The following is a 56,699-nucleotide window of genomic DNA, read 5'->3' as shown; positions in this document are numbered from 1 at the left end:
TACTGGCGGCAGAGGATGGCATCGAACGACTGCTGGCGCAGCAGGGCCGGCAGGGTGGCGAGCTCTTTGCAGTGGTGCAGCTGGGAGGGGGCCATCCCCTGGTCACTCAACCCCTGGGTGAGGGCCGAGCCCAGCATGGCATCGTCTTCGATCAGGAGGATCTGCATCTTCGACGCTCCTTCGCCGGTCGGGGTGGCGAGGTTGGATTCAAAAGTAGCCTCCACTGTCGTCCGGGAGCCGTGACGGGGTCAATACCTCACTTGGGTCAGTGGTGAGCTGGCGGGGCCGCAAGGCCCACGCACACTTAGCCCGGACAGGGTCCCTGCGTCGGCAGGCCTCATTGCAACCCCGGCCCCCGGGCGGAGAAGGGACAGTCGCGCTGGCGGATGAGCCGATTGCCCTGCTGCCCGCTCCCCTGCCAGGCGAGCTCGAGCTGGCCGAGGCGACCGAGGTGGCGCAGCTCGAACTCGTAGCGCAGGCAGGGGTTGTCCGTGGGCAGCCGGGTCATGGACGCCGGCAGGCGGTAGTCGTAGCGCAGCAGAGGGCCGTCCTGCAGCCGGCTCTGGGCGGGCACCAGGCCCTCCGCCGTGGGGGAGGGGGCGCTCAGGTAGCGGCGCAGGGCCAGGGGCGCGTCTATGGCCTTCTGGTAGTGGAGCCCGTTCATGGCGGCCAGCTCCTCCTCCAGCCTTGTCAGCTCCCCTTCCAGGCCACTCAGGGCCTGGCCCAGCTGCTGATGGCTGGGGGAGGCGCAGCCTCCCAGCAGCAGGGTGACGAGCAGCAGGGCGGGGCGGACGGGCAGCATGGTCACTCCTTCGGGATCAGGGCCACAGACTATAGCAGGGGATTGGTGGGGGGCGCCGCGCGCAGCAGCCCGGCGAGGCGCTCCAGCCCCTCGGCGACGCGGGCGTCGGTGGCGGGCTGGCTCAGGCTCAGGCGCACCCCTTGCGGGGCGGCAAACTGGCCGGCGGCAAAGTGTTCTCCGCTCGCGACCCCGACGTCAAGGGCGTTGGCCGCCTCGGCGAACTCCTGACTGCGCCAGGGCTCGGGCAGCGGCAACCAGGCGTGCATGGAACCCTGCTGCCAGCGGGCCCCAGGCAGCAGGTGGCGCAGCAGCTCCCCCCGACGCGCCAGGATTTTTCGCTGTTGTTCGATGAGCGGCATGATCTGGCGCTGGCTCACCAGCTTGCAGGCCAGCTCGATGAGCAGGGGGCTTACCATCCAGCTCGACAGCCGCATGGCCTGGGCGAAGCCGTTGCGAAGGGCGGGGGGAGTCAGTACGAAGCCGACCCTCAGGCCGCCGCAGGCGATCTTGGCCAGGCTGCCGAGGTAGATGACCCGCTCCGGCGCCAGGTTGACCAGGGGCGGCAGCATCTCCTCGGGCAGCAGGCCGTTGACGTCGTCCTCGACGATCAGCAGATCGTGGCGGCGGGCGATGGCGACTATTTCCTCCCGCCGCGCCAGGCTCATGGTGGCCGTGGTGGGATTCTGCAGTGTGGGGGTCAGGTAGAGCAGCTTGGCCCGCCGCTGGCGGCAGGCGGCCTCCAGGGCGGCGGGGATCAGCCCCTCCTCGTCCATCGCCAGCCCCATCACCTGATTCTTCAGCTGACGCGCATTGCCCAGCATGCCGGGGTAGCTGAGCCCCTCGCAGAAGAGGGTCTCCCCCACGCAGCCGGTGGCCAGCAGGGCCAGCATGATGCCGTGCTGGGCCCCATGGCTGAACAGCAGCCTCTCCTCGCTTCCCCGGATGCCCTGCTCGGCGAGCCAGTCGATGAACAGCTGGCGCTGGGGGGCACGCCCCGCCTCCTTGTCATAGCCGAGCAGGCCGTTGAGATCCCCGTCCGCCAGTTCGGTCAGCATGGGCTTGATGATGGCGGCCCTGTCCAGCTGCACCGGCAGGTTCTGCCACAGCTCGATGCGGTGATTGTCCTCGTTGCGGATCACCCATTCGTTGGCGGGATCCGCCGCGGCCCTGACCCAGGTGCCATGACCCACCCTGGCCGCCAGCAGACCCCGCCGCTCGGCCTCCGTGTAGGCGCGGGTGATGGTGCCCACCGTCACCCCCAGCCGGTCCGCCAGCGCCCTGTGGGTGGGCAGCCGGGTCTGGGGAGGCAGGGCGCCATCGGCAATGGCCTGCTCGATGGCCTTGACCAGTTTCAGGTAGAGGGGTCCCTCGAAGGGGGTGAGGTCGGGCGTCCAGATTGTCATGGTGACAATAAATCCATTGATCCAATATTGTCCCCAATATAGCGTGATATTCAGCCTGTTAACAACCCGATAGCTCACATTGTACCGATACAATGTGGCGAGAAAGGAGTCACCTCATGACCATCGAATGGTACGCCACCCTGTTTGGCTTCGCCCTGCTCACCTGCGGCACCCCGGGGCCCAACAACCTGATGCTGACGGCATCCGGCGCCAACTTCGGGGTGCGTCGCACCCTGCCACACCTCATCGGGGTGACGGTCGGCCAGCCGGTGCTGCAACTGGTGCTGGCGCTCGGCTTCTATCCGCTGTTCGAGCGCTGGCCCCTGCTCAAGCTGAGCCTGCAGGTGCTTGGCAGCCTCTATCTGCTGTGGCTGGCCTGGCGCATCGCGGTGGCCGGTGCCCCAGGGGATCCGGCGAGACGCGCCCGCCCGCTGACCCTGCTGGAAGGGCTGGGCTTCCAGTTTCTCAACCCCAAGGCCTGGATGATGGGGATCTCCGCCATCAGCCTGTTCAGCCTGCCGGGGAGCGACTACTGGGCCAGCATGTGGGGCATCATGTCGGTCTTCCCCATGGCGGGACTGCCGGTCTGCTTTGCCTGGGTGCTGTTCGGTCATCAGCTCAGCCGCTGGATCAACTCGGACAAGGGGTGGCGCCGCCTCAATGGCAGCCTGGGGGCCCTCACCGCCCTGTGCGTGGTGATGCTCTGGTATTAATGAGTGCCTGATTATTCATGCAAAGAAAATGCATTGCTGACCTTGTCGTCAGGGCAGAGGCTCTGCATATTAGGAGGCTTGCCGCGCTCTTGCCGTACTAAAGGATGAGATTGAGATGGATCTGAACTGGTTGTTCCCCCTGGCGGGCTTTGCCCTGATCACCTGTGGCACCCCGGGCCCCAACAACATGCTGCTCACCAGCGCCGGGGCCGCCCAGGGATTTCGCCGCTCCATTCCCCTGCTGGTGGGGGTGGTGGGGGGCATCAACCTGATGATCCTGGCTACAGCCCTGGGACTGGGGGTGATGTTCGAGAAGGTGCCGTTGCTGCACGACGGTCTCAAGCTGGTGGGTTCGGCCTACCTGCTCTGGCTGGCCTGGAAGGTGGCCAATGCCAGCGGCCCGGCGGATGGCAGCCGGCCGCTCATTCCGGCCCATCAGGGGGCCATGTTGCAGTTGCTCAACCCCAAGGCCTGGATGATGGCGCTCTCCGCCATCAGCGGCTTCACCCTGGCGGGGGAGGCTTACTGGCCGTCCGCCGGCTGGGTGCTCGGCATCTTCTTCGTGACCGGCCTCTACACGGGGGCCTTCTGGGTGCTGTTCGGTGCCCAGGTGCGCCGCCTCATCCGTACCGCCAGAGGCTGGCGTCGTTTTAACCTCGGCATGGGGATCGCCACGGCGGCCTGCGTGCTGATGATCTGGGTTTAGGCCCTGGCCTGAGCCTTTACCGGCTGTCTTGTTGGCCCTTCGGGGCCTTTTTTGTTTCCCCGGTGGCGCGGCATGGCGCTCGCGTCGCCCAGTGCCAGCATGGTGGCAAGGAGGTCTAATGAAATGTATCGGTCTGCTGGGTGGCATGAGCTGGGAGTCCACCGTCAGCTACTACCAGGCGCTCAACCGGGGCGTGCGGGGGCGGCTCGGCGGCCTGCACTCGGCGCGGGTGTTGCTCAATAGCGTCGATTTTGCCGAGATAGAGCGGCTGCAACATGCCGGTGACTGGCCCGCCACCGCCCGTCTGCTGGCGGCCGAGGCCCGGGCACTCCAGGCCGGTGGCGCCGATTTCCTGATGATAGGGACCAACACCATGCACAAGGTGGCGCCCGAGATCGCCGCCGCCATCGAGATCCCGCTGCTGCACATCGCCGACGCCACCGCCCGCCGCCTGCTGGCCGACGGGGTGACCCGGGTCGGCTTGCTCGGTACCCGCTTCACCATGGAGCAGGATTTCTACAAGGGGCGGCTGGAGGCGCAGTTCGGGCTGGAGGTGCTGGTGCCCGGTGACGCCGCGCGGGAGCGGGTGCACCGCATCATCTATGACGAGCTCTGCCTTGGGCAGATCCGCGAGTCGTCGCAGGCCGAATACCTGGCCATCATCGCCGATCTGGCCCGGGCCGGGGCCCAGGCCGTGATCCTGGGCTGCACCGAAATCGCCCTGCTGGTGGGGGAGTGCCAGGCCGCCGTGCCGCTCTACGACACCACCGCCATTCATGCCGACGCCGCCGTGGCGTGGGCGCTGGAGTAGGGCAGGGAGAGACAGGATCCCGTGGAGGCGCTGCGGCGCCTCCCCTCCTCCTTGCCCCTCATCCCCCCGATCCTGACTGTGAGTCAGCCTTCACTTCAGCAAGCCGATCGACGCTTTTATTGTCAAACGGCTCACATTTCCCCCTTTTGACCCTTGAGTCTGGTGCGCCAGGCGCCTAGTTTTCGATCACTGAAACGATTCAGCTTTCACGAAAACCACTCACAAGAACAAGAGACACGAGGATAAAGCCATGTTGAAGAGACTCTCCATTGCCGTGCTGCTCGCCCTGGGCGCGAGTGCTGGCCAGGCCGCCGAATTCCTGCTGACCGACGCCCAGCAGGGGCTGGATGTGGGGGACTGGAAGATCACCAGCGACAAGCTGGGGATCAAGAGCCCGGTCCCCTTCTCCATCGAAAAGAGGCGCCTGCACGGCGGGCGCCAGGAGGGGGTGGATCTGCTCATCGTCGACAACGGGGTGATGAAGATCACCCTGGTGCCGACCCGCGGCATGGGGATCAAGGAGGTCAAGGGAGCCGATCTGCGCCTGGGCTGGGATTCGCCGGTCAAGGAGGTGGTCAACCCGGCCTTCATCGATCTGGAGAGCCGCGCCGGTCTCGGCTGGCTCGATGGCTTCAACGAGATGCTGGTGCGCTGCGGCTACGAGTGGACCGGTCACCCCGGGGTGGATGACGACGGCCGCCTCAAGAGCCTGCACGGCCGGGTGCAGAACATACCGGCGTCCGTGGTCAGCGTGACGGTGGACGAGGAGCCGCCCTATGCCATCCACGTGCGGGGCCGGGTGGACGAGCGCACCTTCAAGATGAGCGAGCTGGTCACCTGGACCCAGCTGAGCGTAGTGCCCGGTCAGGCGGAATTTGCCCTGCAGGACAAGCTGACCAACCACGCCGACTACGAGAACGAGTACCAGATCATCTATCACGGCAACTTCGGGGCCCCCATCCTGGAGGAGGGGGCGCGCGTCAGCACCCCGGTGAAGCAGATCTCTCCGTTCAACGACTACGCCAAGGCAGGGCTCAAGGGCTGGCAAACCTACCTGGGGCCCACCAAGGGCTTCGACGAGATGGTGTTCAACCTGGTGCCCTACAGCGATGCCGAGGGCAATACCCTGGCGGTGCTGAACAACAAGGCGGGCAGCGTCGGGGTGGCGGTGGGTTACAACACGCACCAGTTGCCTGTGCTGACCCTGTGGAAGAACACAGACACCCGGGCCCAGGGCTATGTGGCCGGCATAGAGCCCGGCACCAGCTATGCCTACAGCACCAAGTACCAGCGTCCGCTGGGGCTGGTGCCCAAGATCCAGCCTGGGGAGACCAAGACCTTCGACCTGACCTATCGCCTGCTGCGCAATGGGGAGGAGGTGAAGCAGGCCCTGGCCCAGGTGGAGAAGATCCAGGACGGCCGCCCCACCGAGCTGCGGGAGCAGCCACTGGTGAAGCTGCCCTGAGTCACAGGCAGACAGCAAAAAGCCGCTCCATGAGCGGCTTTTTCATGCCAGATGAGGGATCAGCGGTGGCTGGACTCAGACATGGCTATACATGGCTTCGATCTCGCTCTGGTACTTGGATTCGATGATCTTGCGGCGCAGCTTCATGGTGGGGGTGATCTCCCCGAGCTCCATGGAGAAGGCGCTCGGCAGCAGGGTGAACTTCTTCACCTGCTCGAACTTGGCCAGCTCCTGTTGCAGATCCGCGATCCGTGCCTCGAAGAACTCCACCACCTTGGAGTGGCGCAGCAGCTCGGTCTTGCACTGGTATTGCAGGTTGATGGAGCGGGCATACTCCTCCAGGGACTCGAAGCAGGGGACGATCAGCGCCGAGACGAAGTGGCGGGCATCGGCGACGATGGCGATCTGCTCGATGAAGCGATCCTTGCCCAGGGTCCCCTCCACCAGTTGCGGTGCCACGTACTTGCCGTTGGAGGTCTTCATCAGCTCCTTGAGACGCTCGGTGAAGTAGATGTTGCCCTCGTCGTCCAGCTCGCCGGCATCGCCGGTACGCAGGAAGCCATCCGCCGTCATCACCTCGGCCGTGGCCTCTGGCTTGTTGTAGTAGCCGCGCATCACCGTGGGCGAGCGCACCAGCAGCTCGTTGTTCTCCCCGAGTTTGACCTCTATGCCCTCCATGACGGTGCCGATGGAACCCAGCTTGAACTGGCTCTCCTCGTAGCAGCAGACGGTGGCCGTGGTCTCTGTCATGCCGTAGCCGTACTTGAGGTTGAGCCCCATGGCCTGGAAGAAGAGGTTGACGTCGTCCGCGAGGCGGGCGCCCGCCACCGGCAGGAAGCGGGTGCGGCCGCCGAAGCGGGCACGCAGCTTGCGAAACACCAGCCGCTCGGCCAGGGCCAGCTGCAGGTAGAGCAGGGGGGAGGCGGACTTGCCGGCCTGGCGGGTGGCGACCATCCGCTTGCCGACCCCGGTGGCCCAGCCGAACAGGGCACGGCGCAGGCGCGGCGCCTGGGCAACTTTGGCCTGGATCATGGCGTAGGCCTTCTCGTAGAGGCGCGGCACGGCGCACATCACGGTCGGCTGCACCTCGCCAATCACCTCCATCACCTTCTGCGGATCGCGGATATAGACGTTCTCGGCGCCGCAATAGAGCACGTAGTAGCTCCAGGCGCGCTCGAACACGTGGCTCAGCGGCAGCATGCAGAGGGACACGTCCTGCTCGCCAAGATCCAGGCGGCGGTCGTGCATCTCGAAGCAGGCGGCGATGTTGTTGAAGTCGAGCATGACCCCCTTGGGTTCACCCGTGGTGCCCGAGGTGTAGATCAGGGTCAGCAGATCGTCCATGCGGTAGTGCTGCTCGCGCTCCCTCAGCACCTGCTCGCTCGGCTGATGGTTGCCGGAGACCAGGAAGCTCTGGAAGTGGCTCGCCTGCTCGCAGCCACGCAGATCGACGGTGCCGTCCAGGGTGACTATCTGGTTGATCTCGCCGCTCTCGAGCAGCAGGAGCGCCTGATCGAATTGGGGTTGTTCCCCCACGAACAGCAGCTTGATGCCGGCATCCTTTACGATGTAGCGCAGCTGATCCAGGGTGCTGGTGGGGTAGATGGGCACGCTGACGCCGCGGGCGGCCAGGATGCCGAGATCGGCCTGGGTCCACTCCGGCATGTTGCGGGCATAGATGCCGACCATCTCGGTGGGCTGGTGGCCGGCGCGGATCAGCGCCTGGGCGCAGTAGTCCATGGCCTGGCCCAGGGTGCGCCAGCCGATGGCACGCCACTGGCCATCCTGCTGGACGCGCAGGGCGGCCTTGTTGCCAAGGCGGGCAATACGCTCACGCATCACTCTAACCAGATGAAGCTGCGACATCTAAATCATCCTCAAGTAACAGTTGTGCGCCCGCAGGGGCACTAAAATCGGGGCTGGAGTTTAAACTCTAACATTACAGCTTACAAGTGTGCGCCATTTGTCCTGGATCACAAAGTCGTCAACTCGGGGAGAGTCAGGCATGATAAGGGCAAGGGTCGGATTCATTCAGGGAGTAGCGCCATGGGGATCGGGGTCAAGAGTCTGTTGACGGGCATGTTGTTGCTGCTGGCGGGAGCCGGCGCACTCTGGTTTCTCCTTGGCGGATCCGAGGGGCAGGACAATCCCTGGCTGAGGGGGGCCGAGGGTTATGAGCAGGCGCAGCGGCTGGCGCTGAGGGAAGGATACCCCTTGCTCTACGTGATAGAGCGCGCCAAATGCCGACGCTGCAAGGCGCTCGATAGCGAGCTGTGGCGTGCCCCCGAGATGCAGTCTGCCCTGGCGGGGCTGGCCAAGGTGCGGCTCAACCCGGATGCGGGGGATGGCAGCGAGCACATACTGCGGCGCTTCCCCCAGGTGGCGACCGCCCCCGGCATCTATGTGCAGCGACCGGGGGAGCCGCTTAGGCCCATCAAGGTGGCGGTGGATATCCAGCAGATCTGGATGCCAGGGGTCACCTACGGGCGCGGCTTCTTCATGCCGCTCTCGGGGGCCGCCTTCGAGGCGGTGCTGAGGGTCACCCTCAGCCTGGAGGATCCCGCCATCGACAATGCCCCCCTGCCCTGAGGGGCGGCTGGGGAGCGGGATGAGGGTAGACACGACAAGGGGGCTGCACGGCCCCCTTGTCTGTTGCGGGCGGTCTCTTAGCCGAAGTCGAACAGGCGGGACATCAGCACGGCATCCTCCCGATCCTGGCCGGTGCCGTAGTAGTCGGCGCGGCGGCAATACTCGGCAAACCCCTCGCTCTCGTAGAGGCCGATGGCGGTGCGGTTGCCCGCCCGCACCTCCAGGAACCAGGCCTCGGCCCCCTTCGCCTTGCTGCGGACCAGATACTCCTTGAGCAGCGCCCGACCCAGCCCCTTGCCCTGAAACTCGGGGTGCACGCAGATGTTCATCAGCGAGCTGTCTCCCGCCACCAGATCCGAGATATAGAAACCGGCGGGACGGCCCTCCACCAGCATCAGGCCGCTGAGATAGCGCGGCCCGAAGCAGGAGAGCAGGTTGGCCTGGCTCCAGGGCTCCTGGTGGGCGGCCCGCTCTATGGGATAGATGGCATCGAAATCGGATTCGAGCAGGGGACGAAAGCTGGGCAAGAGGTCAGACATGGTTACTCCGGACGGGATTCGGACTTGCGACGGACGGCATGGTCATGCCATGGTCGTGGCTTCAAGGATCTTGGCGGCTGGCCGGTTCAACCGGGCTGGCGCTGCCGGCACTGCTGCCAGAGGGCGCGCTTGTGCGCCGGGCCTGGCTTGAGCGGGCAGACGAGGGCATGGGGCCAGCGCGGATCCGGGGCCGTCAGCCAGAGCAGGGGGGGCGTCACCCCCTCGGGCAGCTCGCCGAGCAAGGAGACCTCGTCCGTGCCTATGCCGAGCCACTGGCAGATGTCCCCGAGCAAAGAGGGCGCGGGCAGCGCCTCGGCCTGCAGCCACAGCTTGCCGGTCGGCACCGCCACCGGCTGGCGTGGGGTCGCCGCATCCTCTGCCACCGGGGTCACCGGCTGGTGTGGGGTCGCCGCATCCTCTGCCGCCGGGGTCACCGGCTGGCGTGGGGTCGCCGCATCCTCTGCCGCCGGGGTCACCTGCGGCTGCCGGGCTGCCGCAGCGTCTGCCGGTTGGTCTGGCAGGCCCCGGGCTCTCAGTTGCCAGAGGGGGATGCCCATCCGGGCTAGGATGCGCTGACGCAGTGGGTCCAGCAGGGGATCTTGCATGCGAAGGCTCACTCTTGATCTGCGTTGGGGTAAATTCTGATGCGCAGAGTACACTCTCGCAGGTTTTGCTGCACCCCCTTGCGTGCCGGGATTGTCCCGCCGGGGCCGTGCTGTCCCGACCCCGACCGCGGGATGACCAGATTCAACAGACCATGACAGTGAGGCGGGGCCTGAGGCCGGACCCCGTGGACACCATGACAATACCAGCTTCGGAACTGTGCCTATGCCGCCTTTAGCCCAGAATACTGTTCGTGCCACCCCCATCCATGAGCGCCTGCCACGGCTGCTGGCTGCCCTCGGGGAGGGGCTCTATGAGCGCCAGGACGCCCTGCGGCTCGGCCTGCTGGCGGCCTTGAGTGGCGAGAGCGTCTTCCTGCTTGGTCCTCCCGGCATCGCCAAGAGCCTGATCGCGCGGCGCCTCAAGCTCGCCTTTCACGATGCCCGCCACTTCGAATACCTGATGACCCGCTTCAGCACGCCGGAGGAGGTGTTCGGCCCCCTCTCCATCCAGGCGCTCAAGGAGGATGGCAAGTACCTGAGGCTGACGCACGGCTACCTGCCGGAGGCCGAGGTGGTCTTCCTCGACGAGATCTGGAAGGCGGGCCCGGCCATCCTCAACACCCTGCTCACCGCCATCAACGAGCGACAGTTCCGCAACGGCGACAGCCAGCACCCCATTCCCATGCGGCTGCTGGTGACCGCCTCGAACGAGCTGCCCGCCCCGGACAGCGGGCTGGAGGCGCTCTACGATCGCATGCTGGTGCGGATCTGGATGGACAGGGTGCAGGAGAAATCCAACTTCCAGGCCATGCTGGCGAGCGACGGCCAATCCCACCAGAACCTGACTCCCTCGGTGCAGATCCGGGGGGAGGAGTACGAGGCCTGGCAGCAGGAGATCGAGCAGGTGCGCCTGCCCGACGCCTGCTTCGAGCTCATCTACCAGCTGCGCCAGCAGCTCGACAGCCAGCTCGGCCACGGCTGCTATGTGTCGGATCGGCGCTGGAAGAAGGCGGTCAGGCTCATCAAGGCGAGCGCCTTCTTCAACGGCCGTGACGAAGTGGCCCCGCTGGATCTGCTGCTGTTCAAGGATTGCCTCTGGCACGACGAGGCCTCCCGCACCGCCTTGCTGGAGATGATCGGCGAGTTCTCCCGCCTCTACGGCTACCAGCAACTGGTGCTGACCCGTGAGCTGCTGGCCCTGCGCGAGCGGTTCAAGCAACTCAAGGGGGCGGTTGCCCAGCGACTCGCCTGCAAGGCGGTCAAGCGCAAGCAGTGGTTCGGCCGCCGCGCCCGCGGCACCGAGTTGCCGCTGGCCAACGCCAAGCCCTTCGGCAAGCAGGTGCACTTCCACCTGCTCACCCCGGCGCCCCTGGATGGGGGGGATCCCGATCGCCTGACCGAGACCCTCACCTTCGATCGCACCCTGCTCTCCCACTGGCACCCCACCGGGGAGGCGCTGGTGGGCTGGCCCCTCGGCAACCCCAAGGAGGGGCACTACGAGCTGGTGCTCGACGAGCAGTTGCGGCTGCAGGTGCTGGATGTCCAGCGCCAGCCCGTTCCCCTGGTGCTGGTGGAGCGAACCCCCATTCCCGAGGTGGTGACGGCCCCCTGGCAGGCCGAGCTCGGTGAGCTGGCGAGCCAGGTCGTCCGGGTGCAGCAGAGCCTCAAGGGGCAGCGCAGCCTGTTCGATCGTCACCAGCCCCACCTGTTTGTCGGGGAGCACTGGCTGCGCCAGGTGGAGGACAGCTTCTTCGTGCTGAACCGGGACCTGGAACGGCTGGGCGAGGAGCTGCAGCAGTGGCGGGATCGCCTGCCCGGGCTGGATGCCTGATGCGCTCCGGACTGACGCCGCCACCAGCCCTTGGCCGCCTGCCGCACCGGCAGCATGGCGCCGTGCATCCCTTGCCTAGGGAGTGCCCATGCTAGAGATCGGCATGATGGATCTGGGGCTCCTCATCGGTGAGGGGGAGCTGGCGGGGGAGATGGCGCTGCTACTGGCGTCCACCCCCAAGATCTCCGAATTCCTCAAGCGCTCCCCGCTGCAGGGCAAGCTGCTGAAAAAACGCATCCAGAGCTGGAGCGAGCAGCTCGGCGAGGAGATGCGCCACAAGCCGGTGCCGGTGGCGCTGGAGCAGGAGTACCTGCTCTATCAGGCCCACAGATTGCTGTCCCTGCCCGAGCTGGTGGGGCGGCTGCCGGCCCTGCTTGAGGCGCTGGAGCAGCACAGTCCCTTCGCCGGGGATGCCCGCAGCCTGGTGCGCCAGATAGTGGCCCAGCCGACCGAGGGGCTGCGTCAGCTGTTCGTGGAGAAGTGGCGGGCCAGCCTGGTGGGCAGCCTGCTGCAGTTGCAGCAGCAGATCGCCGAGGCGGAGCGGGAGAAGCAGCGCCAGGAGATAGAAGATCAGCTGCTGGCGAACCGGACCCTGGCCGATGCCCTGGATCCGCACCAGATCTCCGCAGGGGGGCTCTGGGATCTGGCCCAGGGCAGCTGGCACAAGCGCAGCCTGGTGCTGGTGCAGCAATATGCCCGCATGTTGCAGCGCGAACCCCTGCTGGGGGAGATAGCGGCCCTGCTGGGGCGCAGCGAGCGGGATCGGCGAACCGACGCCAGGACGTTGCCCCCCGTGCCCATGCACGAGCTGGAAGAGGTGCAGACCGACGACGTGCCTGACGATCTGGTGGGGGTGCACCCGGCCAGCGATCTGATGCGCCTCTTGCCGAGCGAGGCGGTGATGCTGGCCCTGCCGGAGCTGGAGCTGGAGTTCTATCGCCGCTATCTGGAGCGGCGCCTGCTGAGCTATCAGTCGCGGGGCACCTTGCCGCGCCAGCGCCTGATGCAGCGCTCCCCGGAGCAGGGCGGGCAGGAGGTGCAGCCGCGGGGCCCCTTCATCGTCTGCGTCGATACCTCGGGCTCCATGGGGGGTTATCCGGAGGAGTGCGCCAAGGCGCTCTTCCTGGCCCTGCTCAAGCTGGCGATGGACGAGAAGCGGGGCTGCTATCTAATGTTATTTTCTACCGAGGTGGCGACCCTGGAGATCACCGCCGACACCGGGCTGGACAAGGCGGAGCGCTTCCTCTCCATGAGTTTCCACGGCGGCACCGATCTGGTGCCCTGCCTCGAGCAGGCGCTGATGCAGCTGGAGCAACCGGATTTTGCCAGGGCGGACGTGCTGGTGATCTCCGACTTCATCGCCCAGAGCCTGCCCCATGCCCTGCTCGATCGGATGAACCGGCGGCGAACACAGCAGACCCGCTTCCACGCCGTCGCCATGTCCAGGCATGCCAAGTCGGCCATATTGCGGGTGTTCGACAACAGCTGGCTGCTGGACTGCGGTCTGCGGGGCCGCCTGCTCAGGCGCTGGCAACGCGGCTAGGGGCGGGCTGGCGCCGCTCCGGTGTCAGATGTCGGCCCTGTGGTAGAGGCCCCGTTCGCTGACCTGATCCTGATCCAGCAGCGGCTGGCCGCTCGGCCTGGCGATATAGAATCCCCGCTTGCCACTGCGCTTGACCCTGTACATGGCCTGATCGGCCCGGGCCAGCGCCGTGCTGAAATCATCCTGTGGCCGAATGGCCGCTATCCCCATGCTCATGCCCACGGCCGCCTCCCCATTGGGCAGCTCGAACGGGGTGGTAATGGTGTCGACACATTGACGGGCCAGGTGGCTGGTGCGGGGATCCTCGCTCGGCCAGGGCAGCAGCAGCACGAACTCATCCCCCCCGAGCCGACCCAGCCTGACCTCCTCGCCGCAGCAGTGACGCAGCCGCTGGCTGAGGGCCACCAGCAGCTCGTCCCCGGCGCGGTGGCCCAGGTTGTCGTTCACCTGCTTGAAGTCATCGAGATCGATAAAGCAGATCGCCTGATATTCCTGCGGAAACTGGCGGTGCAGGGCGGTGCGATTGAGCAGGCCGGTGAGGGGATCCCGGTGGGCGAGCTGGGCCAGCTGCTGCTCGTACTCCTTCTCGTGGGTGATGTCGATGTGGGTGCCCATCACCCGGATGGGGTTGCCCTGGGCATCCCGCTCCACCACCCGGCCGCGATCCAGCACCCAGGTGATCTTGCCGTCCTTGGCGATCATCCGGTGCATCACCTGATAGAAGGGGCTTTTGCCCTCCAGGTGGTCGAAGAAGGCCTGCAGCACCCGCTCCCTGTCTTCCGGGTGCAGGTGCTCGCGCCAGATGTCGAAGTGGGCAGACAGCTCCTTGGGCTGATAGCCGAGCATGGATCCCCAGCGCCGGTTGAAGATGATGAGCTTGCCGGTGGGCACATGGTTCTGCCAGATGCACAGACCGGTGCCGTCCATGGCGGCATCCAGCTTCTCCCGTGCGTCATCCGCGATGCGTTTGAGGCGCTAGTTCTCCAGCAACAACCTGTCGTAAGCCTCCCGCAGCTCCTCGTAGGTCATTCATCATCCCTTCCCTTGTGTCAGTTCGCTTATAGTCGATGCAGACTTTCCTTCTGTAAAGAATGAGATAGCAGGAGTGAGCGCTGACAGGGCAATGCATGCCGTGGCTGTGCGCCCATGGCAAGGAGGGATATGATTGAGGCGGCGGGCACGGCGTCCGGGCCATCGAACGGGGAGACTGAATCAGCATGAAGATCCTGATGGGCGTTAGCCTGCTGTTATGGCTGGGAGTGACACCCGCCTTCGCGGTGTCTCCCCGGCTGACCGAGCCCGCGCTCTCCCGGGAGTTGCAGCAGCTGGAGGATGATACCCCGCCCCTGCAGGTGTTTCGCGACCGTGTCGCCGCCCTGGTTGCCCATGTCGATGCCTATCCGCCGGAGGTGCAGGGTCGCATCGCCCGGTTGCAGTGCTGGGCCCAGCCGAGCGAGCGGGACGAGGAGTTCCTGCGTGCCGTGCAGTTTGCCGATCGGGCGCTGGCAGAGGTGAAGAGCCGCAAGGACAGGGTCACCGAGAGCGGTCTGCTCGCCTGTCGCGGTTATCATCAGCAGTTGCTCGGCAACATGGACGAGGCGCGGCAGGATTACGACGCCGCCCTGACCCTGGCGCGCAGGCTGGGGGATGAGCGGCAACGGGCCGACATCCTCAACCTGCGGGGGGAGATGTACTCCTACCAGGGGGAGCTGGCCGAAGGGCTGATGGAGCTTATCGATGCCCATCGCCGCTACGAGGCCCTGGGGTTGGAGAACAAGGGGCGGGAGGTGCTGGCCAGGATCGCCAATGCCTATCGCCGGATGGGGCTCTTCGAGCGGGCCGAGGGCTACTTCCAGGAGCTGGAGCACGACTACCGGACGCTGGGGGATCAGGAGCGGCTGGTGGATATCCACACCCAGCAGGGGCTGCTCTATGTGGACACGGGCGAGTACGACAAGGCGCTGCCCCTGATGGTGGAGGCCGAGCGCTACTATGAGGCGCAGCGGCAGGACGGTGTGCTGGCCTGGAGCAGGATAGAGCTGGCCACCATCTTGCTCAGGCAGGGCAAGACGGCGCAGGCCATGGCCAAGCTGGAGCAGGCCGCCACCTTGCTGCAGCAGGGGGAGGGGGCGGACAGCGTGACTCTGGGCCACTGGCACATCGTCATGGCCACCGCGCTGGATGCCATGGGCAAGCCGGCCGAGGCGCTGCGGCACCTGGACGAGGCCGAGCCGATTTTTGCCCGGGAGCAGAACCTGCGCTTCCTCGCCTGGGTGCACGAGGTGCGCGCCCGGGTGCTGGAGCATCAGGGGCGGATCGGGGAGGCCCTGGCCAGCCTCAAGGCCTTCGTGCAGACCCGCCATGCACTGGATCAGCGGCTGCGGGAGCAGCGGGCCCTGCAGATGCGCTTCGAGTTCGATCTGGCGCGCAAGGAGCTGGAGAACCAGACCCTCAGATCCCAGCAACAGCTGCAGGCGGAGAAGCTCAAGCAGCTGCAGGAGCGGCGCTACTGGCAATATCTGGTGGTGGCCCTGTCGCTGCTGGTCATGGGAATACTGGTGCTCCACCAGCGCAGCCGTACCCGCAAGATGCAGCACCTCGCCATGACCGATGAACTGACCGGCATCCACAACCGGCGCCAGATCCAGGCCAAGGGGCGCAAATGGTTCGCCCAGGCGCGCGAGAGCGGCAAGCCCCTGTGCGTGCTGCTGCTGGACATAGATCACTTCAAGAAGGTCAACGACCAGCTCGGCCACCAGGTGGGGGATCAGGTGCTGACCGCGGTGGCCCAGTGCATCGAGGAGCAGGTACGCAGCCTGGACAGGGTGGGGCGCAACGGCGGCGAGGAGTTTCTGGTGCTGCTGCCGGACACCGGTCTGGAGGAGGCGGCCGAGGTGGCGGAGCGGGTCAGGATTGCCGTCTCCCGCCTCGTCATCGAGGGGGTGCCTGAGGATCATCCCATCCACGTCAGCATAGGCTGTGCCGAGTACAAGGCAGAGGATGACAATCTCGGGGAGCTGATACGCCGGGCCGACGAGGCCATGTACGGCGCCAAGCTGGCGGGGCGCAACCGGGTGGTGAAGGCGGCCTGATCCCGAACCGCCCTCCAGCCCCTCATGCCGGGCTGGGTATTTTTCACTCGCGCGGGTATAATGTCGCGCAATTTTGCTTTGACTCAGGCGAGAAGGCCCATGTAACGCAGCGCTCCTCCTTTTTCCACCGGCGGGTTCCATGACCCGGCTGCGTGGCGTCGTTGTCTGCATGGGAGCCCTGATCCCAAGGTGCTGTCCCGCATTTATTCCCACGGTGGCTCCAGGCCGCCGCTCAATAGAAGAACGTCGAATTATGTCAGCTGAATTTCTGAGTGAAGTCTCCAAGAGACGCACTTTTGCGATCATCTCGCACCCGGATGCGGGTAAAACCACCATCACCGAAAAAGTCCTGCTGTTCGGACAGGCCATCCAGCGCGCCGGTACCGTCAAGGGCCGTGGCTCGGGTCAGCACGCCAAATCCGACTGGATGGAGATGGAGAAGCAGCGCGGCATCTCCATCACCACCTCAGTGATGCAGTTCCCCTATGCGGACTGCCTGGTCAACCTGCTCGACACCCCGGGTCACGAGGACTTCTCCGAAGATACCTACCGTACCCTCACCGCGGTCGACTGCTGCCTGATGGTCATCGACGCCGCCAAGGGGGTCGAAGATCGGACCCGCAAGCTGATGGAAGTGACCCGGCTGCGCGATACCCCCATCCTCACCTTCATGAACAAGCTGGACCGCGAAGTGCGCGATCCCATGGAAGTGATGGACGAGGTGGAGCGCGAGCTGAAGATCATGTGCGCTCCCATCACCTGGCCCATCGGCTGCGGCAAGTCCTTCAAGGGGGTCTACCACCTCTACAAGGACGAGACCTATCTGTATCAGACCGGTCAGGGCCACACCATCCAGGAGAAGCGGGTGGTCAAGGGGCTGAACAACCCGGAGCTGGACGCCGCCATAGGTGAAGATCTGGCCGCCCAGCTGCGCGGCGAACTGGAGCTGGTGCAGGGCGCCTCTCCCGAGTTCGATCACGAGGCCTTCATCGCCGGCGAGATGACCCCTGTCTTCTTCGGGACTGCGCTGGGTAACTTCGGTGTCGACCACATGCTGGATGGCCTGACCGACTGGGCGCCGTCTCCCATGCCGCGCAAGGCCGAGAGCCGCGAAGTGGTGGCCACCGAGGAGAAGTTCTCCGGCTTCGTGTTCAAGATCCAGGCGAACATGGACCCGAAACACCGGGACCGTATCGCCTTTATGCGCATCGTCTCCGGCACCTACTCCAAGGGCATGAAGATGCGCCACGTGCGCATCGGCAAGGACGTGAACATCTCCGACGCCGTCACCTTCATGGCCGGTGACCGGGAGCAGGCGGTCGAAGCCTGCGCCGGTGACATCATAGGGCTGCACAACCACGGCACCATCCAGATCGGCGACACCTTCACCCAGGGTGAGGATCTCAAGTTCACCGGCATCCCGAACTTCGCCCCCGAACTGTTCCGCCGCATCCGCCTGCGCGACCCCCTCAAGCAGAAGCAGCTGCTCAAGGGGCTGGTGCAGCTCTCCGAAGAGGGCGCGGTGCAGGTGTTCCGTCCGCTCATCAGCAACGATCTCATCGTCGGTGCGGTCGGTGTGCTGCAGTTCGATGTGGTGGTGTCCCGCCTGAAGAGCGAGTACAACGTCGAAGCCATCTACGAGGCGGTCAACGTCTCCACCGCCCGCTGGGTGGAAGGGACCGACGTCAAGAAGTTCGAGGAGTTCAAGCGCAAGAACGAGGTCAACCTGGCCCTGGATGGCGGTGACAACCTCACCTACATAGCCCCGACCATGGTCAACCTGCGCCTGGCCCAGGAGCGTCACCCCGACGTGGCGTTCCGCCAGACCCGCGAGCACTGATCACCCCGCCCGCGCCCTGCGGGTGGCTGATGGCAAGAGAGACCCCGCTTCGGCGGGGTCTTTTATTATGTGCGCTGTCGGGAGGCTACCCCCATTCGGGGCTTGATGTGTGAATAAAAAGCGCTGATAAGTGATTTGAATTTCATTTATGGAGATAGACATGTCCGTCACCCAACCCGTAGAGGCGCAGTTTGCCGCCTACAATGCCCACGACATCGACGCCTTCCTTGCCTGCTTCGCCGAGGATTTCAAAGGCTATCGCATGCCGACCGAGACCCCGAGCACAGTCGGCAAGGGGGCGCTTCGGAGCTTCTATGCCGAGCACAGATTCAACAACCCGGCCTTGCGGGCCGAGCTGCTTTCCAGAACCCTGCTCGGCAACAAGGTGTTCGATCACGAGCTGATTTATGGCCTCTCCCCTGAGCCCATCGAGAGCGTGGCGGTGTTCGAGGTGAAGGACGGCCTTATCCAGACCGCCTGGTTCTATTTCCCTTCTTGATACGAATATCTAACTATTTCTCCATACGGCGCCAATATATGGTTCCTCTGGTCATGGGATGTCGGAAAAACTGCAATAAGGACATTGAATGCACATTATCCAGGCCACCCCGGATCATCTTGAAGAAATCAGTTGCCTGTTTGATGCCTATCGGCAGTTTTATGGGCAGGCGCCGGATCAGAGTGCCACAACCGGGTTTATTGCCGAGCGCCTCGATGCTGCCGATTCAGTCATCTTTCTTGCTCGCAATGAGATGGGTGAAAGCATCGGTTTTACCCAGCTTTACCCGGCATTCTCATCCGTTGCCATGAAGCGGATGTGGTACCTCAACGATCTCTTTGTCATCGAGTCAGCCCGCCAGCAGGGAGTGGCGCGAGCCCTGTTAAAACGGGTGGCAAGTCTTGCCAAAGAGACAGATGCGCTGACTGTAAAGCTGGCCACAGCCGTATCCAATCATCCTGCCAAATCGCTCTACGAATCAGAGGGATATCAGAAGGTCATCGCCTTTGATCACTACACCCAACGGGTTTAGGTGAGGCAGAGGGCACCGTTCATAGGCAACTTGTTTGCTCCCTTCTCCCCTCGCGGGAGAAGGGCTGGGGATGAGGGGGATAGGAACTCACATTTACTCTGCCGGCATCAGCGCCAGCACCATGCAGATCTCGCAGGCGTCGTGGCCGGTACAGCCGAGGGGGCCAGGCAGGTGCTCGAAGCCCAGCGACTCGTAGAGGCTGGTGGCCTCGCGCAGATCGGCCGTGGTCTCCAGATAGCAGCGCAGGTATCCGAGGTTGCGTGCCTCGGCCAGGGCCTGCAGCACCAGCCGCCGCCCCAGCCCCAGGCCGCGCAGGGCGGGCAGGAAGTACATCTTCTGCAGCTCGCAGGTTCCGGTTTCCCCCGCCAGGGGGGCTATGCCACCCCCGCCGAGAATGGCGCCGTCCTGCCCCTCAATCACCCAATATCGGCTCTGCTCCCCCTGATAGGTCTCATGGAGGAAGTCGAGATTGGGGTCCGCCACCCCGTAGCCCTTGTCGGCGGTGAGGCCGTATTCGGCGGAGACGGCCCGGATCACGGCGGCGATGGCGGCATTGTCCTCGGGGGCTATGGGCCTGATGCGATAGCCCTGCTGGCGGCGGGCGCGGGAGAGGGCGCTGCGATAGAGGCGCATGCCCTCCCAGAGCCGCTCGCGCTCCTCGGGGGCGAGCTGGGCCAGGGTTTCGGCCATGGCCTCGTCCATCTGCCGGTGCAGTTCCTCAAGCTGTGTCTTGCCCTGTCCGGTGAGGCTAGCCTGCTTGCTGCGCCCGTCCGAGGGGTGCGGCTGCCAGGTGATCAGCTCCCGCTCGGCGAGGCGGGCCAGGGGGCGGCTGGCATTGGATTTGTCGATGCGCAGCCGCTCGGCAAGCTGCTGATTGGTGGCGGGGCCATTCTCCAGCTCGATGAGCAGGTGGGCCTCCAGGGGGCTCAGGGCCAGGGAGCCGCACTGCTGGGAGAGCATGCCGAGTTCGCGTACCAGTTCCCGTGAGAGGGCGCGCAGGGGGCGGGGATCCATCTTGTGAGTGTCCTTCTGGTTGTTACCTGCAACCAATATAGCCAACTGGTTGTTGGTGGCAACCATTTTTCAGGGGCAGAAGGCGGGCACAAAAAAGGGCCCGGGAGAGGGGCCCAAACATTGGAAACCCGCGCCAGGGCGCGGATCCCATCCTTGGTCAGGAACAAGCTGGCCGGGCAACGGCGGCCCGGCCTGTGGATGACTCGGGCTGGCGGCTTGCACCAGCTCGGCTGGTGCCGGCCACGGCGCTGCCTCAGGGGACGGCGCGGGTTATACCACTTCCATCGGCATGGTGCCGGTCACGGCGCTGTCTCGGGGGGGCGGCGCGGTTTATACCAATTCCGCCAGCATGGTGTCGGCATAGGGGGTCAGAGTCTCCCCCTGCTTCACCTTGGCGAGGTAGTCCGGGTTGGCGATAAGGGGGCGGCCGATGGCGACGAGGTCGAAGCGGTCGGCACGGATCGCCTCGGCGGCACTCTCTGCCGTGTAGTTGCCAACCCCCACCAGGTGGCCGTCGTAGTGGGCGCGCAGGTAGTCGGAGGCGCGGCCATCCAGGTAGTCGAAGGTGAGGCTGTCATCGAAGATGCCGAGGTGCACATAGGCCAGGGCGCGCTGGTTCAGCTCCGCCAGCAGGTAATCGAACACGGCGCGATCCCGCGCATCCCCTTCCAGGTGCACATAGGCGCCGGGGGAGAGACGCAGGCCCACCCGCTCGCTGCCGATGCGGGCGTTGATGGCGTCCACCACCTCCAGGGCGAAGCGGCTCATGTTCTCCGGGGTCTGGCCGTACTGGTCGGTGCGCAGGTTGCTGGAGTGGTGCAGGAACTGATCGATGAGGTAGCCGTTGGCACCGTGGATCTCCACCCCGTCAAAACCCGCCTCGATGGCGTTGGCGGCGGCCTGGGCGTAATCCTCGACCAGCTGGGCAATGTCGCTCTCGGTCAGGGCGCAGGGCACCTGATACACCAGCTCGCGCATGCGCGGCACCGTGCCCTCATGGGCGACCGCGGACGGAGCCAGCACCTCGCCCTGATGGAAGAAGGGGTGGGAGAGACGGCCCACGTGCCACAGCTGGGCGAAGATCTTGCCCCCCTTGGCGTGCACGGCGGCGGTAACCTGTTTCCAGCCGGCGATCTGCTCAGGGCTGTAGATGCCGGGGGTGTTGGGATAGCCCTGGCCGTCCGGGCGAATGATGGTGGCTTCGGAGATGATGAGGCCTATGTCGGCGCGGCGGCCATAGTAGGCGGCCATCTGCGCGGTCGGCACCAGTCCCGGGCCCGCCATGCAACGGGTGAGGGGAGCCATCATGAAACGATTCGCGAGGGTGAGGGTGCCGTTGAGGCGGTAAGGTTGAAACAGGGTATCCATGCAGAGCGTCCTCGGGGGTGATTCTTGAATGGGCATTCAAGACGTTTTTTGGTTTGTACGCAAGTCTTTTTTGAGCAAGCATTCAACATGGATTGGTCTTGCCTGCTGGGGTAAACTTGCCGCCCTGTTCCCCGGTACGCCGGGCCCTTGCCAGCGGAGATCCCATGCGCAGTGCCGAATTTGATCGGGACCTTGTCCTGCGAAGCGCCATGGAGGCGTTTCGTGCCAGAGGCTATGCCAAGACCACCATGCAGGATCTGGTGGCGGCGACCGGGCTGCACCCGGGCAGTCTCTATGCCGCCTTTGGCAACAAGCGTGGGCTGCTGCTGGAGGCGGTCGATCACTATGTGCAGGAGAAGGGCGCCCTGCGCCGTCGCTGCTTCGATCAGCCGAGCCCGCTGGCCGGGCTGAAGGCCTACTTCACCCAGCTGGTGGACGATGCCCTGCAGGGCTCCTGCCTGCTGACCCGCACTCTGATGGAGCTGGCGGAGCAGGACGAAGAGCTGCACCTGCGCTTCAAGGTCATCTATGGCGAGCTGGAAAGCGACCTGGCGCAGTTGCTGCATCAGGCCAGCGAGCGGAGGGAGCTGGCCCCCGGGGGGGACATTCCCACCCTGACCGCCTTCTTGCAGGTCAACATCCAGGGGCTGGTGACCTTCGCCCAGTGTCACCCAGACCGCGCCCTGCTGAGAGGCGTCGTCGACCAACTGATGGCGGCCCTGACCCCTCGCCGCTGAATCCCGGCCCTCTGGGCCTATATTTGTCCCCGGTGCTTGCCCCTGCCCGCCCCCTCTTCCATCTTGATGGTGAGGATATCGGCAGGAGGAAAGAGAATGACCAGGAAGGCAACGTCTCGGACGATACTGGCGCACTTCACCACGCCACAGCTCTCCATCGCGCAGCGGTTCGCCGCCGGCAAGGCCCTGCGGGAACAGTTTCCTCGCGAAGCTCACTCCTGGCTGCCGCCCGCGCCCTATGACAGGGATCCCATCGCCGTGCTCAAGGCCCAGGCCACCACTCGCTTGAAGCAGCTGGTGCCGGTGCGCCATGCCAGGATGCAGGAGTCCCCCTTCGCCTTCCTGCGCGGGGCGGCCGCCATCATGGCGGGGGATCTCGTCGCCACCCCCCACTCCGGCCTCATGGTCCAGGCCTGTGGTGACATGCATGTCGCCAATATCGGCCTCTACGCGAGCGCCGAGCGCAACCTAGTGCTGGCCATCAACGACTTCGATGAGACCCACCTCGGCCCCTGGGAGTGGGATCTCAAGCGCCTGGCCGCCAGCGCCCTGGTGGCGGCCGAATACCTGGGGGCCGACGCCGCCCGCCAGCGGGAGGCGGCTAGGATGATAGCGACCGGTTACCGCACCAAGCTGCGGGAATACGGCAAGATGGGCTTTATGAGGGTCTGGTACGATCACATCGAACAGGCCTCGGTGCTCGACGCCTTCTCCGTCGATGCCCACAGGCGGGTCAAGGCCACCTTCGCCAAGGCCCGGGGTCGCAACCACCTGCAGGTGCTCGGCAAGATGACGGATCTGGTGGACGATCAGCACAGGATCCGCGAACTTCACCCCTTCGTCATTCGCGAAACCCACACCGAGGACGGGGAGCCCGTCTATGAGGTGCTCGGCGAGTTGCTGGAGGCCTATCTCGCCTCCCTGCCGGAGGACAGGCGTATCCTGCTGCGCCGCTACCGGGTCGTGGACGTGGCCCGCAAGGTGGTGGGGGTGGGCAGCGTGGGCACCCGTTGCTGGGTGATCCTGCTGACCGGCGCCGACGATGAGGATCCCCTCTTCCTGCAGGTCAAAGAGGCGCAACCCTCGGTGCTGGCCCCCTATTTCGCCTCGGAAGACGACAGCGGCAACCAGGGGCGGCGGGTGGTGCGGGGGCAGCGGATGATCCAGGGATCGCCGGACATCTTCCTCGGCTGGTGCGAGCTTCGGGGCCGCCACTTCTACGTGCGCCAGCTGCGGGACATGAAGGGGGGCATCGACATCACCCCCGGCATGGTCAAGCCCCGCCACTTTGTCGAGTATTGCCAGCTGTGTGGCTGGGCCCTGGCGCTGGCCCATGCCAAGTCGGGGGATGCGGCCCAGATCGCCGGCTACCTCGGCAAGTCGGAGGTGATGGATGAGGCCATCGCCGACTTTGCCGTGGCCTATGGTCAGCGCACCCGGGAAGATCACGCCCTGTTGCTGGCCGCCATCGCCCGCGGGGAGCTGCCGGTCGCCTCAGAGGCGAGGTGAGCGCTTCCCCTCACCCTGACCCTCTCCCGGAGGGAGAGGGAACCGATCGAGGAGCCGGTAGAGGCGAGGCTCGAAATGGGCTGTAGTGCCAAAGTGCTGGAATCTTGGAGTCTTGGAGTCTTGGAGTCTTGGAGTCTTGGAGCTTTGAAGCTTTCTTGCCTTGGCGTGTCGGCTGCCACGATTTATCCTCAGGCCGCCGATCCGCTCCCTTCTCCCCTTGCGGGAGAAGGGTTGGGGATGAGGGGGGGGATCTAGTCACTGCAATGACAATCTGATAAACGCCAGCACCCCATCCATCCGCCCCAGCACCTCGTTATTCCACACCCTGATCACCCGAAACCCTTCGTCATTGAGATAGGCCGTTCTGGTCTCATCCTGTTGTTGACCTTCCGGCTGGCTATGTTGCGAGCCGTCGACCTCGATCACCAGCCGCTGTTCCAGGCAGATGAAGTCCACTATGTAGGGCCCGACAGGAAACTGGCGGCGGAACTTGAGCCCCTCAAACCGGCGATTGCGAAGCTGGAACCAGAGCCTCTGTTCGGCCAGGGTCGCTTCGGTACGTAGGTGTTTGGCGAAAGAATGGGTCTTCATCACATACCTGCGGTGCTGTTTGAACCTAATAGGTATAGCCATCCGCCAGTCCGCTCACCCGCTGGTCATAGCGGCCCTCACCCTGGCCCTCTCCCAGAGGGAGAGGGAACCGATCGGGGAATCCTTGAAAGTGAAGATCACAAGGGGCCTCTAGTGCCAACACATTGAAGCCCTGGCATTTTGGGTCTTTGTCGCTTTGTCGCTTTGTCGCGTTGTCGCCTTGTGCCTTGTTGCTTTGTCGTGTCGGCTGTCCCGATTCTTTCTATTTAACACCGATCTGCTCCCTTCTCCCCTTGTGGGAGAAGGGCTGGGGATGAGGGGGAGGAGCTGCCAGACGCAGCGGGCTCAAACCGGGCTCACCAACTCTTTCATCAGCTCTTTCAACCAGATCAACGCCGGCTGCTGCGCATGGACCGGGTGCCAGACGCAGTTGAGATGATAATCGGGCACGTCTTCGGGCAGGGGCAGGCTTTTCAGCGGCCAGTGGGTGGCGAGCAGCTCGGCCACCATGCTCGGCAGCACCAGCAGGTGGTCGCTCTGGCTGACGATGGCGGCGGCGGACATATAGCTCTGGCTGTTGACCGAGATGGTGCGGCTGTGTCCCAGGCTCTGCAAATAGCGGTCGAGGCTCGCCTCCGAGGTGCCGAGCGGCGAGTGGAACACGTGGGGCATCTCGATAAGCTGCTCGAGGGTGATGCGCTCCTCCTCCAGCTCCAGGGTGGCGCGCACCAGCCCGGCCAGGGGCTCGGTGAGCCAGGTCTCCTTGCCCAGATACCCCGGCACCTGCATGTACTCGTCAAACCCCAGCACCAGATCGATCTCGCCGCTCGCCAGCTCCGCCTCCGGCAAGGTGTCGCGCAGTATGCGGATCTCGATGGTGACCCCGGGCGCCAGCTTCCTGAGGCGCTGGATGAGCGGCGGGATCAGCACGCACTCCACGTAGTCCGTGGTGCAGAGCACGAAGCGGCGCTTCGACTGGCGCGGCTCGAACAGTTCCTCCTCGCTGAGCTGCTGCTCCAGCAGCCGCAGCACCTGCTGCACCCCCAGATGCAGCCGCTGGGCCCGTGGGGTCGGCAGCATCCCCTGGGGCGTGCGCACCAGCAGCGGATCGTCAAAGAAGGCCCGCAGGCGATTGAGGGCATGGCTCATGGCGGGCTGGCTGATAAAGAGCGACTCGGCGGCGCGGGTCACACTCCCTTGTGTCATCAGGGCGTCAAGGGCGAGCAGCAGATTGAGGTCGAGCTGGTGCAGTTTCATGGGGGGATTATTCGCCGTGTTTATGGGACAATCCATCCTATTCATTTGATGGATGGGCACGCAACTTCTTACACTGCGACCCACTGTTATTTTTCCAGGGTTCCCAGGTAAATCGGGGGGCCTCAATCCATGCAAGGAGCCTTGCGATGAGCATCAAGACCATCAACTCCATTCCGGCCGCCGACGGCTTCACCATGCCCGCCGAGTGGGCGCACCAGCAGGCCGTCTGGATGATCTGGCCGTTCCGCCCGGACAACTGGCGCGTTGCCGGTCGCTTCGCGCAGGCCACCTTCGCCAAGGTGGCGGATGCAATCGGGCAAGCCACCCCGGTCTTTATGGGGGTGCCGGCCCAGTTTATGGAGCAGGCCCGCGCCATCATGCCCGCCCACGTCACCCTGGTAGAGATGGCCAGCGATGACTGCTGGGCCCGCGACACAGGCCCGACCGTGGTCACCAACGCCGCTGGCGAGTGCCGCGGGGTGGATTGGGGCTTCAACGCCTGGGGCGGTCACAAGGGCGGTCTCTACTACCCCTGGGATCAGGATGAAAAGGTGGCGGCCCAGATGCTGGAGCTGCACGGCATGGATCGCTACGCCGCGCCGCTCATTCTGGAAGGGGGCTCCATCCATGTGGACGGTGAAGGCACCTGCATGACCACGGCCGAGTGCCTGCTCAACGAAAACCGCAACCCGCACCTGAGCAAAGCGCAGATCGAAGCGCACCTGCGTGACTACCTGGGGGTGAAGAGCTTTATCTGGCTGGACGAAGGCGTCTACATGGACGAGACCGACGGCCACATCGACAACATGTGCTGCTTCGTGCGCCCGGGTGAAGTGGCCCTGCACTGGACCGACGATGAGACTGATCCCCAGTACGCCCGCTCCCTGGCCGCCCTCCAGGTGCTGGAAGCGGCGGTGGACGCCAAGGGTCGCAAGCTGAAAATCTGGAAGCTGCCCCAGCCGGGCCCGCTCTACTGCACCGAGGAGGAGTCCGCCGGCGTCGAGAGCGGCAGCGGTGTGCCGCGCGAGGCAGAAGGCCGTCTGGCCGGCTCCTACGTGAACTTCCTTATCACCAACGATCGCATCGTCTACCCGCTGCTGGATGCCGCCACCGACGGCGAAGCCCAGCGCATTCTGGAAGAGATCTTCCCGGATCACACCGTGGTTGGCGTGCCGGCCCGCGAGATCCTGCTGGGCGGTGGCAATATCCACTGCATTACCCAGCAGATCCCTTCCGGCCAGTAAGAACCGGATGACGATCCTGCTGCGAGGCCGTGATCAAGGCTTATGTGCTGCTCGGAATCCTCATGTATTCACATACACTCCGGTTCCTGCTCTGCTCTTCACCTTGCTGACGGCCTCTCGCGACGGGTCGTAAACCGGTTCCGGTGAGTATTAAAAACCCCACGCCGTGGGGTTTTATCTCTTGATAGTGTGATGGTCGCAGGCGCCGATGCGGCGATCATCATGACAAACAGTCACCCTTTTACAGGAGATCAACATGATCGAAGTGACCGAAGTTTCCATTGCCGAGCTGCGCGATGCGCTCGAAGCAGGGCGCACCACAGCGGTCGAACTGGTCGAGGCCTATCTGGCCCGGATCGAGGCCTACAACGGCCCCGAGACTGCAACCAAACTCAACGCCGTGGTGGTCGCCAATCCCGATGCGCTGAAAGAGGCGCAAGATTCCGATGCGCGCCGCGCCCGTGGCGAAACCCTGGGGCCGCTCGACGGCATCCCCTACACCGCCAAGGACAGCTATCTGGTCAAGGGGCTGACTGCCGCCTCCGGCAGCCCGGCCTTCAAGGATCTGGTGGCCCAGCGCGATGCCTTTACCGTTGAGCGGCTGCGCGCCGCCGGTGCCATCTGCCTTGGCAAGACCAATATGCCCCCCATGGCCAATGGCGGCATGCAGCGCGGCGTCTATGGCCGTGCCGAGAGCCCCTACAACGCGGAGTATCTCACCGCGCCCTTTGCCTCCGGCTCCTCCAACGGTGCCGGTACCGCCACCGCGGCCAGCTTCTCCGCCTTTGGTCTGGCGGAAGAGACCTGGTCGAGCGGCCGGGGCCCGGCTTCCAACAACGGCCTCTGCGCCTATACCCCATCCCGTGGCGTCATCTCGGTGCGCGGCAACTGGCCCCTGACCCCGACCATGGATGTGGTGGTGCCCTATGCCCGCACCATGGCCGATCTGCTGGAAGTGCTGGACGTAGTAGTCGCCGACGATGCCGAGACTCGCGGTGATCTCTGGCGCATGCAGCCCTGGGTGCAACTGCCGAAGGCCTCCGAAGTGCGTCCGGCTTCCTACCTTGAGCTGGCCGCCAAGCCCGACGCCCTCAAGGGCAAGCGCCTCGGCGTGCCGCGCATGTTTATCAACAAGGATGAACTGGCGGGTACCAGCGAACACCCCGGCATCGGCGGTCCAACTGGCCAGCGCATCCATACCCGCGACTCCGTGATCGCTCTGTGGGAGCAAGCCCGTCAGGCGCTGGAAGCCGCTGGCGCCGAAGTCATCGAAGTGGACTTCCCCCTGGTCTCCAATTGCGAAGGGGACAGACCTGGCGCGCCCACCGTGTTCAATCGCGGCATAGTGTCGCCTGAGTTTCTCAACGACGAGCTGTGGGAGCTCTCCGGCTGGGCGTTCGACGACTTCCTGCGCGCCAACGGCGATCCCAAGTTGAACAAGCTGGCCGATGTGGATGGCCCCCAGATCTTCCCCCACGATCCGGGCACCCTGCCGAACCGCGAGGGCGATCTGGCGGCGGGCATGGACGAGTACGTCAATATGGCCAAGCGCGGCCTGAAATCCTGGGACGAGATTGCATCGGTGCCGGACGGCCTGCGCGGTCTGGAGCAGACCCGCAAGCTGGACTTGGAGGACTGGATGGACGGGCTCAAGCTCGACGCCGTGCTGTTCCCCACCGTCGCCGACGTGGGCCCGGCCGATGCGGATGTGAATCCGGCTTCCGCCGATATCGCCTGGAGCAACGGCATCTGGGTCGCCAACGGCAACCTCGCCATTCGCCATCTCGGCGTGCCGACCGTCACCGTCCCCATGGGGGTGATGGCCGATATCGGTATGCCGGTGGGCCTGACCTTCGCCGGTCGCGCCTATGACGACAACAACCTGCTGCGCGTCGCCTCGGCCTTCGAGTCCACCGGCAGCAAGCGGATGGTGCCGCCACGGACACCGCCGTTGGGGTGAATATTCCGGATTGATTCGGTGATAAATCAAACAAAGCCGCTCGTATAATATGGGCGGTTTATATTTTAATAGATGACGCGACGTTTCATTCTGAAATATCTCCTCGGAAAATTAATGCAATACGAAATAATATGTTTTAATCTTATAGTTAATGTTCTAATCGGCATGAGATTTTTTCCTTAAGACCATATGGATTGTTGATAGGTAAAAATAAAACATCCAGCTTAACCATATTACAGCATCGTAATCTGTTTTTTGTCTGTCATTATGATGCCTTATTCCAAAATTGTTGGCGGTATTAAATATGTCTTTCTCATCTTTCGTTGTAAGATGCTCTTGTAACTGAGGTTTTAAATACTCCAAGACATCGGCTAGGTCTCGTACTGCCTGGCGTCTATTATCTATGCTTGCGCCATGTTTGCGAAAACTAGTTGTCGCCGCATTTATTCTACTTATTATGTTTTTGTCTTGGGATGGAATTTCTGCAGAGAATATCGCTTCGAAGCCCTTCTCAGGTATATGGAGCACCTCTCCACTCTCTGTTAGTTCAAATTTCACTCTATAGTGACCAAGCACAGTGTTTATTTTTTCTTTAAATTCAATTTGACCATCTCCTTTATTAAATTTTTCCCAATGCATCCCACATTCACCCCATGAATGCATTACTCCATCAATTGGTTTTGAAACCTTTTGGTAGAGGTATTCTATGACATCTAGAAGATCGTCCTCGCTATATGTTCTGCAATATAATTCAACTGGCCATAAATGCTTTTTTCTGACTGACAGTAGGATGTCTAGCTCGACATCTTTTATATTTCCTGTCATTGGTCCTGCATCGACACAGCTAAACCCAAAGGCCTCATCGAAGTAACCTTCCGACATAAATTGATTGAAAACTCTAACAAATAGTTCAACTATATCCTGTAGTTCAAGTCCATTAATACTTGGATTGACTCCAATTCTTTGAGAGTAAAAGACATGAGACATTTAACGCACCCACATAATTAATATTTGGATCATTATAAAGCTTACAATGATTTATCTGAAGCTCATCAGGGCCGCAGGTTCGAATCGCGAGGCGTATTCGGACGATTGCGAAAGGGAGGTTACCGAGAGGCCGCTGATATCCGTAGTTTCCTGCCGGTCTTGCCATGGACTCTGTGCGCGGCGGTATGCGGACGATGACGCTGCGCTAATCGACCCTACATTTTGTGGCTTATTGTTACCTCCCCTCATCCCCAACCCTTCTCCCGCAAGGGGAGAAGGGGGCAAATATGCGCCTCTGATTTGGCTGGCAACCGGGCTTGGAACTGGCACGGGCCATCCCCTCTCCTTCGGGAGAGGGTTAGGGTGAGGGGCCGCTATCTGTGTTGTAGGTTCGAATAGCGAAGCGTATTCGGACAATCGCGAGCAGGTAGTGGCCGAGAAGCTGCGGACATCCAGAGTTTCCTGTCGGTCTTGTCATGACCCGGTGCACGGCGGTATGCGGACGATTACGCTGCGCTAATCGTCCCTACATCAAGGCGGTGATTGCATGAGGTGAGCCTTTGCCTCTCTCCACTCCCCGCGCTGCCAATTGCCATGTTTGTCGTGGTTCGCTGCTGATTTCTCCGACTTTCCCCAGACTTCACCTTGGCTTCACACAACCTCATTTTCCCCTCACATATCCCCCCTATCTTCTGTCCACTGATAAATGGGTCCGCTTGCCACAGGGTGGCGAGGGACCAGAGAGAGGGGAGCAAGACGATGAAATCCTGGATCAAATACGGGCTGGCCGGGGCCTTGATACTGGTGGCGAGCTTCTGGGGCGGCAGCGTGCGGGCGGAGCAGATGCCCCTTGGCCCGGATGACGCAGTGCCGGGGCAGATAGCCGCCCAAGCTGCGGCGCTCCCGACGGGTGCCCATTTCCAGCCTCTGGGGGCTCTGCCATCGGTTGTTGCCGGGCGTGGCACTTGAGGGTGTTGATACCAGCCTTTTAACCAGGCCGGTCTGGTGACGGTGCGGCACATGGCGAATCAACACAGGCCGGGTGGCCTACTGCGCCTGATATTGGGCATCCAGCCAGGCGATGGCCGCTTGAGGATCGTTGAATGCCTGGATATGGTCCGGGTGGGTGAGGGACAGGCAGGAGAGGGCGATGTGGTGGAGCACCTTGGCCGAATAGAGAGAGGCGATGGCCACCAGATTCTTCTGGGCAAGCCACGCATAGGTATCCTGCAGATGGGGCAGGGCGGATAGCACCACCCCCTGATGCTGACGATGGTCCACCAGGGCGCAGAAACGCTTACCGTCCAGGCTGTTCACCACCCGCTTTATCTGTGCAATCCACGCCAGCATCCCCTCTTCATTGAAAGGGCCGATCAGCTCGCAGGTGACCAGGTGTTCCTGCACATTGAAGATGAACTCACCGTGCTTTTTATCAAAGGACATACAACATTCTTATCCATGACCAGGGGCGGCAGATAATGCTTATTCATTCCGTCTGCATCAATACCCGAATGAGGGGTGCTGTCCTTGTTCGAGGTTTTATGGTCGCAAGTCAGAGGCTGCGAGCGAGGTGCATCTGATCAAAAAGGGCCTCCCCGGGGAGGCCCTTTTTGATCATGCCCTTGAACCTATGGGCTTTATCTGGAGGCTAGCGAAAGCGAAACAGCTCCCGGTGCAGCGGGGTGGCCAGGTGGGCATCCAGGTTCTGGGCCATGGGCTCGGGGCCGCAGAACCACACCGGGGTGTGCTGACGCTCACCCAGGGCGGCCAGATCCAGTCGGCCGCGCTCGGATTCCAGGTGCAACCGGTAGTCGACCCCGGCTCGGCGGCACAGCTCGGCCAGATGAACGTGATAGGGGGCGGCCTCGGCGCTGGGGGCGCATTGCAGCAAGGTGGTGCCGGGGCGTGTCTCGCCACTGCGTACGAGGGCCTCCAGCCAGGCGACGAAGGGGGTGATGCCGATGCCGGCACCTACCCAGAGCGCGGGGGCCGGATCTGGCAGGGCGAAGGCGCCATAGGGGCCGGTCACGATGACCGCATCGCCGACCTTGAGGTGGCGGTGCAGCCAGCGGGTGTGATCCCCGAGGGCGCGCACCGCCAGGGTCAGGGTGCGGCAGTCTGCCGAGACATCGACCAGGGTGTAGGGGTGAGGTTCGCCGCGCCCGGCGAAGTCGAAGAAGGCGAACTGTCCGGGGCGATAGCCGTGCAGGGGAGAGTCCAGGGCGACCCGGATCTCCAGGGTGCGTTCATCCAGAGGGGTGAGGGTGCTGACCCTTCCCTGGTGGCGCGCGTCCCGGCCCACCCGGCCAAACAGGGAGTAGAGCGCCCCAAGAGCGCCCACCCCGCCACCGATGAGCAGGGTCAGGCCGACCGGGGTCAGGGCGCCGATGCGCGGCAGCAGGCAGAGTCCGTGCAGCCAGCCCATCAGATAGATGACCGGGGCCAGCCGGTGGACCACCCTGAAGCGCTCGTAGCGCACCACCGCAAGCAGGCTCACCACCACCAGGGCCAGCAGCAGATAGAAACCCCACTCCCCCAGGGTATTGCCGAGGCTGTGCCAGAGGGCATCGTTGCCAGCACCAGCACCAGCACCAGCACCAGCACCAGCACCAGCACCAGCACCGCGGCGCGCCGGTCGGGTCAGCCAGTCGGCGGTGACGGCCCACTTGGGGGCCTCCACCAGCAGCCAGTGGGCCATCAGGGTGCCGGTGGCCCAGAGGGCGCTGCTGCGATGCAGGTGCAACATGCGATCCAGCCCGCCGCACCAGGCCTCTAGCCTCGGCAGGCGCAGGGCGAGCAGCAAAGAGAGTGTCATGGCGCCGAGGCCGAGCAGGCCGGTCAGGATCAGCAGCTCATGGCGCCAGGGCCAGAAGCTGGCGGGCCACTGGGTGAGGCTTGCGAGCCAGAGCAGGGTGAGAGTCAGGGGCAGGGCCCAGACGAGGGATGCGGGTTTCATGATGTCCTCCTTGTCCATGCCTCCATTGCACGCCCCCTTTGTGGCAAGAGTGTGCCCCTTTACTACCTCTTTTGTAGCAGATTGTGGCAAGGGGTCGCCGGGTCAGAGGAAGGGGGCAGAGCAGGAGGGCGCAGGAAGGAGCACGGTTGAAGAACCGAAGCCAGCCCTTCATCCGAACCAGGATAGTGAGAAAGCGGAGGGCCCGCATGGCCGAGCCCCCCCCGCAAGACCCCGGTGTCAGGGCTTGCGCCCCTTGCCGCCCTTGTTGCCCGCGAGGGCCTGCTTTCTGGCCTTCTGCTTCTGTGCCCCCTTGCCGCTGCGGCGAGGCTCGGGGTCGAAGCGGGTGAGATCCGGCTCAAAGCCCGGGAACCACTGCTGGGGCAAGCGGGTGTCGAGCACGGCTTCGACCTTCTCCAGCAGGGGCGCATCCTCCGGGCTGAACAGGGTCACGGCGAGCCCCTTGTTGCCGGCGCGGCCGGTGCGACCTATGCGGTGGACGTAATCCTCAGGCTGATGGGGGAACTCCAGGTTGATCACATGGTTGAGATCGCTGATATCGAGGCCGCGAGCCGCCACGTCGGTGGCGACCAGGGCCTGCAGGGTGCCGGCGCGAAACTCCAGCAACACCTTTTCCCGGGCGCTCTGCGACAGATCGCCGTGGAAGGCGAGCGCATTGATGCCCGCCTTGCCGAGCTGCTGGGCCAGCTTGTCCGCCCCCTGGCGGGTGCGGCTGAAGATCAGCGCCGGTGCCCAGCCCTTCACGGTCAACATGTGGTCGACCAGCGCCAGCTTGCGATCCCCATCCACCGCATAGACCCGCTGCTCCACCTCGGCCGCCGTGGTGTTGCGCGGTGCCACCTCGATCAGCGCCGGATCGCGCAAGAGCACCCGGCTCAAGGCAAAGAGGTTGTCGTCGCAGGTGGCCGAAAACAGCAGGGTCTGGCGATCCGCCGGTATCTGTCTGAGCAGGGCTTTGATCTCGTCCATAAAGCCCATGTCGAGCATGCGGTCCGCCTCGTCAAACACCAGATGACCAAGGCTTTCAAGGCTCAGGGCCCCCTGGCGCAGATGGTCGAGCAAGCGGCCCGGGGTGGCGATGAGCAGATCCACCCCCTCTTTCAGCGCCTCGACCTGGGCGGCAATGCTGACCCCGCCGTAGACTAGCGTGCTGGTGAGGCCTGTGCCCTGACCGTAGCGCGCCACGCTCTCTGCGACCTGCACCGCCAGCTCGCGGGTCGGCACCAGCACCAGGGCACGGATGGGGCGCGGGGCCTCGCTTGCTGGCTGCTGCATCAGTTGCTCCAGCAGCGGCAGCACGAAGGCGGCAGTCTTGCCGGTGCCGGTCTGGGCCCCCGCCATCAGATCCCGTCCCGCGAGAATGAGGGGGATGGCGCTGGCCTGAATAGGGGTCGGCGCGGCATAACCCAGCTCGCGCAAGGTCTGTTGCAGGCGGGGGGAGAGGGCCAGTTCGGCGAAGGAGGCAATGGACATAGGGCACCAGTGTGGGGTTATCGCGGCCAGGGCCGTGACGGAAACAATGATAGTGGCCGGGATGGTAGCAGAAGCGCCCCCCGGAGCAGAAGGCGATTGCGGCGTCATGGTAAGGCGCCGCTGGCAGGGTCAGCCTGGCTCCCTGGGTTTCGCCGGTTGGCTCTGCATCTCGAGGGGTCTGATGAGCCCGATGCTTTGCCCGGAGTAGAAGGCGATGTTGTGCTTGCCATGCTGCTTGACGTGGTAGAGCAGCGCATCGGCCAGATCGGTGGCCTCGGCGACCGTCAGGTAATCGCGGATGCGGATGATGCCCGCCGAGAAGGTGATGGGGGCGGGCAGTTCCGGGAGCACCAGCTGTGATGCCAGCAGGCGGGCCACCGTCTGGCGCATGCTGGCCTCGTCGTTGAGCCCCTTGTAGAGGACGATAAACTCCTCGCCCCCCCAGCGAATGGCCTTGTCCCCCTTGCGCATATTGGTCGTCAGATGACGGGCGAAGGCGGCGAGGGCCAGATCTCCCACTCCGTGACCATGGGTGTCGTTGATGGACTTGAAGTTGTCTATGTCCAGCAGCATCAGGTAGTCGTGCTCCTGCAGCAGGCCCTGATCCAGGATGTCCCGTCTCGGCAGCCGGGTCAGGTGATCGGTCAGTGCCAGGGTGCGCAGGCGACTGTAGATGCCCCGCCCCGTCAGCATCAGCAGCAGCAGGGCGATCAGATAGAGCTTGAAGGCCGGGCCATAGAGCACGGCCCGGACGACATCGCCGTAGCTGTATGACCACTTGAGAAAGAGGTCGTTGCCGGCCTTGGTCTGCATGAAGCGGGTATTCAGGCAGAGATGCCAGGGGCGGCAGGGTTCGACCTCCTCGAAAGAGATGACGGTGCGAGTGGGATTGAGCCCCTCGAAGGGGTGAAACACATCCTTGAAGGCCTCGTCGATGGCGATGTCTATGCCCGTCAGGCCATAGCGGTAGTCCGCTAAGGCGGAATCGTAGAAGACGAAGGGGAAGTAGAGGGTGATGTTCTGCACCCCGGTGAAGGTGTCGGTGTAGATGTCCGATACCCAGGCCTCATCCGTGCTGCAGGGCACATGAGTGGCGGCGAAGAAGGCACAGCCGAAATAGTGGGTCCAGGGCTCGATGTCATTGAGGTTGGTGTTGACCGGCTGCAACTGGCTCGGAAGCATCCGTTTGTCCGTCACCATGCCAAGCATGCGACGATCGTTATAGAGGGCGTAGAGGTTGAGAACCTCGGGGTAGGAGAGCACATATTGGTAGGCGGTGAGCATCTGGTTGGCGGGCGGCAGTATGGGGATGACCGCCAGGCGAGCCAGGGTGGCGAGATCATAGCCATAGGCATAGGCAGTCGCATCCCCGTTCTCGCTGAAGATGGGCGTCTTGATGCTGCTGTTGTCGATGAATCGGGCCAGTTTCTCTGGCGCCAGCACGCGGGCCCGCTGATAGAACACCTCGAACAGGTTCGGCTGTTTGGCGGTGATGAGCTGCATGTCGTGCCTGATGCTGAGGTAGGTGTAGTTGAACACCAGCCCCAGCCCCGCCAGCGCCAGGCAGAGGAGTGTGAATCGCATCAGCCACCTGCGGGGCAGGGTGCGCAACAGTGATCCCGCCATGCCATAACGCTCCCGGGTGGTGACAGAGGACTTTCTTGTAACTGATTTTGCCTGGCATCACCAGACGAAATTGGGGGGGCTGAACAACCAGTACACGAGAAATGAACCGCCAATATCAACAAGATAGACGGTCACACCCAGCCTTGGTGGTCGGGGGAGGCAAACTGGCGGGGATGGGGGCAATCAGAGGGCATGACGCCCTCTGTCGTACGGCGGCGCTGCGCCTTATCTTGTCTGGAACTTCGGCGAGTAGGGGCCATGGAGAATGCCGTTGGGCATGTCGGCGCTGAGCAGCCTGAAGCTGGTGATCCCGGCGATTTCATGGCCCTTGTCGGTGATGGTGTTGGCAATCTGATTGACGACAGCCACCACCAGCATGCCGATGAGGCCGCCCCCCGAATTGCTCTGCTGTTCGGCACTGCTGGCGCTGGCACTGCCTTCCCACAGCAGCTTGCCGGTGCGCAGATCCACCAGGCGGGCGCTGGCGGTGACCACAGTCTCGCTGGAGATGACCAGATAGCTGGTGCCATAGTCCTTGATGTCGAGGTACAGGGCGGTATCGGCACCGTAGATCTCGTGGAGCTTCTTGATGGGCAGGGCATGAATGTCCGTCGGCTCGGTCACCCCGTTCTGCCGGAAGGTCTCGTTGGTGACCGCCACCGGCAGTACGTAATAGCCGGACTCGGCGAGCGGGTAGGTGATCTGGGACTGCAGACTGGCCCCCGCCTTGATATCAGGCGAGTGATTCACCGGTGGCAGCACCAGGATGGAGGTCGGTCTGCTCTCCTTGAAATTGCCGTAGTCGTAGCCGGGGCCCTTTGCGCAGCCGCTCAGCAGCAGGGTGCCCAGTGTCAGGGCAAGGAAAGTGCGCAGTGTCATTGGGTCGCCCCCTTCTGGTTGGACATCAGGAAGTTCATGAAGGGTGCCGATTCAGGGAAGAGACGTTTCTCGGTCTCGAACTGCTCGCGGGTCTGCGCATCCTTGCCGAGCTGGGCATAGAGCATGCCCAGGTGAGCGTGGAAGCCGGGCGGCACCGCCTGGCCCTTGGCGCTGGCCTCTTGCTGGTTTTTCTCCAGCGCGTCTATCTGGGCTTCAACCCCGGTGTCGTCACCCTGCATGTGCTGGTAAACCACCCCCTGGTATTGATCCCAGTTGTAGAGCGTCTTTGGCGCCTGGGCACAGGCACTCAGCAGCAGGCCGCTGGCCAGCAGCAGGGAAAGCTTGGACATGGTCATCTCGTCTCTCCTTATTGGGCCGGACGCCAGGCGCCGGTCTCGATGCCGCTCACCAGGTTGTTGACGGCTTCCCGGATGGCGAGATCCAGCACCTTGCCGTTCAGGGTGGAGTCGTAGCTGGCGGTGCCGCCGAAGCCGACGATTTCGCGGTTGGAGAGCTCGTACTCCCCGGCGCCCTGGGAAGAGAAGACCACTTCAGAGGTGGTGACGTTGACTATGTTGAGGTTGACCTTGGCGTAGGCGATCTGGGACTTGCCGCGGCCCAGGATGCCAAACAGCTGATGATCGCCGACTTCCTTGCGACCAAACTCGGTGACGTCACCTGTGACCACATAGTCGGCGCCCTTGAGCTGCTGGGCCTGTTGCTTGATCCCGGCTTCCGCCTTGATCTCTTCCATGTTGTCGCGATCCAGCACGCTGAAGCGGCCGGTCTGCTGCAGATGGGTGATCAGCACGGTTTTCGCCTGGCTGCCCAGTCGGTCCACGCCATCGGAGAAGATGCCACGCATGTAGCTGGAGCGGTTATCAAACTTGCCGACGGCAATGGGGCTGCGAGTGCCCTGATAGTGGCTCTGATAAGAGGCGACCTTGGGCACTTCCAGGGAGCGCGACGACTCGCTCGCACAAGCTGTCAACAATCCCGCCATCAAAATGACACCAGATGAAACAACAAACTTCTTCATGTAACGTCCCGTTATTTAAGGAAAAAACAACGGCGGACTCTAACATTGTTCGCTGCGAAGAAAGTGCCCCGTATGGGGGGCATAGCCGCTCAATCAGTGTGCGTTTGGCGGGTTGTGGCGAGGATTGAGGGGGGCTGGTTATCCTGATGGCGCTGGAACACCTCCTCCAGGGCCGCCACCAGGGCGCGCATCCGCCCCGTCTTCTGCACATCCGGGTGCAGCACCATCCAGATGTCGATGGGGTCGTGCTGGTCAGGCAGCAGACGCACCAGGCCCGGATCCTCCTCGGCGAGGAAGGTGGAGAGCAGGGCGATGCCGAGCCCCTGGCGGGCCGCCCCCATCAGCACCAGCTGGGCGTTGCTCTGCAGCACTACATTGGGCTCATGGAGGGGTTCACCGCACAGGCTCAGCCAGTGGCGGGCCACCAGCTCCCTGGGAAAGAGCAGCAGGTCGTGCTGTTGCAGCGCCTGACCCGAGCGGGGCGTGCCCCGGCGGGCCAGGTAGTCGGGGGAGGCGTAGAGTCCCATCCTGATGGTGGCGAGCCGTTTGACCACCAGATCTCCCTGCTCGGGGCGCACGCTGCGAATGGCGAGGTCCGCCTCCTGATTGGGGATGTCGCTCACGCTGACCGCGGTCAGCAGCTTGAGGCGGATGCCGGGGTGGCGCTGGCGCAGCAGGCTGAAGGCCGGCAGCACGAAGCCCTGGGCCAGGGTGTCCGTGGTGGCGATGCAGATCTCCCCCTCCAGCTCCCCCAGGCTGGCCGCGCGATCCATGGCCAGGGCCGCCTGCGCCATGGCCTGTGCCTGGGGCAAGAGCGCCTCCCCCAGGGGGCTGAGCCGATAGTGCCTGGGGGTGCGGATAAACAGCTTGGCCCCCAACTGCTGCTCGAAGAGGCCGACCCGTCGCCCGACGGTGGCCTGATCGACCCCGAGTTCGAGGCCGGCCCGGCGCAGGCTGCCCCGCCGTGCCAGGGCCAGAAAGAAGCGGGCGTCATCCCAGTTGATCATGCTTGCTCCTCGCTCAAGCAGGACGCCCGATTGGCGCCGGAGTATTAGATGCCAGAGGGGGCGGCAGCACAAGGGGCCGCCCGATCCCGCTCTCTGGGGCCACTCAAGGGATGGAGCGCAACTGCCAAGGTGATGCAAATTTGAATCGCCATGATGCAGAACTGCCGCAGCCCGGGGCGGGCGGGATCGCTATGATGACGCTCCCGATAGCGCTTCCCCTGTCTGTGATTGGAGTCTTGATGTCATCCCCCTGCGCCCCAACTGCTGCCCACGGCAGCGAGGTCGATGTTGGCCCCCGCCTGCTCGGGTTTCTGGCCCTGGCCCTGATGTCGGCCCTGCTCAACAGCAGCGTGCCCACCCCGCTCTATCCCCATTACCAGGCGGCGCTGGCCCTGAGCGATCTCGGCCTCAGCCTCATCTATGGCGGCTATGCGGGGGGCGTGCTGATCGCCCTGTTCGGGGTGGGCAACCTGGCGGGAAGGGTGGCGGATCTGCGCATCCTGATCCTGCCCGCCCTGCTGGCGGTCGGGGGCGGAGCCCTGCTCTTCTCCCTGGCCGACAGCTTCTGGTCCCTGTTGCTGGCGCGGGTCCTGGCCGGGATTGGCACGGGCAGCCTGACCGGCGCCGCCAACGTGGCGCTGCTGCGCTTTGGCCCCCAGGATGGCGGCAAGCGGGCGGCCCTGAGCGCCACCCTCTCCTTTACCGCCGGGCTGGCCCTCGGCCCCGTGTTCAGCGGCCTGGCGCTGCAACTGGACTGCTACCCGACCACCTTGCCCTTCCTGCTGATCCTGGGGATGGCGAGCTGCGCCATCGCGGGCCTGGTGCTGAGCTGGCCAAGAGGTGCCAGGACGACGGTGGCCGCCCCGAGCGGACAGGGTGGGGGATCCCTAGGGGAGGGGCTCAGGGCCACGGGGGCCGGGTTCTTTCTCTGCGCCCTGGCGCTCTTCACCGCCTGGGCGGTGGCGGCCAGCCTGCTGGCCATCGGCCCCAAGGTGGTGAGTCAGTTGCTGGGCATGAGGGATCTGGGGCTGTTCGGCTATCTCGTCGCGGCCTATCTGGTCTTCTCCGGGCTTTGCCAGCTCTGGGCCCGTCGCCTCGATGCCCGCCATACCCTGCAAAGCGGCTGCCTGGCCCTGGCGCTCTGCGTGCTGCTGTTTGCCGGCGCCGTGCACGGCCTGCCAGGCTGGCTGGCGGGACTCGGGTTGCTGGTGGCGGGTTACGCCCAGGGGGCCGTGTTCGTGGGGAGCGCCACCCTGATCAATCGCATCGCGCCCCCTGCCAGCCACGCGCGGCTGGTCTCCCTCTTCTATGTGATCGCCTATGTGGCGAACTGGGTGCCCGCGCTGCTGGGCTGGGTGAGCGACGGTGCAGGCCTCCTGGCGGCGCTGGATCTGCTGTTCGTCGGCAGCACGCTGACCAGCCTTGGGCTGGCCTGGGCCCTGTCACGGCATCGCTTCGAGCCCGCCGCCTGACGAGAGCATCACCCATCGACCAGGACGACGCTGCCGGCATCCAGATGGTGCATCCACTCCCGCAGGATCAGCAGGGCGGCGGCGAAACGGCGATCCTTCGGCAACTGGGCCGATGCCAGGGGATCCCCCTCCACCATGGCAACCAGCTGGCCGAACAGCCGCTCTATGTTCTCCCGGCTCTGCACCCGGCTGCCGAGGGGCTCGGCCAGAGGCACGGGGCTTTGCAGGTGCAGCACGGGGTGGGGCGGGATCCGGGCCGCGAGGGGCATCAGCATATCCTCCACCACCATGATGGCTTGCTCCAGCTCGAGGGGCGTCGGCAGATCCTCCGCTACCATGATGGCCTGCTCCAGCTCCAGGGCGCTCGGCGGGTCCCGGCGAAAAGGGCCCGGGGTCAGGGCATCGAGCCCCAGTGCCAGCGAAAAGGTCTGGCTGGTGCCGTCCGCCCCGGTGATCTGCACCCGGCTCTGGGTCTCCCCCAGGCTCAGCAAAATGGTGTCGCGTTTCTCTACTGTCATGTGGTGCTCTCCTGCCTTCGAATGCCCATGGATACACCCGGCGGAGCACTCTGGCGAGTGCTTTCCCCCCATTCGGGCATCAGGGGTTGCAAAGGGGGCATGAAATGGCATTCTGGACGTCTAGATTTCTGTTTCTCTGTCGCATCCCTCACAAGGAGTCCTGATATGGATATTCGTACCGCTCCCCGCGCCCTCGTGCTCGCCCTCTCTCTGGTGGGGGCTGGCGCCTTCGCCAGCGAGGCCCTGGTGTTCCAGACCGATTTCGGCCTCAAGGATGGCGCCGTCTCCGCCATGAAGGGGGTCGCCTTCGGGGTGGACCGCACCCTGCCGCTGCAGGATCTGACCCACGAGATCCCGGCCTACAACATCTGGGAGGCCTCCTACCGCCTCTATCAGACCCTCAACTACTGGCCCAAGGGCACCGTCTTCGTGAGCGTGGTGGATCCCGGTGTGGGCACGGATCGCAAGTCCGTGGTGCTCAAGACCAAGAGCGGCCACTACATCGTCAGCCCGGACAACGGCACCCTGACCCTGGTGGCGGAGCACTTCGGCATCGACACCGTGCGCCAGATCGACGAGAAGCGTAATCGCCTCAAGGGCTCCGAGAAGTCCTACACCTTCCACGGTCGCGACGTCTACGCCTACACGGGAGCTCGGCTCGCCTCCGGCGCCATCAGCTTCGAGCAGGTGGGGTCCAAACTGCCCGCCGAGGTGGTGACCATCCCCTACCAGCCGGCGGTGGCCGAGGCCGATGGCACCTTGAAAGGCACCATCCCCATTCTGGATGTGCAGTACGGCAACGTCTGGACCAACATCGACGACACCTTGCTGACCAGGGCGGGGATCCACAAGGGGGACAACGCCTGCATCAGGATAAGCGAAGGGGATGCGCTCAAATACGAGGGCAAGGCCCCCTACGTCAGCAGCTTTGGCGATGTGCCACAAGGCCAGCCCCTGGTCTACCTCAACAGCCTGCTGCAGGTGTCGGTGGCCCTGAACATGGAGAGCTTCGCTGCAAAACATCAGGTGCAATCCGGCGCCAACTGGCATATCAGCCTGAAAAAATGCGGCTAGAGGGAGGCCGCCAGCGGCTGTTATCCGTTACAAACGGGCATATCAGCCTGAAGAAGTGCGGCTAGAGGGCGGTTGCCAGCGGGTGAAATCCGGTACAAACAGGCATATCAGCCTGAAAAAATGCGGCTAGAGGGCGGTTGCCAGCGGGTGAAATCCGTTACAAACGGGCATATCAGCCTGAAGAAGCGCGGCCAGGGCTAACCTCTCTATCAGTGATGCTTCTCCTGGGGCGGTGGGACTCGTGTCCACCGCCCCTTGTTCTGGGCGGTGGCGCCTTGCCGGGCCAGACGGCTATCTCATCACTTGTCATCTTCGTTTAATAAAGTGCCGCCATGCTGTGGCCGGACGCCGTGATGACGCAATGATTGCGCTGAGATAACAAGGAAAAGCCGATGAGCCGTTTTGACGAGAGAGACAGTGCCAACCACCCCCGGGAGCAGGAGCCGGAGTTCAACCGCCTGATCGAGGCTGGCCTCAGCCGCCGGGGCTTCCTCAAGGGGGTTGGCGCCGCCAGCATGGTGGCGTTTTTTGCCGCACATCCGGTGGCCCGCGCCGTGGCCGCCGCCACCCAGCCGCTGCTCGGTTTCCAGGCCGTGCCCGCCTCGGTGGCCGACACCATAGTGGTGCCACCCGGCTACAAGGCCGAGGTGCTGATCGCCTGGGGTGATGCCCTGTTCGCCGATGCCCCCGCCTTTGCCCAGAGCAATGACGCCAGGGCCCAGGCCCGCCAGTTTGGCGATAACAACGACGGCATGAGCTTCTTCCCCCTGGGGCCGGATCGCGCCCTGCTCGCCGTCAACAACGAATACACCAACTACGAATACCTGTTTGCGGATGGCGGCAAGGCGCTCAGTGCCGAGGCCGTCGCCAAGGCCCAGGCGGCCCACGGGGTCTCCCTGGTGGAGCTGGTGCGCAAAGATGGCAAGTGGCTGGCCAATCCCAAGGGGGCCCTCAACCGCCGCATCACCGCCACCACCCCCATGACCCTGAGCGGCCCGGCGGCGGGCCATGCCCTGCTCAAGACCCAGGCCGACCCCGAGGGGCGCACCGCCCTTGGCACCTTCAACAACTGCTCCAACGGCCAGACCCCCTGGGGCACCTACCTCACCTGCGAGGAGAACTTCAACGGCTACTTCGGCAGTGGGGGCAAGCCGGTGCTGGACCAGCGCGCCGCCCGCTATGGCCTGGCCGCCGAGGACGCGGGCTTTGGCTGGCACAGGTTCGACGAGCGCTTCGATCTCGCCAAACACCCCCAGGAGCCGAACCGCTTCGGCTGGGTGGTGGAAATCGATCCGCAGGATCCCGCCTCCACCCCGAAGAAGCGCACCGCCCTTGGCCGCTTCAAGCATGAGAACGCAGCCTTCACCGTCAACCAGGATGGCCGCGCCGTGGTCTACCTCGGCGATGACGAGCGGGGGGAGCACATCTATCGCTTCGTCTCGAAGAACAAGGTGGCGCCGGGCAACGATGCCGCCAACCGGGATCTGCTGGACGAGGGCACCCTCTATGTGGCTCGTTTCGACGCCAAAGAGGGGGAGCTCAAGGGTACAGGCCAGTGGCTGCCCCTGGTGCACGGCCAGCACGGTCTGACCCGGGAGAACGGCTTCGCCGATCAGGGGGAGGTGCTCATCTTCGCCCGGGAGGCGGCGACCCGGCTGGGTGCCACCACCATGGACAGGCCGGAGTGGGTGGCCGTGCATCCCCACAGGGCCGAGGTCTACTGCACCCTGACCAACAACAAGAACCGCGGCCTCAAGGAGAACCAGCCCCTGGACGGCGCCAACCCCAGGGCCGAGAACCCCTATGGCCAGATCATCCGCTGGCGCCCCATGGGGGGCGATCACGGCAGTGACAGCTTCGAGTGGGATCTCTTCCTGCTGGCGGGCAACCCCGGCGTGCATAAAGAGGGCTTGATGGCGGGCAGTGCCAACATCACCCCGGACAACATGTTCAACAGCCCGGACGGCATCGGCTTCGACGAGGCGGGGCGGCTCTGGATCCAGACCGATGGCGACTACTCCAACGAGAAGCAGTTTGCCGGCATGGGCAACAACCAGATGCTGTGCGCGGATCCGGCGAGCGGCGAGGTGCGCCGCTTCCTGACCGGCCCGGTGGCCTGCGAGATCACGGGCCTCACCTTCAGCCCGGACTGGCGCACCCTGTTCGTCGGGGTGCAGCACCCGGGGGAGGAGCTGGCCCCCTCCCACTTCCCGGACGGCGGCACCAGCATTCCCCGCTCCGCCGTGCTGCGCATCACCCGGGACGATGGCGGCATCATAGGAGCCTGATGGCCACAGATGACCGCCTTGCCTTTGATGAAAAGAGCCGCCTTCGGGCGGCTCTGTCGTTGGCCTGGCTGGGGGGAGACAAAAAAAGACCGGGTACGGGACCCGGTCAAAGAACCCGCGCAGTCTGGGAAGAAGAGCGGGCGTTCAGGCTTGGTGGCGGGGCCGGGTATCGGCCCCCTGTCCGGTATCTGGGTGAGTGGCATCACCCTGACGTCAATGCGGGCTATTCGCGCTCCAGTGCGTGGATGGGATCCAGCCTGGCGGCCCGGCGGGCCGGGGCGAAGCCGAAGATCACCCCGATCAGGCTGGCGCAGAGGCAGGCCATCCCCATGGCGGGGAGGGAGTAGATCATCCGGACGCCGCTGCCGAGGTGCTCGAACAGCTGGCCCAGCAGCAGGGAGAGGGCGATGCCGAGCATGCCCCCCAGCAGGCAGATGAGCACGGCTTCAATGAGGAACTGCTGCTGGATGTCCCGGGCTCGGGCCCCGACCGCCATCCGCACCCCTATCTCCCGGGTGCGCTCTGTGACCGAGACCAGCATGATGTTCATCACCCCTATGCCCCCGACGATGAGGGAGATGAGGGCGATGAGGGCGATCAGCGTGGTCAGGGTGGTGCTGGTCTGGGTCATGGTCTGGCGAATGCTGTCGGTGTTGAGCAGGAAGAAGTCCTGGCTGCCGTGGCGCAAGGCGAGCAGGCGGCTGATGCCGTCCTGGGCGGCGTTCAGGCTCACCTCGTCCCGCACCCGCACGCTGATGCTGCGCAGATGGCTCTGTCCCAGCAGGCGGCTCATGGCGGTGGTATGGGGGATCCAGACGTTGAGGGTCTCGTCGCTGCCAAAACCGCTCCGGCTCTTGACGGCGACCCCTATCACCCGGCAGGGCAGATCCCCCAGCAGTATCACCTGGCCGAGAGGGGACTGGGTCGGGGCGAACAGCTTGTCCCGGGTGTGCTCGTCGATGACCACCTCCTGGGCCAGGCTCTCCTCGCTCTGGCGATCGAAGCCCATGCCCTGGGCCAGGCGATAACCCCTGACCTGGAAGAACCCGGCGCCGACCCCGTTGATGGTGCCGGAGACGGCGGTGCTGCCAAGGCGCAGGGTGGCGCTGGTGCTGAGGCTGGGGGTGACGCTGTCGACATAGTCCAGCCGGGCTATGGCCTCGGCGTCCCCGATCCTCAGGGTCTGGATGGCGGCGGAGCGCAGGTCGCCGAAGCCACGGCCCGGGAACACCTCCAGGGTGCTGGTGCCCATGGCGTTGATGTTTTCAAGCACCTGCTGCCGTGAGCCCTGGCCGAGGGCCACCACGGTCACCACGGAGGCGATGCCGATGATGATGCCGAGCATGGTGAGAAAGGTGCGCAGCCGCCGGGCGACCATGGCCTTGAGGGCCATCTGCAGGGCATTGCCAAGCCCCGCCATCAGCGGGGTCCGCCCACTGGCGGACGTCTTGGCGGCGGCCTGGGAAGCCTGGGACTCGGGCTCGCGAGTGCGCCGATCGGCGATCACCCGGCCATCTTTTAGCTCTATGATCCGCTCGGCGTGGCGGGCGATCTCCATGTCGTGGGTGACGATCACCAGGGTGTGCCCCTGACGATGCAGGGCCTGGAGGCTCGCCATCACCTCGGCGCCGCTCTGGCTGTCGAGGGCCCCGGTCGGCTCGTCCGCCAGGATCACCTCTCCGCCGTTGACGAGGGCGCGGGCTATGCTGACTCGCTGCTGCTGGCCGCCGGAGAGCTGGCTCGGCTTGTGGCTGAGCCGGCTGGCGAGGCCGAAGCGGGTCAGCAGGGTCTCTGAGCGCTGGCGACGGGCGACCGGATCCAGCCCGGCGTAGAGGGCGGGCACCTCCACGTTGGCACGGGCGTCGAGATCCGCCAGCAGGTGATAGCGCTGGAAGATGAAGCCGAAGTGTTCCCGCCGAAGGGCGGCAAGCTCGTCCCGGCTGAGGGTGGCGGTGTCGCGCCCGGCCACCAGATAGGCTCCCTCGCTCGGCTGATCCAGGCAGCCCAGCAGGTTCATCAGGGTGGACTTGCCGGAGCCTGAGGCGCCGACGATGGCCACCATCTCACCACGGGCGATCGCCAGATCGATGCCGTCCAGCACGGTGACGGTGCGCTCACCCTCTCCGAAGTGGCGGCGGATGCCCCGCAGTTGCAGCAAGGTCTCCATGATCACATCCCCATGGGGGGCGGCATGCCCCCGGCGGCGGACTGGCTTACGCTCATCTCGCTGACGATCACCCGCTCACCGGCGCTCAACCCATCGAGGATCTGGGCATCCACCTTGTTGTTGAGGCCGACGCTGACCCGGCGCAGGCTTGTCTTGCCCGCGTCATCGACCACCCGGACCCTGTCCCCCTGCAGGGCGATGGCCGGGATCACCAGCGCCTGCTTGAGCCGGGCGGCCACCAGATAGACCTGGGCCGTCATGCTGATCCTGAGCTCCCCGTCCTGGTTGGGCACATCGAACAGGCCGTGATAGTAGATGGCGCTGCTGTCACTGCTGCTGGTCTCCTCGTCGTTGATGGTGTCGGGGGCGGGCTCTATGGCCCGCAGGGAACCCTCGAAGCGGCGCTGGCTGTTACCGAGAATGGTGAAATAGACCGGCATGCCGACCCTGGCCTTGATGACGTCGGCCTCGGAGATCCTGGCTTCCACCGTCATGGTATCCAGCTGGGCAATCTTGAGCAGGGTGGGGGTGCTCTGGCTGGCGTTGAGGGTCTGCCCCTCCTCCACCGGCAGGGCCACCACGGTGCCGGAGAGGGGGGCAAGGATCCGGGTATAGCCCAGGTTGACCCTGGCGGTGTCCACCGCGATCCCGGCCTGCACCCGCTGGGCCGCGAGGGCCCGGATGTCGGCCAGGGTCTCGTCCAGGGTGGCCTTGGCGCTGTCATGGTCGGCGGTGCTGCCAAGGCCTCTTGCGACTATGTGTTGCTGGCGCTGGTAGACCAGGCGGGCGTTGCGAAGGATGGCCTCCTTGGCATCCAGCTGGGCCTGGATGTTGTCGCGCTGGGCCTGGGCATCCTTGAGGGCGTTCTGCTGGGGCAGATCGTCGATCTCGACCAGCAGCTCCCCCTGCTTGACCTCCTGACCCAGGATGACGTGCAGCTTCTTGATCTGGCCGGAGACCTGAGCCCCCACGCTCACCTGCTTGCGCGCCTTCAGGGTGCCGTCCGCCATGATGAGCTGCTCCAGATCCCGGGTCTTTGCGGTGGCCGTGATGTAGTCGATGGCAGGGCTGCTGGCCTGGGGGCGCCAGGCCAGCAGCAGGGCGAGGGCGCACAGGGGCAGTAGCCAGAACAGGCGGGGGGAGAGCGTGGGCATGGCAAGCTGTATCCAGAGTGACGATCAGGGCGGCACTCTATCCCAGAGTCGGGTTAAGGCTCTTTTCGACAAGCGTAAGGGTTTCGTAAAAGTGGCTGCCAAGGGCGCAGGAAGCGGCGAGAATGGCCGCCGATAACGGAGACTGTCTATGAAGATCCTGCTGGTGGATGATGACGCCGAACTGGGCGCCATGCTGAGTGAATACCTGGGGGGCGAGGGGTTTGAGACCACCCAGGTGCTGACCGGGGGGGAGGGGGTGCGTCATGCCCTCTCCGGCCGTTACAGCGCCCTGGTGCTGGATGTGATGCTGCCGGATCTGGGCGGCACCGAGGTGTTGCGCCAGGTGCGTCAGCGCAGCCGCCTGCCGATCATCATGCTGACCGCCAAGGGGGACAATGTGGATCGGGTGGTGGGACTGGAGATGGGAGCCGATGACTATGTCCCCAAACCCTGCTACCCCAGGGAGCTGGTGGCCCGGCTGCGGGCCGTCTTGCGGCGGGTCAATGAGGGGGGCGTCCTGGCGCCTGCACCCGAGGCCTTCACCCTGGGCGCCCTTGTGGTGAGCCCGGCCAACCGGGTCTGCCTCTGGCAGGGGGAGCCGGTGGAGCTGACCGCCACCGAATTCAACATGCTGGTGTTGCTGCTGCGCACCCCGGAGCAGGTCGTCACCAAGGACATCCTCTCCCTGCAGGGGGTCGGACGCCCCCGGGAGGCCTATGATCGCAGCGTCGATGTGCACATCTGCAACCTGCGGCAGAAGTTGCAGCAGAGGGTGGGGGAGGCCATCACCATAGAGACGGTCCGCAGCATAGGGTACAAGATACTGTGATCCTCAAGGGGCGATTGTTCTGGAAGATACTGCTGGGCTTCTGGCTGACCATAGTGGTGGTCAGCCAGCTGCTCTGGCTTGGCTTTCGCGCAGAGCGCGAGCGCCCGGAAGAGCGCCTCGCCCAGCAGTTGGCGAGTCAGCATCTGGAGATGGCGGCGGCCGTGCTGGCCCAGGGAGGCATGCCGGCCGTGACGGCCCTGATGAAGGCCATGCCGGCCGGGGCCCGGCTGCAGATAGCCCCCCTCTATCCTGGGGGCGAGGCGCTGTCGCCCGGGGCCGCTCCCGTGCTGACGCGCACCGTCGCGGCGGCGGATGGGCACAGCTACCTGCTGCGCGCCAGCCCCGATCCGGACTGGCTCGCCAGAGGGCCAGAGCCCGGTCCCCTCTCCTGGCTCAACATACCGCCCCCCATGCTCTGGATTGGTGGCCTGGGGGGCCTGCTGTTCAGCATACTGTTTGCCTGGCACCTGACCCGGCCGATGAACGCCCTGCGCCGCAGCTTCGGCCAGGTGGCCAGGGGCGAGCTCGGGGTAAGGCTGCTGCCCGCCCTGCGCTGGCGCCGGGATGAGCTGACCGAGGTGGCGCGGGACTTTGACCTCATGGTGGAGCGGTTGCAGCAGCTGGTGGATGGCCGGGAGCAACTGCTCCACGACGTCTCCCACGAGCTGCGCTCCCCGCTGGCGCGTATCCAGATGGCCATAGGTCTGGCGGAGCAGAGCCCGGACAAGGCGAACGACTCCCTGGCGCGGATCCGGCTCGAGACGGAGCGGATGGACAGGATGATAGGGGAGCTGCTGACCCTCTCCCGCGCCGAGCAGGGCCATGGTCTGGAGCAGGGTCACTACGATCTGCTGGCTCTGGTGGAGACCCTGCTTCAGGATGCCAGGTTCGAGGCCCAGCAATCCGGGGTGCAGATCGCGCTTAGCCAGGCGCAGGGAGAGACCTGGCTCTTGCTGGGCCAGGCCGAGCTGGTGCGCCGCGCCGTCGAGAACGTGGTGCGCAATGCCCTGCGCTTCTCGCAGCCGGGGCAGACGGTCAGCGTCCAGCTGACCCGGCTGGGTCATGAGGTGCAGCTGGCGATCGCCGATCAGGGGCCCGGGGTGGAAGAGGGCAAGCTGGCTGGCATCTTCGATCCCTTCGTGCGGATCGGCTCGGCCAGGGCGGGCAAGGGCTACGGGCTCGGGCTCGCCATCGCCCGCAAGGCGGTGACCCTGCAGGGGGGCAGCATAGAGGCGCACAACCGGCCGCAAGGGGGCTTGCTGGTCACCATCACCCTGCCCTGCCTGGGGCCAGACTAAAAATATATCGCCAAGAAGCGATTGATAATGATTGGCATTTGACTGGATAATCGCCGGCTTGTCCGACCACTCCAATCAACACGATGAAACCCATATTCCTGCTGGCCAGCCTGCTGGCCCTGAGTGCCTGCCATGACAACCGCAGCGAGGGCCAGGATCCCGACGTGCCGGTCACGCCTCCCGTTGTCACACCGCCTGTCACCCCGCCTGTCACCCCGCCGGTGACGCCCCCGGAGCAGACCCATACCCGGGCCGAGCTGACCCTGACCATTGATATCGGCGAGCGGCTGGCATCCGGGGCCACCCTGAGCCTGCGCCAGCGCGCCACCGGCATGGAGACGAGTGCAACCCTGAGCGGTCAGGGCAACCCGACCCTGACGCTGCCTGCCGGCCTGCTGCTGACGGCGCCCCTTGAGCTGGTCGGGGAGCAGGAGGGATACATACTGAGGGCCAGCACGGCCCGGGTGGCGGATCTCGCGGCCGGTGAGTCCCGGGCCCGGCGCGCCGCCCCCTCCCTGCGGCTCGACGAGGAGGAGACGGCGCTCTTCCTGCTGGCAGATCGCAACGGGGACGCCGTGCTGGAGATGGGGGAGTGGGGGCTGACCGGCGAGATCCGCCTGCAACAGCAGGCCGACATGCAGGAGTATGCGGCCCTGCTGAGGGCCCAGCGGTTGGGGGCCGAGCTCAACTATCCAGACAGTTGGCAGATGTTGCTGGCCCTGCGGGACGACAGCGCCGCCCGCAACTGGTATCGCCGCAGCAACGGGGAGGCGATCCAGGCCGCCCGGTTGCAGCTCTATCCGGCCAGTCCCGTGATGCCGGAGGAGCCGGAGACCGCCGAGCTGCTGCGACTGGATGAGCAGGGCCGCCTGCTGACCCGGGGGACCTGGCACTGTCTGCACGATGCCCGTTCCGCCACCGGGGTCAAGGGCAGCCAATTCTGGCTGCCGGGGGAGGGCTTTGCCGCCTCGGCCCGTGTCACGAGAGCGGCGCTGGTGCCGCCGAGCAGTTGCGGCCAGCAGTCATGGCGCCTGCCGACCCTGGCCGAATTCGAGCGCCTGCTTGGCAGCGACAAGCTGGGGTGGCGCTATCCCAACACCTTCACCATCCCGTTACCCGAGTGGATCTGGTTGCAGGATGGCACCGGGCTGGCGCGGCTCTACCAGCCGCTGACCAAGGCGTGGCGCGATGAGGGGGAGGCCAGCCTGCTCTGGTTCGCGCTCTCCCCCTATCCGGTTCGTCCTTCGGTGGATCGCAGCAGCGAGATGCCGGATCTGCTCTCCCTGCGGGCACAATATGCCGGCGACCCGGGCCAGTGGCCGGCGGCCATGGTGGACGAGGGGGTGGAGTGGCAGGAGCTGGGCCCCTTGCCCGCCATGCCCTTCCCGGCCGACAACCCCTACCGCAGGGCCAAGGTGGTGCTGGGCCAGCAACTCTTCTTCGACAAGGGTCTCTCAAAGGCCCGCGACATCAGCTGCGCCAGTTGCCACGATCCCCAGAAGGGATGGGGTGACGGGCTGAGTGTCTCGGTCGGTCATCTGGGGCAGAAGGGGACCCGCAATGCACCGACCATCCTCAACGCCGGTTACGGCAGCAGCCAGTTCTGGGACGGACGGGTCGCCACCCTGGAGGAGCAGTCTCTCCATCCCATCAGCAACCCGGTGGAGATGGCCCTCGAGCACGACGAACTGCTGGTGCGGCTGCGGGCAAGCAGCGACTACCCGGCCGCCTTTGCCGCCGCCTTCGGCGACGAGACCATCACCCTGGATAGGGTCGCCAAGGCCATCGCCACCTTCGAGCGCACCATCATCAGCCGCGAGAGCCCGCTGGAGCGCTTCGTCAAGGGGGATGAGCAGGCGATGAGCGACAAGGCGCTGTGGGGCATGCACCTGTTTCGCACCGAGGGGCGCTGCATGAACTGCCACTCGGGCCCTCTGCTGAGTCAGCACAAGTTCGAGAGCCTGGGGCTGACCTATTACGGCCGCAACCTCGAGGACAGGGGCCGCTTCCTGCAGACCAGACTGAAGGCTGACATGGGGCTGTTCAAGACCCCCAGCCTGAGGGATGTGGCCTTCACCGGTCCCTATATGCACAACGGCGTCTTCCCCATCCTGGCCCAGCGTCTCGGTGGTTCGGTGCAGGGGGTAGTGGCCATGTACAACTTCGGCGTCACCAAGTGGAGCAGCGGAGTCGGCTTCCCGACCGGGGTGGACGTGCATGATCCCTTCTTCCCCAAGGCCTCGGATCGCCTTCATGCCCTGGGGCTCTCCAACGACGAGCTGGAGGCCATCGGCGAGTTCCTGCGCGCAGCCTCCCTCGAGCCGAGGCGCACCCCGGCCACCGTGGCCGAGCTGGGACTGAGCCAGGTGGATGACGAGGAGGCCGTCGGCGCCATCCCGGTCGAGCTGGTGGTGACGCCCGCCCAGCCCCGGCTGGAGGTGGGGCAGAGCCTCTCCCTGCAACCAGGCCTGCGGCTGAGTGATGGCAGCGAATCCCCGGTGCTTGAGGCCGTCCAATGGCGCAGCGATCACCCCGAGCGGCTGAGGGTCGATGGCAGTGGCGTCATCACGGCCCTGGCCGTGGGGTCTGCCAGCGTACAGGCAAGCGCGGGGAGCCACACCCGCACGGTGGCGGTGCAGGTGGTGGATGCCCAGCCCGATTTTGGCCTGGGTTGCCATCAACCCGAGCTGGCGGCGGGGGCGCTCTCCTTCCTCTGCCCATTGACCCGTGGCGAGGCCGACCGGATCGGCATCGACTACGAGGGCAGCGCCAGGGATGAGGACGGGGACTACAACCCCTATGCCATCGACTATGTGGTGATGAGCCAGGGGCGGGCGCGAGAGTACTGCCAGCAACTGGTGGCCCGCGGTCACGATGACTGGCGCCTGCCGGGAGCCGATGAGCTGGCGAGCCTGTTTGCCACTTATCATCAGGCCGGCGAAGAGATGAAGCTGCTGACGGAACATGGCTGGCCGCTTTACAGCCGGGTCTGGAGCAGTGACGCACCCAATGACGAGGGGGAGGCTCCCCTGCTCGATCTGGGTTACGGCGAAGTGATGGGCGATCTGCCAGAGGAGGCCCACGGGGCCGTCTGCGTGCGGGCCGGCTAACCCCGGCATGTCAGGATGACGAACAACGGGCGCCGCGGCGCCCGTTTCGTTGCCCATCGGCGCGGCGCGGGGGGCGCCACTTCCACCTAGCTGCCATCTAGCTCCCGCCGGTAGTCGTGACCCTCCCTGAGGTAGTAGCGGCGACCCTCCAGACTCAGGGGGATGAGCCCCGCATCCGGCGTCGCCGCCAATACCCGGGTCGGTGGCGTCACCACCACATAGTGGCTCTCCTGCTGTTGGTAGAAGGTGCCGCCGAGCACATAGTAGGTGAACCCGGCCAGCAGCACTGTCTCCACCCCTGCTGGCAGCCTGTCGAGGTGCAGGACTGGGGCGGGCATGAACCCGGCGTCACCGCCGTGACGGGGGGCTGGCATCTTTGGCCCTCCCTGATGCCTGCCCGTGTCGCCGGGGCCTGCGAGGACGGGGAGGCTGATGGTCAGGATCAGTGTCCACCAGGCGCCGTGACGCATCCTCATGCTACTGCCCCTTGAGCGGGGCGGCGGCCTGGCGTTTGGGGGGCTGAGGTGGCAGCTCGCGCACGCTGACCATGACCTCGTAGCGGGTATCTGGGTCGGCGGCGGCAATGTTCTTCAGCAGCGCCTGGGCCAAGGCCTGGGGATCAGAGCCCTGCTTGCTGGCCTGATAGAGCACCGAGGGGGGCATCGGCATCTGGCTGCCGGGGCGAGCTGGCATGGGGGGGAACATCTCGCCGGCATGAGCAAGCGTGGTGCCCAGCAGCAGGGCAAGAGTGAGAGCGTTACGTGACATTATGGTGACTCCATTGATGGGATGACCCCATCAAACGCCACTGGCGCGCCGGGCTCAATCACCTTTACACCCTCTTTTCACCTCCTTGACAGTCGTGACAACGGGCGCCGTGGCGCCCGTTGTTGCTCATCGTGATCCGCAGGACTCAGAACTCGTTGGAGAGTGCCTTGTAGCCCTTGACCAGGTCGATGTTGGTGTGGGCCACGTCTTCGGAGAACTCGGTGGCATCCACGGTCACGCGGGGGATCTGGGCCAGATCGCTCTGCTGGTTGATGCGGGTGGTGGAGGGCACATAGAAACCGGGGGGCAGATCGCAGCCGTCGATCACCGAGTTGTGACGCACCACTGAGCCTTCGCCGATATGGCAGTTGAACAGCACGCTGTTGAAGCCGATGAAGACCCGGTTACCCACCTCGCAGGGGCCGTGCACTATGCTGCGGTGGGCGATGGAGCTGTATTCGCCTATGGTGACGGCGGCGCCGGACTTGGAGTGGATCACCACGCCGTCCTGAATGTTGGAGTTGGCACCGATGACGATGGGCTCCATGTCGCCGCTCTCATCCACCTCGTCGGCACGGATCACGGCGTAGGGGCCGACAAACACATTCTCCTTGATGATCACCTTGCCGCAGATGATGGCGGTCTTGTCGATGTAGGCGGACTCGTCGATAACGGGGAGGTGACCGGAGGGATTCTTGCGGATCATGGCATGTCCTGTTGCTGATGAAATCGGGGAAAATGGCGGGACGCAGAGGCTCGCCGGAGAGTCAGCTTACGCCTCTGATCCGGGTGGGGGAACCCTTTACTGGTCTGACCCACTCTTGGTAAGGGCATTTGGCATGGTTGTTCTTTGACTCCCTTGTATGGGAGCATGGGGCCTGACAAACGGGCGTGTTCCTCGCCGGAAGGGGGCGGCCTGACTGCGATGACGGAGACGATGACATGAAGAAGATGATGCTGCTCCTGGCGGCGTTCTTGCTGTGCGCCCAGGCCGCGCAGGCCAAGGGGCGGCCAGGTGAGTTTGACTACTACGCCCTGGCGCTCTCCTGGTCACCGGAGCACTGCGCCATCAAGCCGGCCGATAGAGAGCAGTGCAGCCGCCAGTTGGGCTTCGTGCTGCACGGACTCTGGCCCCAGTACCAGCGCGGCTATCCCGGCAGCTGTACCCGCGAGTGGCTGGATCCCGCCATGGAGCAGGCGTTTGCCGGTCTTTACCCCAGCCGCTTCCTCTATGGCCATGAGTGGGAGAAGCACGGCACCTGCTCAGGCCTGAGCCAGCAGGCATTCCACCAACTGGCCAGCGATCTGCGCCAGAAGGTGCGGATCCCGGCCGCCTACCAATCCCCGGTCGAACCGCTGCGCAAGAGTGCCTTCCAGCTCAAGGCGGATCTGGCCGCTGCCAACCACTGGCTTGCCCCCAATACCATCACGGTGGCCTGCGCCGACGGCGGGCGTTTCCTGCGGGAGATCTACATCTGCATCAACAAGGAAGGGACGGATGCCGTCCCCTGCTCGGACGAGATGCAAAAGCGGGAGCGCCGCTCCTGCGGCCAGCCGGACTTCCTGCTGCGCAGCGTGCGCTGACCCTCGTTATCTTCATCAGGCCTCTTGGGGGCCTGATGTGCAACTGCAGTCATCGGAAAGGAGCTCTGCAATGACTGACGTGAAACAGTTTTCGGCACGGGAGCGCAGCCTGCTGCTCGGGGTGAAAGGGGTGGGCCCCACCGTCATCGGGCGGCTCGAACAGCTGGGGTATCACAGCCTGAATGAGCTGGCCGAGGCGGATAGCGGCCACATAGTCCGGCTGGTGGCCAGCATGCTGGGCTCGACCTGCTGGCAGAACAGCCCGCAGGCCAGAGAGGCCATAGACGGTGCCATAGTGCTGGCGCGCAGCCAGATGGCCGCCTCCGTCGCAGAAGGAGAGGGTGGCGAATGAGCCTGTTTGCCGATCTGGGGATGCGCTACCCCATCATCCAGGCGCCCATGGCCGGGGTGCAGAACGCTGAGCTGGCCATGGCGGTGACGGGGGCGGGTGCCCTGGGATCCTTGCCGGCGGCCATGCTCGGCACGGCCGAGCTGCGCCAGGCGCTGGAACAGCTGGCGGCCAGTGGCCCTGGCCCCTTCAACATCAACTTCTTCTGCCATCGACAGAGTGAGCCTGATCCGGCCGAAGAGCACCGCTGGCGAGAGGCGCTGGCGCCCTACTATGCCGAGTTCGGGGTGGATGCCAGAGCCGTGACGACGGCGCCCGGCCGCGCGCCCTTCAATGCGGAGCATGCCGCTCTGCTTGGCGAGTTCAGACCCGCCGTGGTCAGCTTTCACTTCGGCCTGCCGGCGCCCGGGTTGCTGGCCCGGGTGAAGGCCACGGGGGCAAGCGTCTTTGCCAGCGCCACCACGGTAGCGGAAGCGCAGTGGCTGGCGCACCATGGCGCCGATGCCATCATAGCCCAGGGGCTGGAAGCGGGAGGGCATCGCGGCCATTTCCTGAGCCAGGATCTCGGTCTGCAACAGGGCACCTTCACGCTGTTGCCACAGATAGTGGCGGCAGTGGATTTGCCTGTCATCGCCGCTGGGGGCATAGTCGATGGCAAGGGGATCAGGGCCGCCCTGGCGCTGGGGGCTAGAGCAGTCCAGATGGGAACGGCATTCCTCTGTTGTCACGAGGCGACGACCTCGCCCCTGCACCGTGCGGCGCTGCAGGGGGCCCATGGCCGGCACACCGCACTGACCAATCTGTTCAGCGGCCGTCCGGCGCGGGGGATAGTGAATCGTTTGATGCGGGAGCTTGGCCCTCTCTCGGCGCTGCCTCCTGACTTCCCCCATGCCAGCGGCGCAGTGGCCCCGTTGCGCGCTGCTGCTGAAAAGGTCGGTGACAGCGGCTTCTCGCCGCTCTGGGCCGGACAGAATGTCTCGGGTTGCCGCTCCCTGGCCGCCGCCGAGCTGATCGCAGCCTGGGCCGCCGAAGCCGATCTGGCCTGATGGCCTATCTTCTGCAGCTTTCCTTTATATAGGTATCTCTACAGGCACTGGCTTCTGGCCTGGACGGCGTCGAGATCCTGCCGTGGTGGGGGAGTGCAGAGCATCAATCAGAGCCCTTTTTAACGGCTGCCTGTGGATAAGTGTGTATAAAAGCTGTGCTTTGATATGAATAACTAATAAATGGCCTTTTTTTGCAATTTTATTACAGTCAGTGCTTGCCAATGTGATCAATGTCTCTATAATACGCCACATCGACAGGGCAAGCGGCAACGCAAACAACCCGGTCGATAACCTCGAAAAGCCTTTGAAAATAAGGCTTGACTCGAGAAGGCGGTTGAGTAGAATTCCACTCCCGCAGCAACACACTGTTGCGTCGCTCTTTAACAATTTGAATCAAGCAATCTGTG

At 64.6% G+C, this 56,699-nt stretch carries 51 protein-coding genes and 1 pseudogene (1 of these 52 running past the window's edge); 25 read left to right on the top strand and 27 right to left on the bottom strand.

Features of this window, described 5'->3' with window-relative positions:
- The 3 genes from HB860_RS20900 to HB860_RS20890 all read right to left on the bottom strand — a co-directional run.
- Positions 1-167 carry the beginning of a hypothetical protein gene (locus tag HB860_RS20900; protein WP_247627838.1) on the bottom strand. It extends 1,462 nt beyond the left edge of the window, so 167 of the gene's 1,629 nt are visible here — the first part of the coding sequence; it begins with the start codon at positions 165-167; its stop codon lies off the left edge, out of view.
- 170 nt (positions 168-337) lie between these two features.
- On the bottom strand, positions 338-802 hold the full coding sequence (locus HB860_RS20895) for a hypothetical protein (RefSeq protein ID WP_247627837.1): 465 nt from the start codon (positions 800-802) through the stop codon (positions 338-340).
- Positions 803-831: 29 nt separating this feature from the next.
- Positions 832-2,205, bottom strand: a complete 1,374-nt coding sequence (locus HB860_RS20890; protein ID WP_247627836.1) for a PLP-dependent aminotransferase family protein — start codon at positions 2,203-2,205, stop codon at positions 832-834.
- Positions 2,206-2,321: 116 nt separating this feature from the next.
- Between HB860_RS20890 and HB860_RS20885 the strand changes: the two genes are divergently transcribed.
- From HB860_RS20885 to HB860_RS20870, 4 genes are all read left to right on the top strand, one after another.
- Positions 2,322-2,918: a LysE family translocator gene (locus HB860_RS20885; protein ID WP_139439689.1), complete on the top strand. Its 597-nt coding sequence runs from the start codon at positions 2,322-2,324 to the stop codon at positions 2,916-2,918.
- Between the two features lie 115 nt (positions 2,919-3,033).
- On the top strand, positions 3,034-3,624 hold the full coding sequence (locus tag HB860_RS20880; RefSeq protein ID WP_139439688.1) for a LysE family translocator: 591 nt from the start codon (positions 3,034-3,036) through the stop codon (positions 3,622-3,624).
- A 118-nt stretch (positions 3,625-3,742) separates the two neighbouring features.
- Positions 3,743-4,435: an aspartate/glutamate racemase family protein gene (locus HB860_RS20875; protein ID WP_247627835.1), complete on the top strand. Its 693-nt coding sequence runs from the start codon at positions 3,743-3,745 to the stop codon at positions 4,433-4,435.
- A 250-nt stretch (positions 4,436-4,685) separates the two neighbouring features.
- A complete protein-coding gene (locus tag HB860_RS20870; protein ID WP_247627834.1) occupies positions 4,686-5,900 on the top strand; it encodes an aldose 1-epimerase family protein in 1,215 nt (404 codons plus the stop codon).
- A gap of 75 nt (positions 5,901-5,975) precedes the next feature.
- Here the strand turns inward: HB860_RS20870 and HB860_RS20865 are convergent, their stop codons facing one another.
- Complete coding sequence (locus HB860_RS20865) at positions 5,976-7,766, bottom strand: AMP-dependent synthetase/ligase (RefSeq protein ID WP_247627833.1); 1,791 nt, start codon at positions 7,764-7,766, stop codon at positions 5,976-5,978.
- A 180-nt stretch (positions 7,767-7,946) separates the two neighbouring features.
- On the opposite strand from HB860_RS20865, the gene HB860_RS20860 reads away from it, so the two are divergent.
- On the top strand, positions 7,947-8,489 hold the full coding sequence (locus tag HB860_RS20860) for a thioredoxin family protein (protein ID WP_247627832.1): 543 nt from the start codon (positions 7,947-7,949) through the stop codon (positions 8,487-8,489).
- 77 nt (positions 8,490-8,566) lie between these two features.
- Here HB860_RS20860 and rimI read toward each other — a convergent pair whose 3' ends face one another.
- Positions 8,567-9,016, bottom strand: a complete 450-nt coding sequence (gene rimI / locus HB860_RS20855; protein WP_247627885.1) for a ribosomal protein S18-alanine N-acetyltransferase — start codon at positions 9,014-9,016, stop codon at positions 8,567-8,569.
- 98 nt (positions 9,017-9,114) lie between these two features.
- Positions 9,115-9,633 (bottom strand): hypothetical protein, encoded by a 519-nt coding sequence (locus HB860_RS20850; protein WP_247627831.1) that lies wholly within the window; start codon positions 9,631-9,633, stop codon positions 9,115-9,117.
- A 223-nt stretch (positions 9,634-9,856) separates the two neighbouring features.
- Here HB860_RS20850 and HB860_RS20845 point away from each other — a divergent pair, with 223 nt between their 5' ends.
- A complete protein-coding gene (locus tag HB860_RS20845) occupies positions 9,857-11,464 on the top strand; it encodes an ATPase RavA domain-containing protein (protein ID WP_247627830.1) in 1,608 nt (535 codons plus the stop codon).
- 88 nt (positions 11,465-11,552) lie between these two features.
- Positions 11,553-13,007: an ATPase RavA stimulator ViaA gene (gene viaA / locus HB860_RS20840; RefSeq protein ID WP_247627829.1), complete on the top strand. Its 1,455-nt coding sequence runs from the start codon at positions 11,553-11,555 to the stop codon at positions 13,005-13,007.
- 24 nt (positions 13,008-13,031) lie between these two features.
- Here viaA and HB860_RS22250 read toward each other — a convergent pair whose 3' ends face one another.
- Positions 13,032-13,970, bottom strand: a complete 939-nt coding sequence (locus tag HB860_RS22250) for a sensor domain-containing diguanylate cyclase (RefSeq protein WP_348773053.1) — start codon at positions 13,968-13,970, stop codon at positions 13,032-13,034.
- Between the two features lie 254 nt (positions 13,971-14,224).
- On the opposite strand from HB860_RS22250, the gene HB860_RS20825 reads away from it, so the two are divergent.
- The 4 genes from HB860_RS20825 (at position 14,225) to HB860_RS20810 (ending at position 18,970) form a co-directional block, all read left to right on the top strand.
- Entirely contained in the window at positions 14,225-16,099 is a 1,875-nt protein-coding gene (locus HB860_RS20825) for a GGDEF domain-containing protein (RefSeq protein WP_247627828.1), read from the top strand.
- A gap of 250 nt (positions 16,100-16,349) precedes the next feature.
- Complete coding sequence (gene prfC / locus HB860_RS20820) at positions 16,350-17,939, top strand: peptide chain release factor 3 (protein WP_139439693.1); 1,590 nt, start codon at positions 16,350-16,352, stop codon at positions 17,937-17,939.
- Positions 17,940-18,099: 160 nt separating this feature from the next.
- Positions 18,100-18,438 (top strand): nuclear transport factor 2 family protein, encoded by a 339-nt coding sequence (locus tag HB860_RS20815; protein WP_247627827.1) that lies wholly within the window; start codon positions 18,100-18,102, stop codon positions 18,436-18,438.
- Between the two features lie 88 nt (positions 18,439-18,526).
- The gene (locus HB860_RS20810) at positions 18,527-18,970 is read left to right on the top strand and encodes a GNAT family N-acetyltransferase (protein WP_247627826.1); all 444 of its coding nucleotides are present in this window, start codon (positions 18,527-18,529) and stop codon (positions 18,968-18,970) included.
- Between the two features lie 93 nt (positions 18,971-19,063).
- Here the strand turns inward: HB860_RS20810 and HB860_RS20805 are convergent, their stop codons facing one another.
- Positions 19,064-19,984 carry a MarR family transcriptional regulator gene (locus tag HB860_RS20805; RefSeq protein WP_247627825.1) on the bottom strand — a complete coding sequence of 307 codons (921 nt, stop codon included), beginning with the start codon at positions 19,982-19,984 and terminating at the stop codon, positions 19,064-19,066.
- Between the two features lie 330 nt (positions 19,985-20,314).
- Positions 20,315-21,352, bottom strand: a complete 1,038-nt coding sequence (locus tag HB860_RS20800) for an alkene reductase (protein WP_247627824.1) — start codon at positions 21,350-21,352, stop codon at positions 20,315-20,317.
- Positions 21,353-21,516: 164 nt separating this feature from the next.
- Here HB860_RS20800 and HB860_RS20795 point away from each other — a divergent pair, with 164 nt between their 5' ends.
- Together HB860_RS20795 and HB860_RS20790 are read left to right on the top strand one after the other, a co-directional pair.
- Positions 21,517-22,089, top strand: a complete 573-nt coding sequence (locus HB860_RS20795; protein WP_247627823.1) for a TetR/AcrR family transcriptional regulator — start codon at positions 21,517-21,519, stop codon at positions 22,087-22,089.
- Between the two features lie 96 nt (positions 22,090-22,185).
- Positions 22,186-23,598 carry a DUF2252 domain-containing protein gene (locus HB860_RS20790; RefSeq protein WP_247627822.1) on the top strand — a complete coding sequence of 471 codons (1,413 nt, stop codon included), beginning with the start codon at positions 22,186-22,188 and terminating at the stop codon, positions 23,596-23,598.
- Between the two features lie 255 nt (positions 23,599-23,853).
- Here the strand turns inward: HB860_RS20790 and HB860_RS20785 are convergent, their stop codons facing one another.
- Positions 23,854-24,189, bottom strand: a complete 336-nt coding sequence (locus tag HB860_RS20785; RefSeq protein ID WP_247627821.1) for an endonuclease domain-containing protein — start codon at positions 24,187-24,189, stop codon at positions 23,854-23,856.
- 345 nt (positions 24,190-24,534) lie between these two features.
- Positions 24,535-25,446, bottom strand: coding sequence for a LysR family transcriptional regulator (locus tag HB860_RS20780; RefSeq protein ID WP_247627820.1), 912 nt, complete (start codon positions 25,444-25,446; stop codon positions 24,535-24,537).
- A gap of 146 nt (positions 25,447-25,592) precedes the next feature.
- On the opposite strand from HB860_RS20780, the gene aguA reads away from it, so the two are divergent.
- On the top strand, positions 25,593-26,690 hold the full coding sequence (aguA, locus tag HB860_RS20775; protein ID WP_247627819.1) for an agmatine deiminase: 1,098 nt from the start codon (positions 25,593-25,595) through the stop codon (positions 26,688-26,690).
- A gap of 256 nt (positions 26,691-26,946) precedes the next feature.
- Entirely contained in the window at positions 26,947-28,650 is a 1,704-nt protein-coding gene (locus HB860_RS20770) for an amidase (RefSeq protein WP_247627818.1), read from the top strand.
- Between the two features lie 156 nt (positions 28,651-28,806).
- On the opposite strand, the gene HB860_RS20765 is transcribed toward HB860_RS20770, so the two are convergent.
- Complete coding sequence (locus tag HB860_RS20765; protein ID WP_247627817.1) at positions 28,807-29,637, bottom strand: hypothetical protein; 831 nt, start codon at positions 29,635-29,637, stop codon at positions 28,807-28,809.
- 759 nt (positions 29,638-30,396) lie between these two features.
- Between HB860_RS20765 and HB860_RS22405 the strand changes: the two are divergent.
- A pseudogene (locus tag HB860_RS22405) lies at positions 30,397-30,489 on the top strand (subclass B2 metallo-beta-lactamase); the annotation flags it as partial.
- 195 nt (positions 30,490-30,684) lie between these two features.
- Here HB860_RS22405 and HB860_RS20755 read toward each other — a convergent pair.
- From HB860_RS20755 to HB860_RS20720, 8 genes are all read right to left on the bottom strand, one after another.
- The gene (locus HB860_RS20755; protein ID WP_247627815.1) at positions 30,685-31,080 is read right to left on the bottom strand and encodes a hypothetical protein; all 396 of its coding nucleotides are present in this window, start codon (positions 31,078-31,080) and stop codon (positions 30,685-30,687) included.
- Positions 31,081-31,285: 205 nt separating this feature from the next.
- Positions 31,286-32,611 (bottom strand): ferredoxin reductase family protein, encoded by a 1,326-nt coding sequence (locus HB860_RS20750; protein WP_247627814.1) that lies wholly within the window; start codon positions 32,609-32,611, stop codon positions 31,286-31,288.
- A gap of 219 nt (positions 32,612-32,830) precedes the next feature.
- Positions 32,831-34,084: a DEAD/DEAH box helicase gene (locus HB860_RS20745; RefSeq protein ID WP_247627813.1), complete on the bottom strand. Its 1,254-nt coding sequence runs from the start codon at positions 34,082-34,084 to the stop codon at positions 32,831-32,833.
- Between the two features lie 129 nt (positions 34,085-34,213).
- Positions 34,214-35,668: a GGDEF domain-containing protein gene (locus HB860_RS20740; protein WP_247627812.1), complete on the bottom strand. Its 1,455-nt coding sequence runs from the start codon at positions 35,666-35,668 to the stop codon at positions 34,214-34,216.
- Between the two features lie 267 nt (positions 35,669-35,935).
- Positions 35,936-36,589 (bottom strand): DUF799 domain-containing protein, encoded by a 654-nt coding sequence (locus tag HB860_RS20735; protein WP_247627811.1) that lies wholly within the window; start codon positions 36,587-36,589, stop codon positions 35,936-35,938.
- Positions 36,586-36,945, bottom strand: a complete 360-nt coding sequence (locus tag HB860_RS20730) for a DUF4810 domain-containing protein (protein ID WP_247627810.1) — start codon at positions 36,943-36,945, stop codon at positions 36,586-36,588. The genes HB860_RS20735 and HB860_RS20730 overlap by 4 nt, the downstream gene beginning before the upstream one ends.
- Before the next feature lie 11 nt (positions 36,946-36,956).
- Complete coding sequence (locus HB860_RS20725) at positions 36,957-37,592, bottom strand: CsgG/HfaB family protein (RefSeq protein WP_241672849.1); 636 nt, start codon at positions 37,590-37,592, stop codon at positions 36,957-36,959.
- Positions 37,593-37,717: 125 nt separating this feature from the next.
- Positions 37,718-38,635, bottom strand: a complete 918-nt coding sequence (locus tag HB860_RS20720) for a LysR family transcriptional regulator (RefSeq protein WP_247627809.1) — start codon at positions 38,633-38,635, stop codon at positions 37,718-37,720.
- 236 nt (positions 38,636-38,871) lie between these two features.
- On the opposite strand from HB860_RS20720, the gene HB860_RS20715 reads away from it, so the two are divergent.
- The gene (locus tag HB860_RS20715) at positions 38,872-40,107 is read left to right on the top strand and encodes an MFS transporter (RefSeq protein ID WP_432612688.1); all 1,236 of its coding nucleotides are present in this window, start codon (positions 38,872-38,874) and stop codon (positions 40,105-40,107) included.
- A gap of 8 nt (positions 40,108-40,115) precedes the next feature.
- On the opposite strand, the gene HB860_RS20710 is transcribed toward HB860_RS20715, so the two are convergent.
- On the bottom strand, positions 40,116-40,625 hold the full coding sequence (locus HB860_RS20710; protein WP_247627807.1) for a hypothetical protein: 510 nt from the start codon (positions 40,623-40,625) through the stop codon (positions 40,116-40,118).
- A 165-nt stretch (positions 40,626-40,790) separates the two neighbouring features.
- On the opposite strand from HB860_RS20710, the gene HB860_RS20705 reads away from it, so the two are divergent.
- Together HB860_RS20705 and HB860_RS20700 are read left to right on the top strand one after the other, a co-directional pair.
- Positions 40,791-41,699, top strand: a complete 909-nt coding sequence (locus HB860_RS20705) for an SAM hydrolase/SAM-dependent halogenase family protein (protein ID WP_247627806.1) — start codon at positions 40,791-40,793, stop codon at positions 41,697-41,699.
- 392 nt (positions 41,700-42,091) lie between these two features.
- Entirely contained in the window at positions 42,092-43,987 is a 1,896-nt protein-coding gene (locus HB860_RS20700) for a PhoX family protein (RefSeq protein ID WP_247627805.1), read from the top strand.
- 223 nt (positions 43,988-44,210) lie between these two features.
- On the opposite strand, the gene HB860_RS20695 is transcribed toward HB860_RS20700, so the two are convergent.
- Positions 44,211-46,157: a MacB family efflux pump subunit gene (locus tag HB860_RS20695; protein ID WP_432612689.1), complete on the bottom strand. Its 1,947-nt coding sequence runs from the start codon at positions 46,155-46,157 to the stop codon at positions 44,211-44,213.
- Complete coding sequence (locus HB860_RS20690) at positions 46,157-47,308, bottom strand: efflux RND transporter periplasmic adaptor subunit (protein WP_247627803.1); 1,152 nt, start codon at positions 47,306-47,308, stop codon at positions 46,157-46,159. The genes HB860_RS20695 and HB860_RS20690 overlap by 1 nt, the downstream gene beginning before the upstream one ends.
- 148 nt (positions 47,309-47,456) lie before the next feature.
- Between HB860_RS20690 and HB860_RS20685 the strand changes: the two genes are divergently transcribed.
- From HB860_RS20685 to HB860_RS20675, 3 genes are all read left to right on the top strand, one after another.
- On the top strand, positions 47,457-48,137 hold the full coding sequence (locus HB860_RS20685) for a response regulator transcription factor (RefSeq protein WP_247627802.1): 681 nt from the start codon (positions 47,457-47,459) through the stop codon (positions 48,135-48,137).
- Positions 48,138-48,151: 14 nt separating this feature from the next.
- The gene (locus HB860_RS20680) at positions 48,152-49,435 is read left to right on the top strand and encodes a sensor histidine kinase (RefSeq protein ID WP_247627801.1); all 1,284 of its coding nucleotides are present in this window, start codon (positions 48,152-48,154) and stop codon (positions 49,433-49,435) included.
- An 83-nt stretch (positions 49,436-49,518) separates the two neighbouring features.
- Entirely contained in the window at positions 49,519-52,545 is a 3,027-nt protein-coding gene (locus HB860_RS20675) for a cytochrome c peroxidase (protein ID WP_247627800.1), read from the top strand.
- A gap of 86 nt (positions 52,546-52,631) precedes the next feature.
- On the opposite strand, the gene HB860_RS20670 is transcribed toward HB860_RS20675, so the two are convergent.
- From HB860_RS20670 to HB860_RS20660, 3 genes are all read right to left on the bottom strand, one after another.
- On the bottom strand, positions 52,632-52,919 hold the full coding sequence (locus tag HB860_RS20670; RefSeq protein WP_247627799.1) for a DUF6515 family protein: 288 nt from the start codon (positions 52,917-52,919) through the stop codon (positions 52,632-52,634).
- A gap of 103 nt (positions 52,920-53,022) precedes the next feature.
- Positions 53,023-53,313 (bottom strand): hypothetical protein, encoded by a 291-nt coding sequence (locus HB860_RS20665; protein WP_247627798.1) that lies wholly within the window; start codon positions 53,311-53,313, stop codon positions 53,023-53,025.
- Positions 53,314-53,458: 145 nt separating this feature from the next.
- Complete coding sequence (locus HB860_RS20660) at positions 53,459-54,019, bottom strand: carbonate dehydratase (protein WP_106884870.1); 561 nt, start codon at positions 54,017-54,019, stop codon at positions 53,459-53,461.
- 236 nt (positions 54,020-54,255) lie between these two features.
- Between HB860_RS20660 and HB860_RS20655 the strand changes: the two genes are divergently transcribed.
- The 3 genes from HB860_RS20655 (at position 54,256) to HB860_RS20645 (ending at position 56,292) form a co-directional block, all read left to right on the top strand.
- Positions 54,256-54,897 (top strand): ribonuclease T2 family protein, encoded by a 642-nt coding sequence (locus HB860_RS20655; protein WP_247627797.1) that lies wholly within the window; start codon positions 54,256-54,258, stop codon positions 54,895-54,897.
- A 70-nt stretch (positions 54,898-54,967) separates the two neighbouring features.
- Positions 54,968-55,249 carry a helix-hairpin-helix domain-containing protein gene (locus HB860_RS20650; protein WP_247627796.1) on the top strand — a complete coding sequence of 94 codons (282 nt, stop codon included), beginning with the start codon at positions 54,968-54,970 and terminating at the stop codon, positions 55,247-55,249.
- Positions 55,246-56,292 carry an NAD(P)H-dependent flavin oxidoreductase gene (locus HB860_RS20645; protein ID WP_247627795.1) on the top strand — a complete coding sequence of 349 codons (1,047 nt, stop codon included), beginning with the start codon at positions 55,246-55,248 and terminating at the stop codon, positions 56,290-56,292. The genes HB860_RS20650 and HB860_RS20645 overlap by 4 nt, the downstream gene beginning before the upstream one ends.
- A gap of 208 nt (positions 56,293-56,500) precedes the next feature.
- Here the strand turns inward: HB860_RS20645 and HB860_RS20640 are convergent.
- Positions 56,501-56,699 (bottom strand): hypothetical protein (locus HB860_RS20640; RefSeq protein ID WP_247627794.1); only part of this gene is annotated, 199 nt, incomplete at its 5' end.

Origin of the sequence: Aeromonas genomosp. paramedia, assembly GCF_023093515.1 — a bacterium.
Taxonomy (GTDB): Bacteria; Pseudomonadota; Gammaproteobacteria; order Enterobacterales; family Aeromonadaceae; genus Aeromonas.
Note: the sequence above shows the minus strand (reverse complement) of the source record. Positions and strands in the feature narration are given on the sequence as shown.

Excerpts from the sequence above, each read along its gene's own strand:
- HB860_RS20895 (WP_247627837.1), bottom strand. The coding sequence starts at position 802 with ATGCTGCCCGTCCGCCCCGCCCTGCTGCTCGTCACCCTGCTGCTGGGA.
- HB860_RS20890 (WP_247627836.1), bottom strand. The coding sequence starts at position 2,205 with ATGACAATCTGGACGCCCGACCTCACCCCCTTCGAGGGACCCCTCTAC.
- HB860_RS20885 (WP_139439689.1), top strand. The coding sequence starts at position 2,322 with ATGACCATCGAATGGTACGCCACCCTGTTTGGCTTCGCCCTGCTCACC.
- HB860_RS20880 (WP_139439688.1), top strand. The coding sequence starts at position 3,034 with ATGGATCTGAACTGGTTGTTCCCCCTGGCGGGCTTTGCCCTGATCACC.
- HB860_RS20875 (WP_247627835.1), top strand. The coding sequence starts at position 3,743 with ATGAAATGTATCGGTCTGCTGGGTGGCATGAGCTGGGAGTCCACCGTC.
- HB860_RS20870 (WP_247627834.1), top strand. The coding sequence starts at position 4,686 with ATGTTGAAGAGACTCTCCATTGCCGTGCTGCTCGCCCTGGGCGCGAGT.
- HB860_RS20865 (WP_247627833.1), bottom strand. The coding sequence starts at position 7,766 with ATGTCGCAGCTTCATCTGGTTAGAGTGATGCGTGAGCGTATTGCCCGC.
- HB860_RS20860 (WP_247627832.1), top strand. The coding sequence starts at position 7,947 with ATGGGGATCGGGGTCAAGAGTCTGTTGACGGGCATGTTGTTGCTGCTG.
- HB860_RS20850 (WP_247627831.1), bottom strand. The coding sequence starts at position 9,633 with ATGCAAGATCCCCTGCTGGACCCACTGCGTCAGCGCATCCTAGCCCGG.
- HB860_RS20845 (WP_247627830.1), top strand. The coding sequence starts at position 9,857 with ATGCCGCCTTTAGCCCAGAATACTGTTCGTGCCACCCCCATCCATGAG.
- viaA (WP_247627829.1), top strand. The coding sequence starts at position 11,553 with ATGCTAGAGATCGGCATGATGGATCTGGGGCTCCTCATCGGTGAGGGG.
- HB860_RS20825 (WP_247627828.1), top strand. The coding sequence starts at position 14,225 with ATGAAGATCCTGATGGGCGTTAGCCTGCTGTTATGGCTGGGAGTGACA.
- HB860_RS20815 (WP_247627827.1), top strand. The coding sequence starts at position 18,100 with ATGTCCGTCACCCAACCCGTAGAGGCGCAGTTTGCCGCCTACAATGCC.
- HB860_RS20810 (WP_247627826.1), top strand. The coding sequence starts at position 18,527 with ATGCACATTATCCAGGCCACCCCGGATCATCTTGAAGAAATCAGTTGC.
- HB860_RS20805 (WP_247627825.1), bottom strand. The coding sequence starts at position 19,984 with ATGGATCCCCGCCCCCTGCGCGCCCTCTCACGGGAACTGGTACGCGAA.
- HB860_RS20800 (WP_247627824.1), bottom strand. The coding sequence starts at position 21,352 with ATGGATACCCTGTTTCAACCTTACCGCCTCAACGGCACCCTCACCCTC.
- HB860_RS20795 (WP_247627823.1), top strand. The coding sequence starts at position 21,517 with ATGCGCAGTGCCGAATTTGATCGGGACCTTGTCCTGCGAAGCGCCATG.
- HB860_RS20790 (WP_247627822.1), top strand. The coding sequence starts at position 22,186 with ATGACCAGGAAGGCAACGTCTCGGACGATACTGGCGCACTTCACCACG.
- HB860_RS20785 (WP_247627821.1), bottom strand. The coding sequence starts at position 24,189 with ATGAAGACCCATTCTTTCGCCAAACACCTACGTACCGAAGCGACCCTG.
- HB860_RS20780 (WP_247627820.1), bottom strand. The coding sequence starts at position 25,446 with ATGAAACTGCACCAGCTCGACCTCAATCTGCTGCTCGCCCTTGACGCC.
- aguA (WP_247627819.1), top strand. The coding sequence starts at position 25,593 with ATGAGCATCAAGACCATCAACTCCATTCCGGCCGCCGACGGCTTCACC.
- HB860_RS20770 (WP_247627818.1), top strand. The coding sequence starts at position 26,947 with ATGATCGAAGTGACCGAAGTTTCCATTGCCGAGCTGCGCGATGCGCTC.
- HB860_RS20765 (WP_247627817.1), bottom strand. The coding sequence starts at position 29,637 with ATGTCTCATGTCTTTTACTCTCAAAGAATTGGAGTCAATCCAAGTATT.
- HB860_RS20755 (WP_247627815.1), bottom strand. The coding sequence starts at position 31,080 with ATGTCCTTTGATAAAAAGCACGGTGAGTTCATCTTCAATGTGCAGGAA.
- HB860_RS20750 (WP_247627814.1), bottom strand. The coding sequence starts at position 32,611 with ATGGACAAGGAGGACATCATGAAACCCGCATCCCTCGTCTGGGCCCTG.
- HB860_RS20745 (WP_247627813.1), bottom strand. The coding sequence starts at position 34,084 with ATGTCCATTGCCTCCTTCGCCGAACTGGCCCTCTCCCCCCGCCTGCAA.
- HB860_RS20740 (WP_247627812.1), bottom strand. The coding sequence starts at position 35,668 with ATGCGATTCACACTCCTCTGCCTGGCGCTGGCGGGGCTGGGGCTGGTG.
- HB860_RS20735 (WP_247627811.1), bottom strand. The coding sequence starts at position 36,589 with ATGACACTGCGCACTTTCCTTGCCCTGACACTGGGCACCCTGCTGCTG.
- HB860_RS20730 (WP_247627810.1), bottom strand. The coding sequence starts at position 36,945 with ATGACCATGTCCAAGCTTTCCCTGCTGCTGGCCAGCGGCCTGCTGCTG.
- HB860_RS20725 (WP_241672849.1), bottom strand. The coding sequence starts at position 37,592 with ATGGCGGGATTGTTGACAGCTTGTGCGAGCGAGTCGTCGCGCTCCCTG.
- HB860_RS20720 (WP_247627809.1), bottom strand. The coding sequence starts at position 38,635 with ATGATCAACTGGGATGACGCCCGCTTCTTTCTGGCCCTGGCACGGCGG.
- HB860_RS20710 (WP_247627807.1), bottom strand. The coding sequence starts at position 40,625 with ATGACAGTAGAGAAACGCGACACCATTTTGCTGAGCCTGGGGGAGACC.
- HB860_RS20705 (WP_247627806.1), top strand. The coding sequence starts at position 40,791 with ATGGATATTCGTACCGCTCCCCGCGCCCTCGTGCTCGCCCTCTCTCTG.
- HB860_RS20700 (WP_247627805.1), top strand. The coding sequence starts at position 42,092 with ATGAGCCGTTTTGACGAGAGAGACAGTGCCAACCACCCCCGGGAGCAG.
- HB860_RS20690 (WP_247627803.1), bottom strand. The coding sequence starts at position 47,308 with ATGCCCACGCTCTCCCCCCGCCTGTTCTGGCTACTGCCCCTGTGCGCC.
- HB860_RS20685 (WP_247627802.1), top strand. The coding sequence starts at position 47,457 with ATGAAGATCCTGCTGGTGGATGATGACGCCGAACTGGGCGCCATGCTG.
- HB860_RS20675 (WP_247627800.1), top strand. The coding sequence starts at position 49,519 with ATGAAACCCATATTCCTGCTGGCCAGCCTGCTGGCCCTGAGTGCCTGC.
- HB860_RS20670 (WP_247627799.1), bottom strand. The coding sequence starts at position 52,919 with ATGCCAGCCCCCCGTCACGGCGGTGACGCCGGGTTCATGCCCGCCCCA.
- HB860_RS20665 (WP_247627798.1), bottom strand. The coding sequence starts at position 53,313 with ATGTCACGTAACGCTCTCACTCTTGCCCTGCTGCTGGGCACCACGCTT.
- HB860_RS20660 (WP_106884870.1), bottom strand. The coding sequence starts at position 54,019 with ATGATCCGCAAGAATCCCTCCGGTCACCTCCCCGTTATCGACGAGTCC.
- HB860_RS20655 (WP_247627797.1), top strand. The coding sequence starts at position 54,256 with ATGAAGAAGATGATGCTGCTCCTGGCGGCGTTCTTGCTGTGCGCCCAG.
- HB860_RS20650 (WP_247627796.1), top strand. The coding sequence starts at position 54,968 with ATGACTGACGTGAAACAGTTTTCGGCACGGGAGCGCAGCCTGCTGCTC.
- HB860_RS20645 (WP_247627795.1), top strand. The coding sequence starts at position 55,246 with ATGAGCCTGTTTGCCGATCTGGGGATGCGCTACCCCATCATCCAGGCG.